The 55112-nt window shown below is 65.5% G+C and carries 56 protein-coding genes and 1 pseudogene (1 of these 57 running past the window's edge); 20 read left to right on the top strand and 37 right to left on the bottom strand.

The window, feature by feature from the left end; all coding sequences use genetic code 11:
• Together hemN and VQ044_RS12260 are read right to left on the bottom strand one after the other, a co-directional pair.
• A protein-coding gene (hemN, locus tag VQ044_RS12265; RefSeq protein ID WP_331827675.1) for an oxygen-independent coproporphyrinogen III oxidase crosses the window boundary here: on the bottom strand, window positions 1–566 show its beginning. Its footprint begins 793 nt before the window's first position; the window shows 566 of its 1359 coding nt (coding positions 1–566); its start codon is at window positions 564–566; its stop codon lies off the left edge, out of view.
• Window positions 556–1041 (bottom strand): hemerythrin domain-containing protein, encoded by a 486-nt coding sequence (locus VQ044_RS12260; RefSeq protein WP_327646933.1) that lies wholly within the window; start codon window positions 1039–1041, stop codon window positions 556–558. The genes hemN and VQ044_RS12260 overlap by 11 nt, the downstream gene beginning before the upstream one ends.
• A 225-nt stretch (window positions 1042–1266) precedes the next feature.
• On the opposite strand from VQ044_RS12260, the gene ccoN reads away from it, so the two are divergent.
• Genes ccoN through ccoP form a run of 4 tightly spaced genes read left to right on the top strand, consistent with a single transcriptional unit; the run spans window position 1267 to window position 4755 of the window.
• Window positions 1267–2907, top strand: coding sequence for a cytochrome-c oxidase, cbb3-type subunit I (gene ccoN / locus VQ044_RS12255; protein WP_327646932.1), 1641 nt, complete (start codon window positions 1267–1269; stop codon window positions 2905–2907).
• 11 nt (window positions 2908–2918) lie between these two features.
• Complete coding sequence (gene ccoO / locus VQ044_RS12250) at window positions 2919–3716, top strand: cytochrome-c oxidase, cbb3-type subunit II (protein ID WP_327646931.1); 798 nt, start codon at window positions 2919–2921, stop codon at window positions 3714–3716.
• A gap of 10 nt (window positions 3717–3726) precedes the next feature.
• On the top strand, window positions 3727–3882 hold the full coding sequence (locus tag VQ044_RS12245; RefSeq protein ID WP_327624231.1) for a cbb3-type cytochrome c oxidase subunit 3: 156 nt from the start codon (window positions 3727–3729) through the stop codon (window positions 3880–3882).
• Window positions 3883–3885: 3 nt separating this feature from the next.
• Window positions 3886–4755 carry a cytochrome-c oxidase, cbb3-type subunit III gene (gene ccoP, locus VQ044_RS12240; RefSeq protein ID WP_327646930.1) on the top strand — a complete coding sequence of 290 codons (870 nt, stop codon included), beginning with the start codon at window positions 3886–3888 and terminating at the stop codon, window positions 4753–4755.
• A 25-nt stretch (window positions 4756–4780) separates the two neighbouring features.
• Here the strand turns inward: ccoP and VQ044_RS12235 are convergent, their stop codons facing one another.
• Complete coding sequence (locus tag VQ044_RS12235; RefSeq protein ID WP_327624233.1) at window positions 4781–5464, bottom strand: DUF2270 domain-containing protein; 684 nt, start codon at window positions 5462–5464, stop codon at window positions 4781–4783.
• A 141-nt stretch (window positions 5465–5605) separates the two neighbouring features.
• Between VQ044_RS12235 and ccoG the strand changes: the two genes are divergently transcribed.
• Genes ccoG through VQ044_RS12205 form a run of 6 tightly spaced genes read left to right on the top strand, consistent with a single transcriptional unit; the run spans window position 5606 to window position 10850 of the window.
• Window positions 5606–7180 carry a cytochrome c oxidase accessory protein CcoG gene (gene ccoG / locus VQ044_RS12230; RefSeq protein WP_327646939.1) on the top strand — a complete coding sequence of 525 codons (1575 nt, stop codon included), beginning with the start codon at window positions 5606–5608 and terminating at the stop codon, window positions 7178–7180.
• 2 nt (window positions 7181–7182) lie between these two features.
• Window positions 7183–7665 carry a FixH family protein gene (locus VQ044_RS12225; RefSeq protein ID WP_327646929.1) on the top strand — a complete coding sequence of 161 codons (483 nt, stop codon included), beginning with the start codon at window positions 7183–7185 and terminating at the stop codon, window positions 7663–7665.
• Window positions 7666–7672: 7 nt separating this feature from the next.
• Complete coding sequence (locus tag VQ044_RS12220; RefSeq protein WP_327646928.1) at window positions 7673–9991, top strand: heavy metal translocating P-type ATPase; 2319 nt, start codon at window positions 7673–7675, stop codon at window positions 9989–9991.
• Entirely contained in the window at window positions 9988–10221 is a 234-nt protein-coding gene (gene ccoS, locus VQ044_RS12215; RefSeq protein WP_327646927.1) for a cbb3-type cytochrome oxidase assembly protein CcoS, read from the top strand. Before VQ044_RS12220 ends, ccoS begins: the two co-directional genes overlap by 4 nt.
• Before the next feature lie 27 nt (window positions 10222–10248).
• A complete protein-coding gene (locus VQ044_RS12210) occupies window positions 10249–10476 on the top strand; it encodes a type II toxin-antitoxin system Phd/YefM family antitoxin (protein WP_327624237.1) in 228 nt (75 codons plus the stop codon).
• Window positions 10473–10850, top strand: a complete 378-nt coding sequence (locus VQ044_RS12205; RefSeq protein ID WP_327646926.1) for a type II toxin-antitoxin system VapC family toxin — start codon at window positions 10473–10475, stop codon at window positions 10848–10850. Before VQ044_RS12210 ends, VQ044_RS12205 begins: the two co-directional genes overlap by 4 nt.
• Window positions 10851–10871: 21 nt before the next feature.
• Here the strand turns inward: VQ044_RS12205 and VQ044_RS12200 are convergent, their stop codons facing one another.
• From VQ044_RS12200 to VQ044_RS12190, 3 genes are all read right to left on the bottom strand, one after another.
• On the bottom strand, window positions 10872–12389 hold the full coding sequence (locus VQ044_RS12200; RefSeq protein WP_327624239.1) for a tripartite tricarboxylate transporter permease: 1518 nt from the start codon (window positions 12387–12389) through the stop codon (window positions 10872–10874).
• A gap of 5 nt (window positions 12390–12394) precedes the next feature.
• Window positions 12395–12868 (bottom strand): tripartite tricarboxylate transporter TctB family protein, encoded by a 474-nt coding sequence (locus VQ044_RS12195; RefSeq protein WP_327650944.1) that lies wholly within the window; start codon window positions 12866–12868, stop codon window positions 12395–12397.
• A gap of 105 nt (window positions 12869–12973) precedes the next feature.
• Complete coding sequence (locus tag VQ044_RS12190; RefSeq protein ID WP_327646925.1) at window positions 12974–13960, bottom strand: Bug family tripartite tricarboxylate transporter substrate binding protein; 987 nt, start codon at window positions 13958–13960, stop codon at window positions 12974–12976.
• Window positions 13961–14358: 398 nt separating this feature from the next.
• Here VQ044_RS12190 and VQ044_RS12185 point away from each other — a divergent pair, with 398 nt between their 5' ends.
• Both VQ044_RS12185 and VQ044_RS12180 read left to right on the top strand, forming a co-directional pair.
• A complete protein-coding gene (locus VQ044_RS12185) occupies window positions 14359–15246 on the top strand; it encodes a TIGR01459 family HAD-type hydrolase (RefSeq protein ID WP_327646924.1) in 888 nt (295 codons plus the stop codon).
• Window positions 15233–16555 carry an FGGY-family carbohydrate kinase gene (locus VQ044_RS12180; protein WP_327646923.1) on the top strand — a complete coding sequence of 441 codons (1323 nt, stop codon included), beginning with the start codon at window positions 15233–15235 and terminating at the stop codon, window positions 16553–16555. Before VQ044_RS12185 ends, VQ044_RS12180 begins: the two co-directional genes overlap by 14 nt.
• A gap of 76 nt (window positions 16556–16631) precedes the next feature.
• Here the strand turns inward: VQ044_RS12180 and VQ044_RS12175 are convergent, their stop codons facing one another.
• Window positions 16632–17648, bottom strand: coding sequence for a fumarylacetoacetate hydrolase family protein (locus VQ044_RS12175; RefSeq protein ID WP_327646922.1), 1017 nt, complete (start codon window positions 17646–17648; stop codon window positions 16632–16634).
• 322 nt (window positions 17649–17970) lie between these two features.
• On the opposite strand from VQ044_RS12175, the gene VQ044_RS12170 reads away from it, so the two are divergent.
• Window positions 17971–18183 (top strand): hypothetical protein, encoded by a 213-nt coding sequence (locus tag VQ044_RS12170; RefSeq protein ID WP_327624245.1) that lies wholly within the window; start codon window positions 17971–17973, stop codon window positions 18181–18183.
• Window positions 18184–18302: 119 nt separating this feature from the next.
• On the opposite strand, the gene VQ044_RS12165 is transcribed toward VQ044_RS12170, so the two are convergent.
• From VQ044_RS12165 to leuB, 3 genes are all read right to left on the bottom strand, one after another.
• Window positions 18303–18974 (bottom strand): OmpA family protein, encoded by a 672-nt coding sequence (locus tag VQ044_RS12165; protein WP_327646921.1) that lies wholly within the window; start codon window positions 18972–18974, stop codon window positions 18303–18305.
• Between the two features lie 220 nt (window positions 18975–19194).
• Window positions 19195–20226 (bottom strand): aspartate-semialdehyde dehydrogenase, encoded by a 1032-nt coding sequence (locus tag VQ044_RS12160; protein ID WP_327646920.1) that lies wholly within the window; start codon window positions 20224–20226, stop codon window positions 19195–19197.
• 436 nt (window positions 20227–20662) lie between these two features.
• The gene (gene leuB, locus VQ044_RS12155; RefSeq protein ID WP_327646919.1) at window positions 20663–21775 is read right to left on the bottom strand and encodes a 3-isopropylmalate dehydrogenase; all 1113 of its coding nucleotides are present in this window, start codon (window positions 21773–21775) and stop codon (window positions 20663–20665) included.
• A 223-nt stretch (window positions 21776–21998) separates the two neighbouring features.
• On the opposite strand from leuB, the gene VQ044_RS12150 reads away from it, so the two are divergent.
• Window positions 21999–22439, top strand: a complete 441-nt coding sequence (locus VQ044_RS12150; RefSeq protein ID WP_327624248.1) for a DUF6789 family protein — start codon at window positions 21999–22001, stop codon at window positions 22437–22439.
• Window positions 22440–22521: 82 nt separating this feature from the next.
• On the opposite strand, the gene VQ044_RS12145 is transcribed toward VQ044_RS12150, so the two are convergent.
• The 6 genes from VQ044_RS12145 to VQ044_RS12120 form a co-directional block, all read right to left on the bottom strand.
• A complete protein-coding gene (locus tag VQ044_RS12145; RefSeq protein ID WP_327646918.1) occupies window positions 22522–24093 on the bottom strand; it encodes a GMC family oxidoreductase in 1572 nt (523 codons plus the stop codon).
• Window positions 24094–24188: 95 nt separating this feature from the next.
• Complete coding sequence (locus VQ044_RS12140) at window positions 24189–24722, bottom strand: gluconate 2-dehydrogenase subunit 3 family protein (RefSeq protein ID WP_327624250.1); 534 nt, start codon at window positions 24720–24722, stop codon at window positions 24189–24191.
• Window positions 24723–24802: 80 nt separating this feature from the next.
• Window positions 24803–25198, bottom strand: a complete 396-nt coding sequence (locus VQ044_RS12135; RefSeq protein WP_327624251.1) for a VOC family protein — start codon at window positions 25196–25198, stop codon at window positions 24803–24805.
• A gap of 233 nt (window positions 25199–25431) precedes the next feature.
• A complete protein-coding gene (locus tag VQ044_RS12130; RefSeq protein WP_327624252.1) occupies window positions 25432–25770 on the bottom strand; it encodes a ribbon-helix-helix domain-containing protein in 339 nt (112 codons plus the stop codon).
• Between the two features lie 235 nt (window positions 25771–26005).
• Window positions 26006–26965 carry a molybdate ABC transporter substrate-binding protein gene (locus tag VQ044_RS12125; RefSeq protein ID WP_327646917.1) on the bottom strand — a complete coding sequence of 320 codons (960 nt, stop codon included), beginning with the start codon at window positions 26963–26965 and terminating at the stop codon, window positions 26006–26008.
• Window positions 26966–27086: 121 nt separating this feature from the next.
• Window positions 27087–27713 (bottom strand): hypothetical protein, encoded by a 627-nt coding sequence (locus tag VQ044_RS12120; protein ID WP_327646916.1) that lies wholly within the window; start codon window positions 27711–27713, stop codon window positions 27087–27089.
• Between the two features lie 206 nt (window positions 27714–27919).
• On the opposite strand from VQ044_RS12120, the gene VQ044_RS12115 reads away from it, so the two are divergent.
• Window positions 27920–28843, top strand: coding sequence for a DUF3179 domain-containing protein (locus tag VQ044_RS12115; protein ID WP_331827674.1), 924 nt, complete (start codon window positions 27920–27922; stop codon window positions 28841–28843).
• A gap of 171 nt (window positions 28844–29014) precedes the next feature.
• Window positions 29015–29155, top strand: a complete 141-nt coding sequence (locus tag VQ044_RS12110) for a hypothetical protein (protein WP_331827673.1) — start codon at window positions 29015–29017, stop codon at window positions 29153–29155.
• 13 nt (window positions 29156–29168) lie between these two features.
• Here VQ044_RS12110 and VQ044_RS12105 read toward each other — a convergent pair whose 3' ends face one another.
• Window positions 29169–29558, bottom strand: a complete 390-nt coding sequence (locus VQ044_RS12105) for a RidA family protein (RefSeq protein ID WP_327646914.1) — start codon at window positions 29556–29558, stop codon at window positions 29169–29171.
• Window positions 29559–29627: 69 nt separating this feature from the next.
• Window positions 29628–30233, bottom strand: coding sequence for a 3-isopropylmalate dehydratase small subunit (gene leuD, locus VQ044_RS12100; RefSeq protein WP_327646913.1), 606 nt, complete (start codon window positions 30231–30233; stop codon window positions 29628–29630).
• A gap of 131 nt (window positions 30234–30364) precedes the next feature.
• Here leuD and VQ044_RS12095 point away from each other — a divergent pair, with 131 nt between their 5' ends.
• The 3 genes from VQ044_RS12095 to VQ044_RS12085 all read left to right on the top strand — a co-directional run bounded on the left by VQ044_RS12095 (window position 30365) and on the right by VQ044_RS12085 (window position 31714).
• Window positions 30365–31249, top strand: a complete 885-nt coding sequence (locus VQ044_RS12095) for an HpcH/HpaI aldolase/citrate lyase family protein (protein ID WP_327646912.1) — start codon at window positions 30365–30367, stop codon at window positions 31247–31249.
• The gene (locus VQ044_RS12090) at window positions 31246–31452 is read left to right on the top strand and encodes a DUF1737 domain-containing protein (protein WP_327646911.1); all 207 of its coding nucleotides are present in this window, start codon (window positions 31246–31248) and stop codon (window positions 31450–31452) included. The genes VQ044_RS12095 and VQ044_RS12090 overlap by 4 nt, the downstream gene beginning before the upstream one ends.
• Before the next feature lie 61 nt (window positions 31453–31513).
• Window positions 31514–31714, top strand: a complete 201-nt coding sequence (locus VQ044_RS12085) for a hypothetical protein (RefSeq protein WP_327646910.1) — start codon at window positions 31514–31516, stop codon at window positions 31712–31714.
• An 8-nt stretch (window positions 31715–31722) separates the two neighbouring features.
• Here VQ044_RS12085 and VQ044_RS12080 read toward each other — a convergent pair whose 3' ends face one another.
• The 19 genes and pseudogenes from VQ044_RS12080 to VQ044_RS11995 all read right to left on the bottom strand — a co-directional run bounded on the left by VQ044_RS12080 (window position 31723) and on the right by VQ044_RS11995 (window position 54121).
• Window positions 31723–32145, bottom strand: a complete 423-nt coding sequence (locus tag VQ044_RS12080; protein WP_327624261.1) for a metallopeptidase family protein — start codon at window positions 32143–32145, stop codon at window positions 31723–31725.
• Window positions 32146–32184: 39 nt separating this feature from the next.
• A complete protein-coding gene (locus VQ044_RS12075) occupies window positions 32185–33480 on the bottom strand; it encodes a c-type cytochrome (RefSeq protein WP_327646909.1) in 1296 nt (431 codons plus the stop codon).
• Window positions 33480–34190 (bottom strand): cytochrome c oxidase assembly protein, encoded by a 711-nt coding sequence (locus tag VQ044_RS12070; RefSeq protein ID WP_327646908.1) that lies wholly within the window; start codon window positions 34188–34190, stop codon window positions 33480–33482. The genes VQ044_RS12075 and VQ044_RS12070 overlap by 1 nt, the downstream gene beginning before the upstream one ends.
• Entirely contained in the window at window positions 34187–34567 is a 381-nt protein-coding gene (locus VQ044_RS12065) for a hypothetical protein (RefSeq protein ID WP_327646907.1), read from the bottom strand. The genes VQ044_RS12070 and VQ044_RS12065 overlap by 4 nt, the downstream gene beginning before the upstream one ends.
• A gap of 10 nt (window positions 34568–34577) precedes the next feature.
• Window positions 34578–37139: a cytochrome c oxidase subunit I gene (ctaD, locus tag VQ044_RS12060; RefSeq protein ID WP_327646906.1), complete on the bottom strand. Its 2562-nt coding sequence runs from the start codon at window positions 37137–37139 to the stop codon at window positions 34578–34580.
• Entirely contained in the window at window positions 37136–38209 is a 1074-nt protein-coding gene (gene coxB / locus VQ044_RS12055; RefSeq protein ID WP_327646905.1) for a cytochrome c oxidase subunit II, read from the bottom strand. Before coxB ends, ctaD begins: the two co-directional genes overlap by 4 nt.
• A gap of 134 nt (window positions 38210–38343) precedes the next feature.
• Window positions 38344–41784, bottom strand: a complete 3441-nt coding sequence (locus tag VQ044_RS12050; RefSeq protein WP_327646903.1) for an error-prone DNA polymerase — start codon at window positions 41782–41784, stop codon at window positions 38344–38346.
• Entirely contained in the window at window positions 41781–43256 is a 1476-nt protein-coding gene (locus VQ044_RS12045; RefSeq protein ID WP_327646937.1) for a DNA polymerase Y family protein, read from the bottom strand. Before VQ044_RS12045 ends, VQ044_RS12050 begins: the two co-directional genes overlap by 4 nt.
• Window positions 43257–43404: 148 nt before the next feature.
• A complete protein-coding gene (locus tag VQ044_RS12040) occupies window positions 43405–44382 on the bottom strand; it encodes an ImuA family protein (protein WP_327624268.1) in 978 nt (325 codons plus the stop codon).
• A 239-nt stretch (window positions 44383–44621) separates the two neighbouring features.
• Window positions 44622–45152, bottom strand: coding sequence for a YeeE/YedE thiosulfate transporter family protein (locus VQ044_RS25660; protein ID WP_442872909.1), 531 nt, complete (start codon window positions 45150–45152; stop codon window positions 44622–44624).
• Between the two features lie 73 nt (window positions 45153–45225).
• A pseudogene (locus VQ044_RS25655) lies at window positions 45226–45855 on the bottom strand (YeeE/YedE thiosulfate transporter family protein); the annotation flags it as partial.
• Window positions 45856–45966: 111 nt separating this feature from the next.
• Window positions 45967–46794, bottom strand: coding sequence for a metallophosphoesterase family protein (locus VQ044_RS12030; RefSeq protein ID WP_327624270.1), 828 nt, complete (start codon window positions 46792–46794; stop codon window positions 45967–45969).
• The gene (locus VQ044_RS12025; protein WP_327646902.1) at window positions 46791–47627 is read right to left on the bottom strand and encodes a 4'-phosphopantetheinyl transferase family protein; all 837 of its coding nucleotides are present in this window, start codon (window positions 47625–47627) and stop codon (window positions 46791–46793) included. The genes VQ044_RS12030 and VQ044_RS12025 overlap by 4 nt, the downstream gene beginning before the upstream one ends.
• Window positions 47628–47845: 218 nt before the next feature.
• Complete coding sequence (locus VQ044_RS12020; protein ID WP_327646900.1) at window positions 47846–48493, bottom strand: SH3 domain-containing protein; 648 nt, start codon at window positions 48491–48493, stop codon at window positions 47846–47848.
• A gap of 113 nt (window positions 48494–48606) precedes the next feature.
• On the bottom strand, window positions 48607–49545 hold the full coding sequence (gene gshB / locus VQ044_RS12015; protein ID WP_327646898.1) for a glutathione synthase: 939 nt from the start codon (window positions 49543–49545) through the stop codon (window positions 48607–48609).
• A gap of 224 nt (window positions 49546–49769) precedes the next feature.
• A complete protein-coding gene (locus VQ044_RS12010; protein ID WP_327646896.1) occupies window positions 49770–50795 on the bottom strand; it encodes a glucokinase in 1026 nt (341 codons plus the stop codon).
• Entirely contained in the window at window positions 50762–51886 is a 1125-nt protein-coding gene (mepA, locus tag VQ044_RS12005) for a penicillin-insensitive murein endopeptidase (protein WP_327646895.1), read from the bottom strand. Before mepA ends, VQ044_RS12010 begins: the two co-directional genes overlap by 34 nt.
• 147 nt (window positions 51887–52033) lie before the next feature.
• Complete coding sequence (locus VQ044_RS12000) at window positions 52034–53020, bottom strand: Gfo/Idh/MocA family protein (protein WP_327646893.1); 987 nt, start codon at window positions 53018–53020, stop codon at window positions 52034–52036.
• 99 nt (window positions 53021–53119) lie between these two features.
• On the bottom strand, window positions 53120–54121 hold the full coding sequence (locus VQ044_RS11995; protein ID WP_327646891.1) for an adenosine kinase: 1002 nt from the start codon (window positions 54119–54121) through the stop codon (window positions 53120–53122).
• Window positions 54122–54255: 134 nt separating this feature from the next.
• Here VQ044_RS11995 and VQ044_RS11990 point away from each other — a divergent pair, with 134 nt between their 5' ends.
• Complete coding sequence (locus VQ044_RS11990; RefSeq protein ID WP_327646890.1) at window positions 54256–55005, top strand: sulfate transporter family protein; 750 nt, start codon at window positions 54256–54258, stop codon at window positions 55003–55005.
• The last annotated feature ends 107 nt before the right edge of the window (window positions 55006–55112 follow it).

The raw sequence follows: 55112 nt of genomic DNA, 5'->3' as shown, positions 1-55112 counted from the left end.
GTCAATTCGAAGCTCTGTGGCCGGTTGATGGCGGCCTGCACGGCGGGATCGAAATCCTGAACGCCGATGCTCGCCCGCGTCATGCCCAGCGCCTTGAGGCCGTCGAGCGTGTCGTCGGTAACGTCGGAGGGGTCGATCTCGACGCTGATTTCGGTCGCCGCGTCGATTGTGAAGGCCTCACGAAGAGCGTCGGACAGGCGTTGAAAGTCGCCGGAGCGCATCAGGCTAGGGGAGCCGCCGCCAAAGTGGAGTTGCGCCACCGGTGCCGGAAAGCCGATCGCCCGCGAGACCAGCGCGATCTCGCGCAACAAGGAGGCGACGTAGTCCGCGACCGGGCCATACTGCCTGGTATGTTTGGTGTGGCAGCCGCAGAACCAGCACAGCCGGTCGCAATAGGGAACGTGGATATACAGTGAGACGCGCTCGCGTTGGCCGATCGCGCCCAGCATCTCGGGTAGCAACGCCGGGCCGAGATCGGCCTCGAAATGCGGCGCCGTCGGATAGCTCGTATAGCGGGGAACCGGCTCGCTGTAACGGGCCAGGATCAATGCTGGATCACGCACCACGGCTCACCTCGATCTGTTTCAGCAGCGGGACGATCTGGGCCTTCTCGAAAGCGATATGGCGTCTCATGCCGCCGAAGAAGCCGCGCAGCATGTAGCCGAGGGCCTCGGGATTGCGCGGTTCGAGACCGCTGACGAAGCCGATGAGCGCTTCCGCCAGCTCTTCGGCGAACATCTCGTCCTCCCAGTGCTCGAAATGGAGGCTCTCCAGCGCTTCCTTGATGTCCGCGTCCCGGGCGAAGCGTGATTTTAGGAGCGGGAACAGGACGGATTCCTCGAAATCATGAGCACTCATGATGGTCGGGCAAAGGCTGCGCGCGACATGCAGCGCATCCTGGCGATCGACATGGTCGGGCAGGTGGTCGGCGATGTCTTCCAGGCGGTGGCACAGGTCCGACAATACCCGGAAATGACCGCTGAGCCGGCTGACGAGGCTCTCGCCGCCCTGCGAAAAAACGCCGGCACCGATCGACCGCAAGGGGGCGGCTCCACGCCCTATCGCGCGTCTTCGTTGTGCCCTGGATCGCATTTCTAGACTCCGGCGGCGGTCATCGGCTGGACCATTCATAGACGTCGGCAGGCACTAACCTCCTTGATCCAAGTCAAAGCAAAGGTTTTTGGACGCTGGCAAAGCGCAAGCGGACGTCGCGGCGTCATCAAGGCTGGCACGTCGCGCCGCGAGGGATTTTGGAGAACATTGATCATGAAGAATCAGGTTGAGGCGATTCTGGTCGGCCTGGGAGCGCTGCTGGCGTTGCTCGGCGCAGCCTTCGCCAGGGATGCGCTGTTCGAGGCTCACGCCTGGGTGCTGTTTTTCGTTTTGGCCGTCGCCACCGTCATCTTGCTGCGGCGGATCGAATTTACGGCGCTGCCAGTCACCGGCGTGGGAAAGCGGGGTCCATCGCAGGCCAGCGAGGCGGGCTATGCCGACGACGTCGTGCGCTACGGCGTCATCGCCACGCTCTTCTGGGGGATTGCCGGCTTTCTCGTAGGCGTCATTGTGGCGTCCCAGCTTGCCTGGCCGGAACTCAATTTCGAGCCGTGGCTGAATTTCGGTCGGCTTCGCCCGCTCCATACCTCGGCGGTGGTCTTCGCCTTTGGTGGCAATGCGCTGATCGCGACATCGTTCTATGTTGTCCAACGCACCACACGCGCGCGTTTGTGGGGCGGCGATCTCGCCTGGTTCGTCTTCTGGGGCTATCAGCTGTTCATCGTGCTGGCCGCGACCGGGTACTTGCTCGGCATCACCCAGAGCAAGGAATACGCCGAGCCGGAATGGTATGTGGATCTCTGGCTGACGGTCGTCTGGCTGGCCTATCTCGCGGTGTTCCTCGGCACGCTGATCAAGCGTAAGGAACCGCATATCTACGTCGCCAACTGGTTCTATTTGTCCTTCATCGTGACCGTCGCCATGCTGCACGTGGTCAACGGGCTGTCGATGCCGGTCTCGCTGCTCGGTTCCAAGAGTTATTCGGCCTTCTCGGGCGTGCAGGATGCGCTGACCCAGTGGTGGTACGGGCACAACGCCGTCGGTTTCTTCCTCACCGCCGGCTTCCTGGGGATGATGTACTATTTCATCCCGAAGCAGGCGAACCGTCCGGTCTATTCCTACCGGCTGTCGATCATCCACTTCTGGTCGCTGATTTTCCTCTACATCTGGGCGGGGCCGCATCATCTCCATTACACGGCGTTGCCCGACTGGGCGCAGACGCTGGGCATGGTGTTCTCGGTGATGCTGTGGATGCCGTCCTGGGGCGGCATGATCAACGGTCTGATGACGCTTCAGGGCGCCTGGGACAAACTGCGCACCGATCCGATCCTGCGGATGCTGGTGATCTCGGTCGCCTTCTACGGCATGTCGACCTTCGAAGGCCCGATGATGTCGATCAAGGCGGTCAATTCGCTCAGCCATTACACCGATTGGACCATCGGGCATGTGCATTCCGGCGCGCTTGGCTGGAACGGCCTGATCAGTTTCGGCGCGATCTACTTCCTGGTGCCGAAGCTATGGGGACGCGAACGGCTTTACAGCCTGCGTCTCGTCAACTGGCACTTCTGGCTGGCCACGCTGGGCATCGTGATCTACGCGGCGGTCATGTGGGTTGCCGGCATCATGCAGGGGCTGATGTGGCGCGAATACGGGGCGGACGGCTACCTCGTCTACTCCTTCGCCGAAGTCATCGCGGCCATGTATCCCTACTACGTGCTGCGCATGCTGGGCGGGCTGCTCTACCTCAGCGGCGCGCTGGTCATGGCCTTCAACATCTACAAGACGATCCGCGGCGACGTGCGAGTTGAGGCCCCGATGGGCCGCGCGACAGCCGCCGCGCAGCCGGCCAGCTAAAGGGGATGAGTATGAGCAAGAAAGACGACGACTCCGCGCTGAAGGGTGCTCTCCCGGAGGTCAAGGCCGATCCCATAGCCCGCGGCCTCTTGTCCCGGCACGGCGTGATCGAGCGCAACGCCACGCTTCTGCTCGTCCTGTCGCTGCTGGTGGTCAGCGTCGGCGGGATCGTCGAGATAGCGCCGCTGTTCTATCTCGAGAACACGATCGAGAAGGTGGAGGGCGTGCGGCCCTACTCCCCGCTCGAACTGGCTGGCCGCAACATCTACATCCGCGAGGGCTGCTACACCTGCCACAGCCAGATGATCCGGCCATTCCGCGACGAGGTGGAACGCTATGGCCCTTACAGTCTGGCGGCGGAGTCGATGTACGATCATCCATTCCAGTGGGGCTCGAAACGTACGGGACCGGATCTGGCCCGCGTCGGCGGCCGCTATTCGGACGAATGGCAGGTCCAGCACCTGACCGATCCGCGTTCGGTCGTGCCGGAATCGGTCATGCCGACCTATGCCTTCCTGCGGAAGGAGCTGGTCGTGGAGGATCCGGCCGGGCATCTCGTTGCCAACCGCCGCGTCGGCGTGCCCTACACCGATGCGATGATCGAGAACGCCGCGACCGACCTGCGCGCCCAGGCGGACCCGGAGGCCGACACGTCGGCGCTTCTCGATCGCTACCCCAAGGCCGTCGTCAGCGATTTCGACGGCGATCGGCAAAAGCTCACCGAAATGGATGCGCTCGTCGCCTACCTGCAAATGCTCGGAACGCTGGTCGACTTTTCGGCCTACGAGCCTGAACTCAACGACCGGTAAGGGCCGAAAGATGGATTTCGAATACCAGAGCATGCGCACCTTCGCCGACAGCTGGGGTCTTTTGTACCTCGTACTGATTTTCGTCGCCGTCCTCGCCTGGGTCCTGCGACCCGGCGCACGCAAAGCGGCCGACGAGGCCGCACGCATCCCGTTCAAGGAGGACTGATCGATGGCGGACGAAAGAGAGATCGACCCGGTCACCGGTGTCGAAACGACGGGCCATTCCTGGGACGGTATCAAGGAACTGAACAATCCGATGCCGCGATGGTGGCTGTGGACGTTCTACGCGACGATCGCGTTTTCGCTGGTTTACGTTGTGCTCTATCCGGCTTTGCCGCTGATCAATTCGGCGACGAAGGGTGTGCTGGGATGGTCGAGTCGCGCCGATCTGCGCGCCGACATCGCAAGCGCGCAAGCGCGCAATGTCGATCGCATCGAGGCGATCAAGGCATCGTCCGTGACGGACATCGCCGCCGACGAAAATCTGCGCCAGTTCGCGATCTCCGCGGGCAACGCGGCCTTCAAGGTCAATTGCGTCCAGTGTCACGGCTCCGGCGCGGCCGGCAGCGCCGGCTATCCCAACCTCAACGACGACGCCTGGATCTGGGGTGGCGGCGTGGAGGATATCTACACGACCATCCTTCACGGCGTGCGCTACGGCGACGATGACGAGACCCGGATATCCGAGATGCCTGCGTTCGGCCGCGACGAAATCCTCGACCGCGAGCAGATCGCGGCGGTCGCAGCCTATGTGCGCAAGCTCTCCGGCCAGGAGGCGGACGCTGCGGCCGCCGCGAGCGGCGCGACCGTCTATGCCGACAACTGCGCCGCCTGCCATGGCGAGGCGGGCGAGGGTGGCGAGCTTGGGGCGCCACGCCTCGCCGACGCGCTCTGGCTCTATGGCGGCAGCCAGAGCGAGATCATGGCACAGGTAGGCACACCGCAGCACGGTGTCATGCCGGGCTGGGGCGAACGTCTGGGTGAAGTGACCGCAAAGCAGCTGGCCGTTTATGTCCACAGCCTCGGCGGCGGCGAATAGGGAAGCATACCAACCTGCGGACGTATCAACCCATCGAACTGGATGACGATCCCCGAGATCTAAATTTCGCCGCGTCGCTGCGGGCGATCCAGATCGCGATCGTCATCCAGCTGGCGACGTAGAAAACGCCGATGGCGAGCACCGCTTCTCCCGGGAAGGGGCCGATATCGGCGCGTTCGACGAACTCGGTCAGGGAGCCGACGCCGGTGGGATGCACCAGCAGCTTGCCGATATAGGCGGCCGTCTGGATCAACAGGATCCAGAGGTAGTTTCTGCGAATCCGCCGGCCGATCGCTGTCGCCTGACTGATATGATAGACCGGGTGCAGGTAGTTTTCGGCGAGGACTGTCGTCCAGCCGTTCTCGGTGCGCAGATCGCCGTCCTGCAGCATCGGCGCGTAGAAATTGTTTTCCATCCAGCGCGCCCGTGCCCGCCAGACATTGAAATAGCGATATCGCCGCGCCTCGAGCAGCAGAAAAAACAGAATCAGGATGCCGACCAGGACCAGTGGCAGCGGTGAGGCGTTGGGCGATGAAAACGCGATCGACAGAGCGATGCCGAGCGTGACGACAGCCCAGTTCGTCGTGGTGTCGAGCCGGGTCCGCCAAATCGTCGAGCGATAGATCTCTCCGCGATAAAGATGGGCGAGCGCGCCCATCTCGGAATTGCTGAAATCGCGTGCGGCCGCGGGTTCCCGGACGGAATCCATTGCTTCCTCCCTGCCTCGCCGCACGCCTAAAGTGTCTCACGGGGCGGAGCGGGGGTCAAAGCGGCTGGTTGATCTGGGTCAAGGATCGACGGCGCCATTACGGTGAAAAGACTTGCGATCATGCCGGACAGCCCTCCGGCAATGCAGGAGTCGCAATTGGACCAACCCGCCGAAATAACGCAGATCGACGTCGAGGCCGTCAATGCCGGGGGACGCCAGCAGAGCCAGCCGCTCTATGCGCCGCGCCAGAAGATCTTTCCCAAGCGTGCCGAGGGCAATTTCCGCCGCTTGAAATGGATCGTCATGGCGATCACGCTCGGCATCTACTACGTCACGCCATGGCTGCGGTGGGACCGGGGGCCTTACGCGCCCGACCAGGCGGTCCTGATCGATCTGGCCAATCGCCGATTCTATTTCTTCTTCATCGAGATATGGCCGCAGGAATTCTTCTTCGTCGCCGGATTGCTGGTCATGGCTGGCGTCGGCCTTTTTCTGATCACGTCCGTCGTCGGACGGGCCTGGTGCGGCTACACCTGTCCACAGACGGTCTGGACCGATCTGTTTCTCGTCGTCGAGCGCTTCTTCGAGGGCGACCGCAACGCCCGCATCCGTCTGGACAAGGCGCGGTGGAGCGCGGACAAGATCCGCAAGCGCGTCTTCAAGCACGCGATCTGGCTGGTGATCGCGGTGGCGACCGGCGGCGCCTGGATCTTCTATTTCGCCGACGCGCCGACACTGCTCACCAGCTTCATCCTCGGTGAAGCGCCCTTCGTCGCCTACGCCACCGTCGGCATTCTGACCGCCACCACTTATGTCTTCGGCGGTTTCATGCGCGAACAGGTCTGCATCTATATGTGCCCCTGGCCGCGTATCCAGGCAGCGATGCTGGACGAGGATTCGCTGACCGTCACCTACAATGACTGGCGCGGCGAGCCGCGCACGCACGGTGCCAAGAAGGCGGCGGCGGCCGGCCTTGCGGCTGGGGACTGCGTCGACTGCAATGCCTGCGTCGCGGTTTGCCCCACCGGCATCGACATCCGCGACGGGCAACAACTGGGCTGCATCACCTGCGCGCTCTGCATCGACGCATGCGATACCGCGATGGACCGGCTCGGCCGGGAGCGCGGGCTGATTTCCTACGCGACGCTGCGCGACTACGACGCCAATCTCGCGATCGCCACCGATCCGGCGAGCGGAGCGATCGACCCATCCCGAGTACGGGACGAGAACGGCCGTTTTCGCGACAATCTTCGCCACTTCGACTGGCGGATCATCTTCCGGCTGCGGACGCTGATCTACACCGCTATATGGGCGGCGATCGGAGCCGCCTTGGTCATCGCGCTGATGGCGCGCGACAGGCTCGAGATCAACGTCCAGCACGACCGCAATCCGGTGGCCGTGACGCTCAGCGACGGCTCGATTCGCAACGGCTATACCGTCAAGCTGCTCAATATGATCCCGGAGCCGCGCGTGATCACGCTCGGTATCGAGGGCCTGCCCGGTGCGACGATGGAAATCAACGAGATCGCGCAACCGGCTGGCACCCACTTCGCGGTGCCGGTGGAACCTGATAAACTGCGAACATTGCGCGTCTTCGTTGCGCAGCCGCCCGAGACCATCGCGCCGGGCGCGACCAACTTCCGTTTCGTCGTCAAGGATCAGGCGTCGGAAGCGACGAGCGCCTACAAGGCAATCTTCGAAGTTCTGGAGGAATGACCATGCTGGCTCGCTTGTTTCGACCGCGCGAATTCACCGGCTGGCATATGTGGGCGGTGATGGTCCTGTTCTTCGGGACGATTATTTCGGTCAACCTCGTGCTTGCCTATTTCGCCAATTCCAGCTGGAGTGGGCTTGTCGTCCAGAACTCCTACGTGGAGAGCCAGCGTTTCGGCGCTGTGACCGCGGCGAAGCGTCGCCAGGCGGCGCTCGGCTGGACCGTGCGCACGTCTTACCAGGACGGGGTCTTCACGGTCAGTCTCATCGACGGAACGGGGCGCGCCATCCGCGACGCTTCGGTGGAGGCGACGATCGGGCATCCGGCTTCCGAGCGGGAGGATCGCACCATCCTGCTGCAGGCTGACCCTAGCGGAACCTACGCCGCTCCAACCGAGCTCGGCGCGGGACTTTGGGAGGCCGCCATCGTCGTCACGGGGACAGACGAGCAGCCTTGGGAAAAAGCGGTGCGCTTCGTGGTGGAGTAAAACGGTCATGAGCTGTTGTGGTGGGGCGCTGGCCACGAGCCTCGCGCTCGAAACCTTGGATCCGGCCAGCGCGCTGCGGGCCGAGGAACTGATGCGATCGGGACGCGCGAACCAAGACGGCACGGTCCAATACGTCTTCTCGGTTCCGGATATCTCGTGCGGCCGCTGCATGGCCACGATCGAAACGGCGCTGGCGCCGCTCGACGGCGTCGTCTCGGCGCGCGTCAATTTGACGATGCGCCGGGTGACCGTGGTTCTCGATGCCGCCGACCGTTCGCCACTCGTCGTCAGCGACGCTCTGGAGCGCCTTGGTTATGGCGCGACGCCGGTCGACATCGGCGATCTGGACGACCTGTCCCGCCAGCGGGAATCGGCCGGTCTGCTCAAGGCGTTGGCCGTCGCCGGCTTCGCGGCCGGCAACATCATGCTGCTGTCGGTGTCGGTCTGGTCCGGCGCCGACGCCGCGACGCGCGACATGTTCCATCTGGTCTCGGCGCTGATCGCCCTGCCGGCGGTCGCCTATTCCGGCCAAGTCTTCTTCCGTTCCGCCTTCGGTGCGCTCAGGGCCGGGCGCCTCAACATGGACGTTCCGATCTCGCTCGCCGTCGTGCTGGCGCTCGCCATGAGCGTCTTCGAGAGCCTCACCGGTGGCGCGGAGGCCTATTTCGACGCGGCGGTGACGCTGCTCTTCTTCCTCCTGATCGGGCGCTATCTCGACCAGCGCATGCGCGAGCGCGCGCGAACCGCCGTCACTGGTCTCAGCCGTCTGGCGGTGAAAGGGGCGAGCCGGGTCGAAGACGGCGAGCTCTCCTACGTACCGCTCGACGAGGTCCGGCCTGGCATGATCCTGCGTGTCGCCGCCGGCGAGCGGGTTCCCGTCGACGGCGTGGTGGTGCGGGGGACGAGCGATCTCGACCGCTCCCTCGTCACCGGCGAGAGCGCGCCGTTTGCCGCGTCCAGCGGCGACATGGTCGAGGCGGGTACGCTGAACCTCTCCGGTTCGATTGACATCGAGGCGCTGGCGACGGCGGAAAACTCATTCCTCGCCGAAATCATCCGGATGATGGACGCCGCGGAGAAGGGGCGCGGTCGCTATGTGCGCGTCGCCGATCGGATGGCGCGGATCTATGCGCCGGCGGTCCACATCCTGGCCGCAGCCACCTTCGTCGGCTGGCTGGTGGCGACGGGTGGCGACTGGTACGCGGCCACTTACGCCGCCATCGCCGTCCTGATCATCACCTGTCCCTGCGCGCTCGGACTGGCGGTTCCCGTTGTTCACGTCATCGGTGCGGCGCGGCTGTTCGAGAACGGCATCCTGATGAAGGATGGCTCGGCGCTGGAGCGCCTCGCCGAGGCCGATCACGTCGTCTTCGACAAGACCGGCACGCTGACGACGGGAGTCCCCCGCGTCACGTCTTCGGATGTCGAGGGCGACGGGGCGGCGGCTGCGCGGGCGCTCGCCGCCCATTCGACGCACCCGGCCTCAAGGGCGATCCTGGCTTTTCTCCCCGCCGCATCCGCCGGAGCGCTCTCGGCGGTTCACGAGGTGCCGGGCTGCGGTGTGGAGGGCGAAGTCGACGGTCGGCGCGCCCGTCTCGGGCGCTCCGATTGGGTCGGTGCCATCGCATCCGGCGACGGATGGTCCGGGGCGCGGGCCGGCGGCGTCGGCTTTGCGCTGGAGCGCGGTCGTCTGTTCGGTTTCGAGCTGGCGGAGACGTTGCGCGGTGACGCTGCGGCGGCGATCGACGACCTGAAGCAGGACGGACTGGCTGTCGAGGTCCTGTCGGGCGACGCGGCTGAGCCCGTCGCTCGGATCGCCGGCGATCTCGGCGTCGTCGCAATGGCGTCGGGCCAGACGCCCGGCATGAAAATCGCGCGTTTGCGTGGCTTGCAGGCGCGCGGGGCCAAGGTTCTGATGGTCGGCGACGGCCTCAATGACGCGCCGAGCCTCGCGGCCGGCGACGTGTCGATGGCGCCGGCGTCTGCCTGCGACGCCGGGCGACTGGCCGCCGACTTCGTCTTCACGCGGGACAGCCTGTTCGCGGTGCCTTTCGCCCACCGGGTCGCCGTCAAGGCCCGGCGGCTGGTACAACAGAACTTCGCGCTGGCGATTCTTTACAATTGCATTGCCGTTCCGCTGGCGATGGCGGGCTATATCACGCCGCTGGGCGCCGCCATTGCCATGTCCTCGTCCTCCATCGTCGTCGTCGCCAACTCTCTGCGCCTGGCCCGCGGCGGCAAGATGGGGCGGTGGACCCAGGGGGCGTTCGCGCCGCGCACACCGCGGCTTCCACCCCCGCGGCTCGTCGGGGAGGGCGTGGCATGAACGTCCTGATCTACCTCTTGCCGGTCGCGCTCGGGCTCGGGATGCTCGGCCTCGCCGCGTTTCTGTGGAGCCTGAAGAGCGGGCAATACGAGGATCTCGACGGCGCCGCCGAACGAATTCTTCTGGAGGATGACGAGGCCGACTGGGGCATGATCCAGGCGCGCGTCGGGTCCTCCCGGCCGGCAACAGCCATTTCCGCCCACTTGTTTCCAGGGAGATTAAGGCCATAATTATAGCCATAATAACGAGGTGCTCCCATGGACGTCACGGTCGCTGAGATGAAGGCCAACCTGTCAAACGTTCTGCGCAAGGCCGCCGCCGGCGCGGAAGTCCAGGTGACCCGGCACGGCAAGCCGTATGTCCGTCTCGGACCTGCCCGGCCGGAACGGCCGACATTGCCACGGGTCGGTGCTTTTGACGGCCAGTTTCAAGTTCCGGATAACTGGGACGATATCGCGACCGGATTCGAGCCGTACATGGAATGACGGTTGACGCATACCTGCTCGATTCGCACGTGCTCCTATGGGCGCTCTACGAAAGCGCCAAGCTGCCCGAGCGCTATCGGACGGTTCTTGCCGGGAGCGCCCAGACATTCGTCAGCGCGGCGACGGTCTGGGAAGTGGAGATCAAGAAGAAGAACGGCGCGCTTCCCGTGCCGGACAAGATCTGGGAACAGTGCGCTCGAACGGGCCACCAATTCCTGCCGATCGAGACGGCGCACGCGCGCGCGGCCGCCATGCTTCCGCTCCACCATCGCGATCCCTTCGACCGTATGCTGATCGCCCAGGCCAAGCTTGAAAGGCTGACGATCCTGACGGTCGACCGCGACTTCGCCAAATACGACGTGTCGATCGCCTGACATGGGCCCCGGCGCGCCGGATCAGCCGACAGCGGAATCCGCGCCGGGAGTCGCCTGACCGCGCCGCCGGTTCGCCGCCCAGACGATCAGCGGAATGCACCAGATCGCGATGGTGAAGAGGCCGAGGCCGGCGGCGATCGGCCGTTCGAAGAAGGCGAGGAAACTGCCGTCCGCCTTGATCATCGAGGTGATGAAGTTCTGCTCCAGCATTGGGCCGAGAACCAGCCCGAGGATCGCCGGGGCGATCGGAATGTCGTTTTCCTCCATGAGAAAGCCGATGACGCCGAAGATCAGCATCAGAATGACGCCGAAGATCGAGTTGTTGATGGCGAACGAGCCGACGATGCAGAACATCAGAATGATCGGCATCAGGACCCGGGTCGGGATCGACAGGATCGTGCCAGCGGCCTTGATCGCCACCCAGCCGAGCGGCAGCATGATGAGATTGGCCAGGAAAAACACGATGAACACCGCATAGATCATCTGCGGGTTGGTGATGAAGACCGTCGGTCCCGGATTGATCCCCTTCACGTAGAGGACTCCGATGACGATCGCGGTGATCGAATCGCCGGGAATGCCGAAGACCAGCGCCGGTATCCAGGCGCCGCTGACCGCGCCGTTGTTGGAGGCGCCAGCTTCGACGAGCCCCTCCACATGGCCGGTACCGAACTTGTCCTTCTGCTTCGAAAACCGCTTGCTGATCGCATAGGAGATCCAGGCAGCGATGTCGGCGCCGGCCCCCGGCAGCGCCCCGATGGCGGTACCGACGACGCTGCCGCGCACGACCTGCGCCGGATAGCGGCGAAGGTTGATCCACTGGCCGCGAAAGATGCCGGGCTGCCCAGTCCGTTCGATCCGCGGGCGTTCCTGGCGGGTGACGACCGAGCGCAGCACCTCCGACACCGCGAACAGGCCGATCATCGCCGGAATGAACTGGACCCCTGCTAAAAGATCGACGATGCCGAAGGTGTAGCGTGGTTCGCCGGCCGGATTGTCGATGCCGACCGTCGCGGCGAACAGGCCGATCAGCAGCGAGATCAGGCCGCGCGGAACGGAACCCGGCGAAACGAAGATCGCGCAGGACAGGCCGAGCACGACCAGCCAGAAATACTCGAAGGACGAGAATTTCAGAGCGATCTCCGCCAATGCCGGCGAGGCGGTGACGAGAACGATCGTGCCGAAAATGCCGCCGATCGACGAAAACACCAGCGCCGCGCCCAAGGCTTCTTCCGACCGGCCTTGCCGGGTCATCCGGTAGGCGTCTTCGACATAGGCCGCGCTGGCCGGCGTACCTGGCATCCGCAACAGCGCGCCCGGTATGTCGCCGGCGAAGATTGCCATCGCCGTCGCGGTGACGATCGCGGCGATGGCCGGGACCGGGTCCATGAAGAAGGTGACCGGCACGAGCAGCGCCGTCGCCATCGTCGCGGTCAGTCCCGGAATGGCCCCGACGAACATGCCGAAGCAGGCCGAGCCGAGGATGACCAGAAGCACATAGGGCTGGAAGACGAGGGCGAAGGCCTCGGCGACGACGGACATGGACCCTACCAGAGAAAGCCGAGAAAGGCGTTGCGCGGAAGCGGCACCAGCAACAGCCGCCCGAAGGCCTGCTGAATAATGACGGCCGCAACGATCGAGACGAGGATCGCCGTCAGCGGCTTGACCCTGAGCGTCAGCATCAGCGCGGCCATCATCATGAACGCCATCGGCACGAAGCCGATGAGGTCGGAGAAGAGGATGTAGATGACGATCAGCGCGAGCGAGACGGCGAGGCCGATGACGGACGCAGGCGAGCGCGCCCAGTCGGCGATGACGATGGCGGGCCGCCGCGCACCGGCCATCACGCTGCGCCCGGTCATGTATACACCAAGCCCGAAAGTCAGAAGAGCGATCGTCTTGGGCATCGTCGCGGCGCCATAGGCCTGGCCGGGAATTGCCGAAAATTGCGTCGCTGAGAGGAAAATAGCGATTGCGCCGGCCAGAAGCAGGACGCCGAGGGTGAGATCATTGAGCTTCATCGACGCGCTCTTTTGGACCGGGAATGGTCGCGTGGCGGATCGCGTCCCGCGCGCCGGCGACAGGGAAAAGCGTCCGGCCGCGCGGCCGGACGCATCTTGGCTGTCTCAGTTCTTCGCCAAGCCGGCCTCTTTCATCACCTCACCGAGGCTGGCGTCGTCGTCGGCGACGATCTTCGTCGCCTCCTCGCCCCCCGCCCAGCGCACGCCGAACCCGCGGTCCTTCATGAAGCTCTGGTATTGGTCGCTGTTATAGGCTTTTTCGATGGCGCCGGTCAGCTTGGTTTTGACGTCGTCCGGCAGGCCCTTCGGCGCGGCAACGGAACGCCAGACCGCCAGTGTCCAGTCGGAATCGACGCCTTCCTTGAGCGTCGGCACGTCGGGGAACATGGCCTGGCGTTCGGCGGACATGGATGCCAGCGGCCGCACCCGGCCCGCCTCGATCATCGCCCGGCCCTCGGCAAGCGACGACGGTACGATGTCGACACCGCCAGCCACCATGTCGGTAATTCCTGGCGACGCGCCCTGACTCGGAACCCAGGTCACCTGATCCGGTGGCAGATCCTCCGACAACAGCCAGCCGGCAAGGCCGAGATGCCAGATGCCGCCCTGACCGGTGCCGGACGCCTTGAAGGTGCCCTTCGGTTGCGACTTGATGGCGTCGCGGAGCTGCTCGAGCGACTCGTATTCGGAATCAGCCGAGACCATGATGCCGCCCGGATCGGCATTGACCAGGGCGAGGATGTCGAAATCCGCGTAGGTAAGGTCGGTGAGGCCCTGCCAATGCATCATGTCGATCTCGATCGTCATGATGCCCAGCGTGTAGCCGTCCGGCTCGGCATTGGCGATGGCGCTGTGGCCGACCACGCCGGAGCCGCCGGTGCGGTTCACCACATTCACCGGCACGCCCAGTTCTTCCTGTAGCAGCGAGGCGAGGATGCGGCCGACCGCGTCGGTGCCGCCGCCCGCGCCCCACGGCACGATCATCTGGATGGGCCGTTCGGGATAGGCCGATTGCGCCGAAGCGACGCCGGTGCCGAGAACGCTGGACGCCATAAGCGCTGCGGCAATTGTGATAATGGAACGTCTGCGCATGTTTCCTCCCAGATGGCTTGCTCGCAAAAGCGCGACGCGAAGACCCTCGACCACGGGACCGCGCCTCGGTGCCGCGCAGCGATCATGCGATCTCGTCTCCCAGGCTGACTATCAGGCGCGCTACGTGGCGTGTCAATGTATACTTTGTCAGGCACGTGCCCACGACGCCGGAGCACGCGTGTCTTACGAACCGCGACTGGAAAACGAAAAATCGACAACCCGGAGCGCGGTATTCTAGGCTGGCGGCAGGGGTGCATGTTGAATTCAGTGAATGTCGTTGGTGTGGCCGTTTGCACGATCGCCGAAAGCGCGGCAGAGACGGCTTGCGTCATGATGATACCGGCGCGACCGCGTCGGGTATCGACGCGCGGGCAGCGAAATCGAACGGAGACGATCAGTTGGGTAAACACATCACCGGCCTGGAGGAGATCGAAGATCATTTCGATGTCGTCGTGCTCGACCAATGGGGGGTGCTGCACGACGGCGACGCGCTTTATCCTGGCGTTCTGGAGGCGCTTGCCCGGCTGACCAACGCCGGCAAGACGATCGCGCTTCTGTCCAATTCGGGCAAGCGGGCGGCGCCGAACCGCGAACGCCTTGCCGGCTTCGGCATTCCGGTCGAGGCGATGGAATGCATCATGACGTCCGGTGAAGCGCTTTGGCACGATCTGGCGAACGGTGTGGTGAAGGGCTTCGATCACCTGTTCCCCGTCGCCGCGACCCCGGAGGATGCCATTGCCTGGGCGGACGGTCTCGACGGGATTTCGCTCGTCGACACACTAGCGACGGCGGACGCGATCCTGATCATGGGCTTGCCGGACGACGCCGAGTTGTCGTCCTATCAGGGGCTTGTCGACGAGGCGCTGGCCCGCCGCGTGCCTGTCCTTTGCGCCAACCCCGATCGCGCCTCGCCACGACCGGGGGGCAGACTGGTGGTGGCGCCGGGCGCGCTGGCGGCGCGTTACGAAGCGGCCGGCGGGCGCGTTATCTGGTACGGCAAGCCGCATGCACGGGTCTTCGAGGCGACGGCTCAGGCATTGGGTAATCCGAAGCAAGATCGCATTCTCATGGTCGGAGATTCGCTGCAACATGACGTGGCGGGCGCCAGTGTCGCCGGCTGGCGAACGCTTTTCGTCCGCGATGGTCTCCATGCGCAATCCCTTGCCGATAAGCGCGGCGGCGACCTGGATGCGCAAATCGAAAAGCTCGCGAGCAACGACGGCGCGCCGCTGCCCGATTATACGATCCGGATACTGCAATGGGGTGTCGAGGATGCACGATCCTGATTTTTTGGCGCTGTCGGCGAGTCTCGGTCGTGCCCCGCTTTATCTGGGCCTCGACATCGGCACCTCGGGCGTGCGCAGCGCCGTCGTCGATTCCGATGGAAGCCTGGTCTCGATCGCTCGCGAACCGATGCATCCGTCGAAGGGTGACGACGTGTCCGCCGAAACATGGTGGGAAACGGTCTCCGCCTGCCTCGATACCCAGGCGAGGGCGCTTGCGGACCAAGGCGGTTCGATGGCGTCGGTCCGCGCCGCCGCGATCGACGGTACCTCAGGCACGATGGTCCTGGTCGACGGCGACGCCCGGCCGGTGACGCCGGCGCTGATGTATGATTCATCCGGCTTCGACGACGAGGCGATGCGTATCGCGGCCTGTGCGCCGCAGGATTCGATCGTGCGCGGAAGCGGCTCGGCTCTTGCCCGCATGCTGCGGTTGCAGAATCATGACCCTGATCGGCGGGCGCGCCATCTTTGCCATCAGGCCGATTTCATCCTGGCGCGGCTGACGGGGCGGCCCGGACTGTCCGACGAGAACAATGTCCTGAAATTGGGCTACGACCTCGAAAACGAAGCCTGGCCGGACTGGTTCGCGGCCTGCGGCTCGCGGATGGACCTGCTCCCGGACGTCTTGCGCGTCGGGGCAGTGGCCGGGACCGTCACGGAGGCAATGGCCGATCGGTTCGGCTTCGCGCGCGACCTGACATGGCTCGCCGGCACCACCGACAGCGTTGCCGCCTTTCTCGCGTCGGGCGCGACAAAGATCGGCGAAGCGGTGACGTCGCTCGGCACCACGCTGGCGATCAAGCTCTTGTCGGACGTGCGCGTGGACGACGCGGCGCGCGGTATCTACAGCCACCGACTCGGAGACCGGTGGCTGGCCGGCGGTGCCTCGAACACCGGCGGCGGCGCGCTGCTGCATCACTTTTCCGCCGAGACGATCGCGGCCCTGTCCGAGCGGATCGATCCGGATCGGCCGACTGGGCTCGACTATTATCCCCTCGCCAGGGCCGGCGAACGGTTTCCCGTAAACGATCCCTCGCTCGCCCCGCGGCTTGAGCCGCGTCCAGACGACGATGCGGTGTTTCTGCAAGGCATGCTGGAGGCGATCGCCCGGATCGAAGGCGAGGGCTACGCCGCCCTTGCCGCCCTCGGGGCGCCGGCGCCGGTCCGCGTTCTGACCGCCGGCGGCGGCGCGCAAAACGAGGCCTGGACGGCGATCCGCCGCCGGACCCTCGGCTGTCCCGTCGAGAAGGCGCCCGAAGCCGAAGCCTCGGTCGGCATGGCGCTGCTGGCGCGGCGCGGCGTGGAATAGGGTCGAAGCCTGACCGGTGGTGGCATTCGCGCCCGCCTTGGCGAGGGGGGCTCAGGCGTTCCGTGCTGTGCGGAGATCACCCGCGCTCATAACGCACAACCGTCTGCTCGATGGCGCCAAAGATCGACCGGTGCTTATCGTCGAGCATCTCGATGCGCACGGTGTCCCCAAAGCGCATGAACGGCGTTTTCGGCCCACCGCCCGCGATCGTCTCGACGGCGCGCGATTCCGCCAGGCACGCATAGCCGACGCCGCCATCCGCAATCGATTTGCCGCGTTCGCCGTCGCGCTTGTTGGATACCGTTCCCGAGCCGATGATCGTACCGGCCGAGAGCGGTCGCGTCTTCGCAGCATGGGCGATCAAGGTCGGGAAATCGAAACTCATGTCGATACCGGCATTGGCCCGGCCAAACGGTTTGCCATTGTAGTCCACCGCAAGCGGCAGATGCAGCTTGCCTCCATCCCACGCTTCGCCGAGTTCGTCGGGCGTCACCGCCACTGGCGAGAAGGCCGAGGGCGGCTTCGATTGGAAGACGCCGAAACCGTCGTCGCCTTCCGCCGGGATCAGGCCGCGCAACGAGACGTCGTTGACCAGCATGACGAGGCGGATCGCGGCGCGCGCCTCGGCGACGCTCGCACCCATCGCCACGTCGCCGAGGATCACCGCGATCCCACCCCCCATGTCGAGGCCAAAGGCCTCGTCGGCGAGTGGGATTGGATCGCGCGGACCGAGGAAGGCATCCGAGCCGCCTTGCTGGATCGGCGGGTCGCTCCGGGTGGCCTCCGGCATCTCGGCGCCGCCGGCCTTGCGTATCAATTCGATGTGGCTGCCGTAGGCCGAACCGGTCGCCCATTGAAACGCGCGGGGCAGCGGGCTCATGGCGTCGTGCTCGTGAAACCGTTCGACCGGCACCGAACCGCGCTCGAGGCTGTCGGCGAGCGCTTGCAGATGCGGGGCGACCCGCGCCCAGTCGTCGAGCGCCCGCTGCAGGCTGGGCGCGAGGAACGAGGCGTCGGTCATTTGGGTCAGGTCGCGGGACACGACGACGAGCCGCCCGTCGCGGCGGCCATCCTTGAGCGTTGCGAGTTTCATCAGTCCCACTTTCCTCGGATGCGCCGTAGAGGCGCTGTTTCGGTCCTGCTCCATGATTCTTGTCGTTGCACTGCCGGGTATTCGTGGCAGAGCGGGTCAGATGCCGGGAAGCGGGATTTAAGCATGAAGGCCATTGTCCACCCAGCTTGACAGGCTTCGCTGCGACGGTCGAGGCCTTCTTGAAGCCGGGCGCCAACCCTATCGCGACGGCGTCTGGCGCACGGCGAAAGCCGGGTCTTGCCTTCCTTCGCAAGAGTTCCAATTTTCCGGCAGAAGGACATCCACTCCGCCGCGCGCGGCGGCGCAGCGAAAGGCTATTTCCATGACCATCAGACTTGCCACCATAACCGGACTCATCGTCGCGACCATGAGTGTTTCGGCCTGCACCACGACGCAGAAGACGGTCGGCGGCGCCGTCGTCGGCGGTGTCGGCGGGGCGGTCCTGGGTGACGCGATCGCCGGAACCGGCGGAGCCGTGGTAGGCGGCGTCGCGGGTGCCGTCGCCGGCGGCGCGGTCGGGCGCAATCTGCACTGAGGCAGAGCCGGCGGTTGGACGAACCTCCGGCCGGCGCTTGACCGGTCAAGAATAGTATGAGGGCCACGCTCCCGTCGGAGCGCGGCCCTCATCGCGTGTATCGGCCGTTTTTTGCGGTATTAGCCGGCCCGCAGCGGCGAGATCGCGATCTCGACGCGGCGGTTCTTGGCTCGGCCCTGCTCGGAGTCGTTGGTGGCGACCGGCTGGCTTTCGCCGAAGCCCTGGGTGTTCAGGCGGCGCGGGTTGACACCCTGGCTCGCCAGGAACTGGCTGACCGAGGTGGCGCGCTGCTGCGACAGCTGCAGATTGTAGGCGTCAGAGCCCTGGCTGTCGGTGTGGCCGTAGACGTCGACGATCGACTTGTCGAACTCCTGCAGGACCAGCGCGACGGAGCTGAGCGTCGGATAGAAGGCCGGCAGGATCGACGCCTGGTCGCTCGGGAAGGTGATGTTCGACGGCATGTTGAGGATGATGCGATCGCCGGCCCGGGTGACGGAGACGCCGGTACCCTGGAGCTGCCGGCGCAGCTTGTCTTCCTGCGAATCCATGTAGGCACCGATACCGCCGCCCGCCAGCACGCCGACGCCGGCGCCGATCAGCGCAGCGCGGCCCGAATCGGCGCCCGTCGCCTCGCCGACGAGATAGCCGCCGAGCGCGCCGACACCGGCGCCGATGCCGGCCCCGCCGACGGTGTTGGAGAGCTTGGCTTCACCCGTATACGGGTCGGTCGTGCAACCGGCGACGGCGGTGGTCAGCGCAAGGGCGAGGGCGAGCTTTTTCATGAGCGACATCCAGTGTTTTCTTTGGGGCCTTCACGGCCCGCTTCGTGTCCATTCGCAGTCGGCGTTAGTTGCTGCAAGTGACTAAAATACGACTGATCAGATAGCCGCCGCAATTCCATTTCAGCGTTACCCACAGGCAACGGACAAAAGGTCCGGGTCCCTGTGGTATTCACAAAAAGAAAGGCCGGCCTCGCAAAGCGACACCGGCCGTCCTCTGATTTGGGCTGGCTCAGGCGGCCCGCTGCTTTTCCAGAAGGCCGCGATTGATCAGCAGTTCGGCGATCTGAACGGTGTTCAACGCCGCGCCCTTGCGCAGGTTGTCGGAAACGATCCAGATGTTCAGCCCGTTCTCCAGCGTCTGATCCTCGCGGATGCGGGAAATGTAGGTGGCGTCCTCGCCGGCCGATTCATACGGCGTGATGTAGCCGCCGTCCTCGTGCTTGTCGACGACGAGGCAACCCGGCGCCTCGCGCAGGATCGCGCGCGCCTCGTCGGCGGTGATCGGGTTCTCGAACTCGATGTTGACCGCCTCGGAATGGCCGATGAAGACCGGCACGCGCACGGCCGTGCAGGTGACCTTGATCTTCGGGTCGAGCATCTTCTTGGTCTCGACCATCACCTTCCACTCTTCCTTGGTGGAACCATCCTCCATGAACACGTCGATATGCGGAATGACGTTGAAGGCGATGCGCTTGGTGAACGTCTTGCGCTCGATTTCGTCGGCGACGAATACCGCCCGGCTCTGGGTGAACAGCTCGTCCATGCCGTCCTTGCCGGCGCCCGATACCGATTGGTAGGTGGACACGACGATGCGCTTGATCCTGGCGTGATCGTGTAGCGGCTTCAGCGCCACGACCAGTTGCGCGGTCGAGCAGTTGGGGTTGGCGATGATGTTCTTCTTGGTGAAACCCGTGATGGCATCGGCGTTCACTTCCGGAACGATGAGCGGCACGTCGGGATCGTAGCGGAAGGCCGAGGAATTATCGATGACGACGCAGCCCTTAGCCGCGATCTTCGGTGACCATTCCTTGGACACGTTGCCGCCGGCCGACATCAGGCAGATGTCGGTTCCAGTAAAGTCGTACTGGTCGAGCGGCTTCGTCTTCAGCGTCTTGTCGCCGAAGGAGACCTCGGTTCCGAGGCTACGGCGCGAAGCCAGCGCCACGACCTCGTCCGCGGGAAAACCGCGTTCGGCGAGGATGCTCAGCATTTCGCGTCCGACATTGCCGGTGGCGCCGACGATGGCAACCTTGTAACCCATGGGATACAATCCTTCGCTCTCCCCGTCTGATCATTGCACGCTCGTCTACCGCCCCGGGGGAGACAAGCGGGGCAGACGGCGTCAGATAATCGACGTTTTGATCGTGGAGCGCGCGAACATGGTCTGCGATATGCGCGGAGACACCGCACTTGTCAATCGGACCGCCAGAACGAAAAAAGGCCAGCCCCCTTTCGGAAGGCCGGCCGTTCATTTCGGGGACGCAACGGGCAGACTCGCCCGACGGCCCGCGATCCGCGTGACGGTGAACGAAAGCTAGACCCGACGCGGGTCGCGCTTGGGCTCGCTGTCGCGGTTCAGAAACTTCTTGGCGACCCAGCCGGCAAAGACGGCTTTCAGGATACCTCTAATCATCGTGCTCTCCTTCGACTGATTGAGGATACAATGACTGATGCAGCCAAGTGGTTGCATGGCCGGCTTAGGCGGCGAGCTTCTTTCGGAAACTGTCGCGCACCGCGTCTCCCATTTCCGCCGTGCCGACCTTCCGGCAACCGTCGGACATGATGTCGCCGGTGCGGATGCCGCTGCCGAGCACCTCGGCAACCGCGGCCTCCAGCGCGTCGGCCTCTGCAATCATCGCGAAGGAATAGCGCAGGCACATCGCGAGAGAGGCGATCATCGCCAGCGGGTTGGCGATGCCCTGGCCGGCGATATCGGGTGCCGAGCCGTGGACCGGCTCGTAGAGCGCGCGCCGCTTGCCGGTCTTGGCGTCGACGGCGCCGAGCGAGGCCGAGGGCAACATGCCGAGCGAACCGGTCAGCATCGCCGCGATGTCCGACAGCATGTCCCCGAAGAGATTGTCGGTGACGATGACGTCGAACTGCTTGGGCGCGCGCACCAGCTGCATACCGCCGGAGTCGGCCAGCATGTGTTCCAGCTCCAGGTCGGCATATTCGTCCCGGTGGATGCGCGTGACCACCTCGTTCCAGTAGAGCCCCGACTTCATCACATTGCGCTTTTCCATCGACGTCACCTTGCCGCGGCGGGTCCGGGCGAGGTCGAAGGCGGCGCGGGCGATGCGCTCGATTTCATAGGTTTCGTAAACCTGGGTGTCGATGGCGCGTTTCTGGCCATTGCCGAGATCGATGATTTCCTTCGGCTCGCCGAAATAGACGCCGCCGGTCAACTCGCGCACGATCAAAATGTCGAGCCCCTCGATCACCTCGCGCTTCAGCGAGGAGGAGCCGGCCAGCGCCGGATAGCAGATCGCCGGGCGCAGATTGGCGAACAGTTCCATGTCCTTGCGCAGGCGCAACAGCCCCGCCTCCGGCCGCAGATCGTAGGCGACGCCGTCCCATTTCGACCCGCCGACCGCGCCGAACAGGATCGCGTCGGCTTGCATCGCCAGATCCATGGTCGCATCCGACACCGGCTTGCCGCAATCGTCATAGGCCGAGCCGCCGACGAGTGCGGTTTCGGTCTCGAAACCCGCGTTGGTCGCTTCGTTCATCACGGCGACGAGCTTTACGACTTCCGCCATCGTTTCGAGGCCGATGCCGTCGCCGGGAAGCAGCAGGAGCTTGGTGGTCATGATGCGGTGTCCTCCGTCGTATAAATACAGTCGGCGAGGGATTTACACGAAAGTCGTGCCAGGGACAGCCGGCCGATGACCGGGACGGAACCTTCCCTGGAGTGTGGGCAAATGCCGGGAATTGGCGTCACGTCGATTTGAGATGTTTTGATTGTTCTATCCTCGGCCAACCCCGCATGTCTCGATCCCAGCGATTTGGACCGAACACAGGCGGGACAGCATTATGATTCGTATCGGCAAGGGAATGGCGGCCGGCCTCGTGGCAACGGTTCTGCTCTCGATCCTGATGGTGATGAAGGGCACGATGGGGCTGATGTCGCAACTCGACGTCATCCGGATGATCGCCGGTATGACGGGCATGTCGGCCGCTATCGCCTGGGGCGTTCACTTCCTGTTGGGCACGGTGATCTGGGGCGGTCTGTTCGCCTGGATCAATCTCGCCATTCCGGGCGACACCCAATGGCTGCGCGGCATCGTCTTCGGCATCGGCGCCTGGCTGGCCATGATGGTGCTGGTCATGCCCGCGGCGGGACAGGGGCTGTTCGGCCTGCAGCTCGGAATCATGGCTCCCGTCATGACGCTCATTCTGCATGTCATTTATGGCGCGGTCTTGGGTGCCACCTATGGGGGGATGGTCGGGCCGCGGGTATTGACTGACGGATAGTGGATGTCGCGTTCGCCGCAACCGTCGCGGTTGGGAGGCGAGAGAGCCGGCCGTGGTCGGCTCCCTCGCGCGTCCGGTCCGCTCAAAGCTCCCCGGAAGCCATCCGCCCGGCGATGTGGTCGGCCTGACGCAAGGCCAGCGCGACGATCGTCAGGGTCGGGTTCTCGGCCGCGCCCGTGGTGAATTGCGAGCCGTCGGATACGAACAGGTTGGGGATGTCGTGGGTCTGGCCGAAGCGATTGACGACGCCGTCCTCAGGCTTCTCGCTCATCCGGTTGGTCCCCAGATTGTGGGTCGAGGGGTAGGGCGGGGTGTGGATGGTGCGCACGGCTCCCACCGCATCGTAGATCGCCGAGCCCTGCTGGTAGGCGTGGTTGCGCATCGCGGTGTCGTTGGGATGATCGTCGAAATTGACGTTGGCGACCGGCATGCCGAAAGCGTCCTTGTCGCTGTCCGACAGGGTGATCCGGTTATCCTCGCGCGGCATGTCCTCGCCGACGATCCACAGGCCCGCCATGTTGCGGTATTCGTCCATGGCGCTGGAGAAATCGCGCCCCCATTTGCCGGGGTCGAGAAAGGCCGCCATGAAGGGCAGGCCGAGCGACAGCGTTTCGAACTCATAGCCGCCGGCAAAGCCGCGCGAGGTGTCGTGCCTGGCCTCGTCCTGGACGATGCCGGCCATCGTCGTTCCCCGGTACATGTGCACGGGCTTGTCGAAGGTGGCGTAGACCGACCCGGTCGTGTGGCGCATGTAGTTGCGTCCGACCTGGCCGGAGGAGTTCGCCAGTCCATCAGGGAACATCGATGACTGCGAGTTGAGAAGCAGCCGTGGGCTTTCGATCGAATTGCCGGCGACGGCGACGATCCGGGCCTTCTGCACGTGCTCCTTGCCGTCCTTGTCGGCATAGACGACGCCGGTGACCTTGCCGGAGGCGTCGTGCTCGATCCTGAGGACCTGGCTGTCCGGACGGACTTCGAGCCGGCCGGTCTCCTCGCCCTTGGGTATCTCGGAGACGAGGGTCGACCATTTGGCGCCGGATTTGCAGCCCTGGAAGCAGAAACCGATCTGCAGGCATGAGGCACGATCGTCGCGCGGCTCGGAGTTGATGGCCATGCGGCCGGTGTGGACTTCCTTGTAGCCGATCTTCTTGGCGCCGGCTTCCAGCACCTTGAAGTTGTTGTTGCCGGGCAGGCCGGGGATGCCGTTGGTCCGGGTGACGCCCATCCGGTCCTCGGCCATGGCGTACCAGGGCTCCATCTCCTTCAGGTCGATCGGCCAGTCGAGAAGGTTGGCGCCCTCGATCGCGCCGTAGTTGGTCAGCGTCTTGAACTCGTGCTCCTGAATGCGCAGCGAGGCTCCGGCCCAGTGGGTGGTGGAACCGCCGACCGCCTTGACGATCCAGGCCGGAAGGTTCGGAAAATCCTTGGCGACCTGCCAGTCGCCGGACGTCGTGCGCTTGTCCTTCCACGCGAGCTGGCCGAAGGAATCCCACTCGTCGTTGATGAAGTCCTCGGTCTCGTAGCGAGAGCCGGCTTCGAGGATGACGGTATCGATCCCCTTGAGCGCCAGCTGGGTACCGAGGGTGCCGCCGCCGGCTCCCGAGCCGACGATAACGGCCACGCTGTCGTCATTGAGATCATAAGGTGCGGGCATGGTGCGTTTCCTCCCGGAGTTCTCGATGCCATCGCCTCCTCGCGGCGCATCGAACTCCCATTGTCGAATGCTGGATCTGTTTCCCGGCGCCGCTCTCAGAGCCAGTCGATGTCGTCGAAGCCGCGCTCGATGTAGCCGCCCTTGTCGGCCGAGGCGCCCTCATAGCCGAACATCGGCCAAAGCTCCTTCTGGTTGTAGAGCCCGACGACGAGGTTCGAGCGCACCTTCTGGAAGAACGGATCGCTCTCCATCTCCTTCAGGATCGCGGCTCGGTCGTCCTCGCTCGCCACTGCGGCGTAGTCTTTGTCGTGCTTGGCTCGCGCGGCATCGTTCAGCTTGGCGACGCCGTCCTCGAGCATGGCGAGATCGCTTTCCGAGGCGCGGGCCGCCTGATCGAGAATGTCGACGGCAATCGCGTAATACTTGTCCTCGACGATGGCATGCGGATAGGTGTCCCGCGACATCTGCACGAGGGTCGCGAAAGTCTCCGGCTTCGTCGCCTGCGGCATCTGGCTCCACGCCTGCCCGACGATCATGCCGGATGGCATGATCGTCATGGCCAGAAGTCCGGCTCCGCCTTTCAGAAAGCTGCGCCGGTTCGGCGCGGCGCGCCCCATTACCTCTGCCATTTTGGTTCCTCCCGATGGCGTGGTTCGTCTGTCTCGACCCGTCCCATTCTCCCGCTGGGCCGCGCCAGGAGCGTGCGGCGCTATTGGAAGCGCCCGCCCCGTTCCAGTACCTCGATCTTGTAGCCGTCCGGATCATCGATGAAGAAGAAGCGGCCGAGCATCGTGCCTTGATGCGAGATTTGCTTGATGTCCTTGGGCGCCAGTCCGGCCGCGCGCATGCGCTCGTGCTCGGCGCCCAGATCGCCGACCGAGACGGCAACATGGCCGTAACCGTTGCCGAGATCGTAGGGCTTCGTCTCGCCCTTGTTGATCGTCAGCTCCACCTCGTGCTCGCTCTCCGGATTGGAGAGGTAGACAAGCGTGAAGGAGTCGAAGTCGTAGCGATCGGCGACTTTCAGGCCGAAGGCCTTGTCGTAGAACGCGACCGAACGCGCCTCATCAAGCACCCGCAGCATCGTGTGAATTGTCTTGGCCAAGCCACCCTCGTCATGGTTGCGACGCGCCGGATGGCGGCGTCGGAATTCATGCGGCGGATGCAGTCGGCTGAGGGCATGGAATCGAGCGTCAGTCGCCGCGCGGCGACTACGATATTCCTCCCAGAGCCGGCTCGACCCGCCAGTTCATGACGAGCTTAGACGCAGATTCCATGTGGCGGGTAGTATGATGATAGCACACCGAAAATCCCGGCCTGCTGGGCGGCAATCGGCGGTCAGACCGCGATGCTGAAATCCTGATGACGCTCTATGGGACGCCGAATTTCGCCCGTCTCGGCATCGGCCCGCCGAGTCGCCATGCGCTCGAGATGCAAAAGGCAGGCGCAGCGCAGGAGCGACGTGAAGTTGCGTGCCTCGCCGTGCAGCTCCGACACCTCGTCGTGCAGCGACGTCAGAAATTTCGACAGCGGCATCGCCTGGTCGGCGGCCAGTTCCTCCAGCACGTGCCAGAAGGCGGCTTCCAGCCGGATCGATGTCGCATGGCCGGAAAGGCGCACGGATCGCGTCTCGCTGTCATAATTCTTGGTCGGGATTCCGGCGAAGAGCTGGCACATGCGATGTCCGTCCATAGTTGCGCGTCGGGCCCTGTCCCGTAGTAAAGTCGCAAGCGCGGACGATGACAAGCTCCGGGATGTTGGCGCGACGCTTTGACCGATCGTCAAACCCGACTTTTGCAGAAGGCGAGGGGTGAACGGCGAGGAGCCGGGACCAGGCAAATGGGCGGCGGCACCGGGCCGCTTCGCTATCGGCGAAGCAGCCCGGGACAACTGCGTATGGGACCGGAGCGGCTCAGCCCGCCGGGATCGGTTTCGACTCCAACTCGTCCTTGCTGGCGCGCACGAAGCCGTAGCTCTCATAGATCGCCTGCGCCCCGTCGGAGCGCAGATAATCGAGGAACGTCTCGGCGTTGTCGGGATTGCGGGCGTTGGTCAGCGTGCCGATGGCATAGGCGACCTTGTCCTGCTGGTTCTGCGAGGCGGGAATCTCGACGCCGTCGATCTTGCGGCCCTCCGCCTTGGCGTAGCGCACTTCGGTTTCCCAGACGATGCCGACATCCGCCTCACCGGCTTCGATGCGGTCGGGCGTCTCGCGATGGTGGCGCTCGGTGAACCAGGTCTTGCCCTCCACGGCCCAGCAGCCCTTGCAGTCGGCGTTTCCGGTGACCTTTTCGTGGATGCCCATATCCTTGAGCATCTGCGATCCGTAGAAGCGGAAAATACCCTCGGTCTGCGGATTGGGATGCGACTGCACCAGGTCGTCGCGGGCCAGATCCTCTGCCCCCTTGATGTCCTTTGGGTTGCCCTCGGCGACCATCAGGGACAGCCGATTGTGCGTATAGACCATATACGCATCCATCAGATCGGCGGCCTTCAGCTTCTTCAAATGGCCGAGGTTGACGCTGGCGTAAAGGTCAGGATTCTGCGCCGTATCCTTGCCCTGGATCTGACCCTGCTTCAGAATTTGCTGGTTGAGAATTTGCCCCGGCGGGATGGTTTCGACATAGACTTTCGCAATTTCGGGATTCTTCGACTGAAAGTCCTTGATCAAGTCTTCCATGACCATGAACTGATTGCCGGCGAGATACATGACCAGGTCGGCCGTGTAGGAATCCTCGATCGCGCCGTATTCGACCTCTCCGCCGGCGGAAAAGGTGCGGTAATCCTTGTCGCCGCTTTCCTCTTCCTGCGCGAATGCCGCGCCGGTCAAGAAAATCGCGGCAACGGCCGTGCTAAGTAACCTGTTTATCATTCGTTCTTCCTCCCTTGAAGACGGACGAATTCATACATGCGAATGAACGAATGTAAAGCAGAGGGCGGCCTTCTGACATATCGCGCAGCTTGCCCCCCCCAACGACCGTGAAGGTGCCGCCTCACAAATGCTCGGCCAGTTTCCGTATCAGCCGCCTGCCCTGGCGACGGGAACGAAGCTGACGCGTCGTCAAGCTGTTGGGACGAATCCGCAGGCTCTTCTCGCCGTTCTCGACGAAGGAGAAGCGACGTGATGCGCCGACCGGGAGGAGATCAGGGCCGTAGAGCGCGACCACGATCAGATTCAGCCCAGTCACGGAGTCGGTCCAGGAACTGAGGTTGGACAATTCGGGATCTGTCTCGACCAACTGGCTCACCAGGTCGTCGAAATGGCCGATGTCGAGATAGTCCCCCGTCGAGAGGCTTCCCTGACGCATGGACGAGCGCGGGTCTGAGCCAAGGTCCTCGGGAAGATCGCGCAAGTCGGTGAGGGCATATTCGTAGGACTTGGCATCGGTTTCCAAGGTCGCGATGATACTGGTGATGTAGAGCGGTTCGGCGCTCATGCTGGTGATGAGGCAGCGGGATCGGATGCCGTGGCCGGCGCCGCGGCTGATCAGGATCGAGGAACTGCGCTGGCGCCGGTAGCCGTTCAGCAGAAGCTGCAGATAGACGATCCATACGACCAGCATCGCCGTACTGACCGCGAGGCTGATGAGGTCGGTGTTTTGCGACAGCCAGTTCCACATGATGTCCGCTCCTGCGTTTGTTCCGGCCGCCGCCTCCCCCGACTGCGTCAATCGCCCGCAGAACGCGGGAGCGCGCCGATCGATCCGTAGGCGGGAATCGCGCCGCGATCACGCCGAATCGTAAAAGCGTGACTCGCTTGGGCCCCTGCCGACGCGCACAATCGCGCAAAAGAATTGCCGCGTGTGGGCGAGAGCGGGAGGATGTAATGTATTTTCGGTGGGCAACGGGTGCATTTGTCGTCGCGCTGACTGTGCTGATCTGGACCGGGCTGGCCGGCGCCAATCCCGCGCGGTGGACAGCCGAAGGCTGGCGGACCGATTTCTCCAAGCAATCGGTCGATCTGACGGAAATCATCTCGGGCGGCCCGCCGAAGGACGGCATCCCGGCGATCGACGATCCGCGCTTCCTGACGGCTGTCGAGGCGGATAATCTCCAGCCCCGCGAACCGGTAATACAGCTGACCGTCGGTGGCGAGACCCGGGCCTATCCCTTGAGCATCCTGATGTTCCACGAGATCGTCAACGATACGGTCGCCGGCATTCCCGTCGCCGTCACCTATTGTCCGCTCTGCAACGCGGCGATCGTCTTCGAGCGCGAGCTCGGTGGCACGGTTCTCGACTTCGGCACGACCGGGAAGCTGCGCAATTCCGACCTCGTCATGTACGACCGGCAGACGGAAAGCTGGTGGCAGCAATTCACCGGCACGGGGATTGTGGGAGCCATGACCGGCAAGACGCTCGACGTCATCCCCTCGGGCCTCGTCTCCTGGCAGGCGTTTTCCAAACGCCATCCGGACGCCAAGGTGCTGGCGCCGCCGACGAGCATGAGCCGGCCCTATGGCCAGAACCCCTATGTTTCCTACGACAGCGCGGCGATGCCGTTCCTCTATCGCGGCGAGATGCCGGATGGGATCGAGCCGATGGCGCGCGTGGTGGTCGTGCGCGCGGCCGGGACCAACCAGCCGGTCTCCATCGTCTCGCTGGCGAAGCTGCGGAAAGGCGGCAGCCTCGAGCGCGGCGGCTATCNGTGGTGGTCGTGCGCGCGGCCGGGACCAACCAGCCGGTCTCCATCGTCTCGCTGGCGAAGCTGCGGAAAGGCGGCAGCCTCGAGCGCGGCGGCTATCGTCTGAGAGTCCGTTTCAAAACTCTCTACCACGCAGTTCGGAATGAGATTTGGCCGCTGTCAGCGATGCAGTTTCGCCGGTTTCCTGCCCGTGGGGGTTATGCGGAGAAACTACGAACATCGGCTTTCCGGGGTTTCGAAACGGCCTCTGAGCTGGGAAGAAGGCCAGGCCTCGGCGTTGGATACGCGCGAGATCGGCAAGGGCCGGGAGGTCGGCACCGTCAGCGTCAGCGGACCGGACGGCAAGCCGGCGGTCCACGACATCACCTTCGCCTTCGTCGCCCACGCCTTCCATCCGGAGATGACGATCGAGGGGTAGGGCTCGGGTCGGGCTAGCCGCGAAAGGCCGTCGCCTCGATCTCGACCTTCATCTCCGGCCGCAGCAGGCCCGCGACGATCATCGTCGCGGCAGGGCGGATGTCCGCGAGCCAGCGGCCGGTCACCGCGAAGACCTCGGAGGCGAGCGCGGCGTCGGTGACGATATAGTTGATGCGCACGATGTCGGCGAAGGTAAAACCCGCCTCGCGCAAGGCCGCGTCGATGGTGCGCAGCGCGTTATCCGCCTGCTCGGCGGCGCTGTCGGGCATTTCCATCGATGTATAGTCGTAGCCGGTCGTGCCCGCGACGAAGCACCAGTCGCCGACCGCGACGGCGCGGGAATAGCCGGCCTGCTTTTCGAACGGAGAGCCGGTGGAGATGAGGCGGCGGTTCGTCGCATTCATGGCGTTTTGACCTGCGATCGTTTCGACAAAGACGCCCGGTTCAATCCAGCCAACCGGTCACCGTCGACCTCAGGCCCAAGGGCGGCGTTCGGCCAGCGCGGTCTCATAGCTGGCGATCGAGCCTGCCTTCTCCATGGTCAGGCCGATATCGTCGAGACCGTTGAGTAGGCAGTGCTTGCGGAACGGGTCGATCTCGAAGGAGATCTCGCCGCCGTCAGGCCCGGCGATCGTCTGCGTCTCCAGATCGATGGTCAGGCGCGCATTGGCGCCGCGCTCGGCGTCGTCCATCAAAAGATCGAGCTGTTCCGGCGTGACGCGGATCGGCAGGATGCCGTTCTTGAAGCAGTTGTTGTAGAAGATGTCGGCGAAGGACGTGGAAATCACGCAGCGGATGCCGAAGTCCAAAAGCGCCCAGGGCGCGTGCTCGCGCGACGAGCCGCAGCCGAAATTGTCGCCCGCGACGAGGATTTCGGCGCTGCGATAGGCCGGCTTGTTGAGCACGAAATCGGGGTCCTCCGATCCATCCTCGTTGTAGCGCGGCTCGGCGAACAGACCCGTGCCGAGACCGGTGCGCAAGATCGTCTTCAGGTAATCCTTCGGGATGATCATGTCGGTGTCGACATTGACGATCGGCAAGGGGGCGGCGATCCCGGTCAATTTGTCGAACTTCTGCATAACGGTCTTCCTTCGTCACGGCGGCTCATCGTCGCGCGGTGGATAGCATTTCGGTTCGGGCGCGCAAACTCTCAAGAGTTTTGCGGCGGCGGCGATTGCCTGTTTCGTCTGAATCGGCGATGAGTTTCGCCATGATGACACCGCTTCGCCCCCGCCGCTCGCTTCTGTTTGTCCCCGCCGCGAATGCGCGCGCGCTGGAAAAATCCGGCGGCCTTGCCGCCGACGCGCTGATCTACGATCTGGAGGATTCCGCCGGCCCGCGGGAGAAGGCGGCGGCCCGCGACAGACTGGCGGCCCATCTCGGCGCGGACGGTTTCGCCGGTGAGCGTATCATCCGGGTCAACGCGCTCGACACGCAATGGGGCGCCGACGACCTGCGGATAGCGGCGAAAGCCGGCGTCGACGCCGTCCTGCTTCCCAAGGTCGAGACGGTCGAGACGCTGCGGCAGGCCGCCAAAACGCTGACAGAGGCGGGCGCGCCGGATAGCGTGAAGCTGTGGGCGATGATCGAGACGCCGCTCGGCATCCTCGACGTGGGAAAGCTCGCTGCCGCCGGATCTGCCACGCGAGTGACGGCCTTGATGGTCGGACCCTATGACATCGCTCTGTCGACGGGCATTCAGCCCGGCCCCGACCGGGCCGAATTGATGCCCTGGATCATGCAAATTATGGTGGCGGCGAAAGCCTATGGAATGGCTGTGCTCGATGGCCCCTATGCCAATTTCCGCGATGAGGCGGGCTTTGCCGCCGAATGCGCGGCGGGGCGACGGCTGGGCTTCGACGGCAAGACGCTGATCCATCCGACACAGATCGCGGCCGCCAACGCCGCTTACTCGCCCGATCCCGCCGCCGTCACTTGGGCGGAGCGGATCGTCGAGACCTTCGCCGCACCGGAAAACGCCGACAAGGGCGTGCTGCAGATCGAGGGACGCATGGTCGAGCGGCTGCATCTCAAGCAGGCGCAAATCCTCTTGGCGATGCGCGACGCGATTGCCGAACGGGAGGCGGCGCGATGAAGCTCTACCGCTTCCTGTCGGGGCCGGACGATTCCGCCTTCTGCCACAAGGTGTCGCTGGCGCTGTCCAAGGGTTGGGAGCTGCATGGCTCGCCGACCTACGCCTATGACGCGGCGATGGGCACGATGCGCTGCGGCCAGGCCGTGGTGAAGACCGTCGCGGGCAAGGATTACGACCCGGCGATGAAGCTCGGCGAACAGTAGGCGCGCCGGTGAGGCCAATGCGTCACGGCTATGCCATGTGCGAAGACTGCGCCGCCGCAGCATGAGGCCATCGCTGGAATCCGCCATTGGTTACGGGATCGGCTGTGCGCTTGTCGGCCTTGCCGCCTTTGCCGTGATCGCCGTCCTTGCCGTCGTGGCGATGGCCTTTCCGCTCACCCTGACGATCGTCCTCGTCAGCCTGGCTGTGCTGGCCCTCCTGCGGTGGCGGCAAAACCGGGCGACGTTCAAGACGAAGCGATAACGGGCGGTTCAGGTCACGCTTGCCTCGAGCGCTTCCATGTCGTCGTCCGACAGGCCGAAATGGTGGCCGATCTCGTGGATCAGCACATGCGAGACAAGGGTACCCAGGGTTTCCTCGTGCTCGGCCCAATAATCCAGGATGGGCCGGCGATATAAAAGAATGCGGTTCGGCATCTCTCCGGTGACCGGGCTGTCGATGTCCCCGATCCCGCGGCCCTCGAACAGGCCGAGAATGTCGAAGGGGCTTTGCAACTCCATCTCGCGGACCACGTCGTCGTCGGGAAAGTCCGCGACGTAGAAACGAATCTCGCCGGAGAGCGCCCGGAACTCATCGGGAAGTTCGGCATAGGCCTTGATCGCGATCGCCTCGACGACGTCGAGGCCCGGCGCCATCGATGTTTCCCAGGACTGTGCGTCGGCGCTGCTATCCATCAAGGCTCTCTCGGTTGTCGTTCATGCGTCGTCGCCCGCTCAACGGCCGACCGGCTGGGCGGCATACCACGCGGCGACCGCAGCGATCTGTTCATCGGTCATGTTGACCGCGATCGGCGTCATCAGGTGCGAGAATTGCGTACCACCGCGGACGCCGTCCTTCCATAGTTCCAGATGTGTCCGCGCGTACCATTCCGGCTGGCCGCCGAGATAGGGGTAAAGCGGGTTCTTCGCCCGTCCCTCGGCGCCGTGGCAGCTCTCGCAGGAGGGAATCTTGCGGGCCGGAAGGCCCTCCAGGGCAATCTTTCGTCCGAGATCGCGCATGGCCGCCGCGTCTTCCGGGAGGCCTCCGGCCGTCGCGGTGGAGACGACGGCGTTTCCGCTGCGCGTGTCGGGCGGAAATATCTGCGCCGGAACGCCATCGGCGGGCGTGCTTGCCGGTTCCGTTTCGGCCTCGGCGACCTGACCGGCCCGGGCGGGGCTCTCCCTCGGCTCATCGGAACCGCGCTTCACTGGCTTGCCAGCATACCATTCGGCCAGCGCGGCCAGTGTCGCCTTGTCATAGCGCTTGGCCGGCGGCTGCATCAGGCCGGAATGGCGGAAGCCTTCCGAATAGGCCCTGAGCGTTGCCAGAAGATAGGCTTCAGGCTGACCGGCGATGATCGGGAAGGCGCCGGCGGCGTCTTTCTCGCCTTGGCCGAGGCCGTCGCGCCCGTGGCACCGCGCGCAATCCGCCAGTGCGTTCGCGAAGATGCCGTCGAGCCCGGCCGTCGCCTCGCCGCCGGCTTGCAGCTTTTCATCGCCGCGTTTGCCGCCGAGGGCGAGCTCGGCGTAGCGCTCGGCCGTCATCTCGGGAAGCGCGCGCAGGAAGGCGACCTGCGCCCAGACCTCGTCGTCCCGCTCCTGGGTCACCCAGGCGGGCATACCCGAATATTTGATGCCGTATTTGGCGATCCAGAACAGCTCGCGGTCTTTCCAGTCGCCGACCCTTTCGGCGAGCCGCGGCGGATGCGGCGTCATCGACAGGGAGACCGGCGATTGCGGCACGCCGGGGGCGCCATGGCAGGGGGCGCAACCTGTGGCGAAATGCCCCGCCGCGCGTTGCACGAGCGCCGGATCGTCGAGGTCGATGTTCTCGGGAACGGAAATGGTCAATGACTGGCGCGCGACGGTGTTACGCATGGTCCAGTTCAAGAACCAGCCGACCGGCGCGAAATGTCCCGTGGACGCCGCGATGGAGACCATGCCGGAAAGGCTGACGGCGAAGGCCAGCGCGACGGCGCCGACAGCGGCGAGGAGAAGCTTCTTCCAGGTGAGGATGAAATCGATCCGCATCAGCCGGTCCCACCGCTGGGCGTTTGCTCGCGCAGGATCGAGGCGAGAAGCGCCAGTCCGCCTGTCAGATAGGCCGCGCCGCCGACGAGTAACATCAAAACGCCGCCGAACTGCTGGTCGCCCAGCGGCGTCAGCGCGGCGGCGGGGGAACAGAGTTCGGCGCAGGCATAGAGCGGGCGCGGCGCCAGCAAGAGCAGGGCGCCGAGCAGCGTCATATGCATCGAGGTGACGAGAAGGGCGACGACGCCGGCGGCGCGCGCGGCCGGCCGGCCGGCGCCCGCCGCCCCGATGGCGCTGGCCCACAGAAGGATGCCGGCGGCAAGGAACGAGGCCTGTTCGAGGACGAAGATCGATGCGTCGACGCGCGCCGCGTCGTGCAACGCCGGCGCGTGCCAGGCCCAGACCGCGACGAACTCGACCAGCGAGGCGGCGATGGCGACAGCCGGAGAAAGCCCGGCGATCAAACCGGGAAAGGCGCGCGCCAGGCCGAGCGCGAGCAGCGGCGCGGCGAGGACGACGAGGCCCATATGCAGCGCCATATGGGCAGCGAAGGAGCCTCGGGCGCTCTCCGGCAGCGGCCCGAACCACAAAAGCGTCAGCAGGAGGACGCCGGCGACCAGTGGCCAGAACCGCGTGATACCCGGCCACTTGGATGCCGCCGGGGTCATGGCCGGACCATAGTCGGCAAGAATGGGCGCGCCGGTTCTCATCGGCAGTCCGCGTTGATCAGCACCGGCAGGGCAACGAAGAGCACCGCGACGAAGGACAGCGCGGCGAGTAGTACGGTGGAGAACTCCAGAAACCGCTCGCGCCCCGCCCCGCTATCCTCGTCGTTGTGAAAACCGCTGCCGCCTTCCGTGCGCCATTCGTGCAGCGACCGTCGGAAGACGAGGCCGATCAGCACCAGCGCAAGGAGCGTCACGATCGCGATGGCGATGCGGGCGCCGCCGATGGTCTCGAAAACCTGGACATTCGGCGCGCATGCATAGGCCGCGAGTACGTAGGAGACGAGGAAGTGCAGCGCCCAGACCGTCGGCGGGGTGATCAGCGTCCAGAGATTGTCGCGGGTCTGTCGGTTGGTGTTCATCGCCCTCTCCTCAGACCGCCAGCGGGAAGAGCGCGATGGTCGCAACGGTGATCAACGCAGTGGCCGCCATGAAGTGCCAGTAGAGCGCGACATTGGCGATATCGATGTCGTAGACCGGCGTCAGCCGGCCGGCGAGCGATCGCGCCAGGCAATAGCCGAGCATCAGTGCGCCGACGGCGCCGTGGACCGCTGTCCATATGACCAGCACCCAGACCGTCGCCGGATAGACGTGGGTGACCGGATCGAGACCGGTGACGTACGGTGCCCAGACGAGAGCCGCTCCGCCGCCAAGGGCCAGCAAGGCGCCGCCGCCCATGAGCGCCCGCGCCATGCCGACCGAACCGGCGCGGTTGATTCTGAGCGCCAGGCGGGCGGCGATCCACCCGCCTGCAAACAGCGCCAGCGCGATCAACGGCCAGACCAACCCCGGCCCCTCGATACCGGCCGGCGGAAAGTTTTCGTGGATGGTAAAAAAGAAAAAATAACCGAACACCAGCGACAGGAAGGCGGTGCCGTCGCCGACCATGGTGATGAACATCGCCCACCAGCCGACCGATTTCGGGCCGGAAAGATAAAGCGGCAGCGTCAGCCCGCGGCCCACATCCTTGTCCGGTTTCTCCGGGATGATGGCGGTGCCGCGCCACAGCCAGACGAGAATCGCGGCGGTCGCCAGCACCATCGCCGCGATGGTCGCCAGCCACCAGTGGAAGGTCGCGAAGATGAACACCGCGCCGAGGAAGATCGCCGCCCACATGGTCATGAAGGTCGGGCCGGGAACCCGCAGGCACTGTTCCGGCGTCGCGTCGAGGACGCCGGTCACCATCGTCTCGCGCTGCATCTCCTCGGCGTCCGGCATGTAGAAGCGTCCCATGTCGACGTCTTCCATGAAGTTCGGCTGCTCCCACAGCGGATAGCGGGTCGTGACGAGCGGGATCGAGCGCACCCCCCAGCCCTTGTCCTCGGTCTCGGCCAGCCATTCCAGCGTGCCGGCGTTCCAGACATTGCGCTCGGCACGCGGCAGATGGCGGCTTGGCCGCAGCACGTCGAAGACGACGACGAGGAAGCCGGCGGCAAAGACGAAGGCGCCGACCGAGGAGATCAGATTGGGAATGTCGAGCCCGAGGTCGACGGGATAGGTCCAGATGCGGCGGGGCATGCCCATCAGCCCCGACCAGTGCATCGGCAGGAAGGCGACGTTGAAGCCGACGAACATCAGCCAGAAGGCGATCTTGCCAAGGCCGTCGGACAGCTTTCGTCCCGACAGCATCGGCCAGAAATAGTAGATGCCGGCAACGACCGGAAACAGCATGCCGCCGATCAAGACGTAATGGAGGTGTCCGACGATGAAATAGGTGTCGTGGGCCTGCCAGTCGAAGGGCGCGAGCGCGACCATGACGCCCGTGAGGCCGCCAAGGACGAAGATCGCCAGCGCCCCGGAGACGAACAGCATCGGCACCCGATAGATCACCCGGCCGGTCAGGAGCGTCGCCAGGAACACGAAGATCTGGACGCCGGTCGGGATCGCCACCGCCTCGGACGCGGCCGAGAAGAAGCCGAGCGAGATCGCGGGGAGGCCGGTGGTGAACATGTGGTGGACCCACAGGCCGAACGACAGAAAGCCGGTGCCGACAGCGGCGAGCACGATCCAGGAATAGCCGAGGATCGGGCGCCGCGCGAAGGTCGGAACGATCATCGCCAGAAGCGCGATCGCCGGCAGAAAGACGATGTAGACCTCAGGGTGTCCGAAGATCCAGAACAGGTGTTGCCACAGCATCGGGTCGCCGCCGCGCTCGGGGTCGAAGAACGGCCAGCCGAACAGGCGCTCCAGCTCGAACAGGATGTCGCCGGCGATCAGCGGCGGGAATGCGAACAGGATCATGCCGGCGACGACGAGCACATACCAGGCATAGAGCGGCATCAGATTGAGCCGCATGCCGGGCGGCCGGCATTTCAGCGTGCCGACGATCAGCTCCACCGCCGCGGCGATCGAGGCGACCTCGATGAAGGAGAGGCCGAGCAGCCAGATGTCGGGACCATATCCCGGCGTGAAGCGCTCCTGCGTCGTCAGCGGCGGATACATGAACCAGCCGCTGGCGGGCGCCGCGTCGAAGAAGATCGAGCCGGTGACGAACACTCCGCCGATGAGGAAGCACCAATAGCCGAAGGCCGAAAGGCGCGGAAACGGCAGGTCGCGCGCGCCCAGCATCTGCGGCAGGATGACGATCGCCACCGCCTCGAAGATCGGCACGGCGAACAGGAACATCATCACCGTGCCGTGCAGCGTGTAGACCTGATTGTAGAAACTGGCCGACAGGAAGTCGTTGTCCGGAACGGCGAGCTGCACGCGGATCATCAGGCCGAGAACGCCCGCGAACAGTAAGAAGGCGAAGGCGGTGGCGGTGTACCAGATCCCCACCTCGGTGTTGTTCACCGCCGACCAGTAGCGCCAGCCTTTCGGCGCCTTCCAGACCTCGATCAGTCGCTCCTCCTGGGCGCGGCGGACGGCCGCGTCCTCCTGGTCCTGATCGGTGGCGCCGGTCACGCCAGGCTTGCCGAACGCGGTCTCGCTCATCGCAGCGCCCCCAGCCAGTTGGCGATGGCGGTGATCTCGGCTTCGGGCAGCATGGCGAAGGCGGGCATTTCGGCTCCCGGCTTGAGATGGGCGGGGGAGCGGATGAAGGCGGCGATATTCGCCGGCGTTGTCTCAAGCAGACCCGCGCCGATGGTTTTCCGCGAGGCGATATGGGTCAGGTCCGGCCCGACGGCGCCGTCGGCCGGCGTGCCGCGCACCGTATGGCAGGCGCCGCAGCCGCGTTCGACGAACCGCTCGGCGCCCTCGCCCTCGGTGACGGCGGCCGGCTGGCTCTGGGCCTCGACATAGTGGGTGTAATTGGCCCCCGAGACGACGACGACGCGAAATCCCATCTGGGCGTGGGCGTCACCGCAGAATTCGGCGCAGACGCCGTTGTAGACGCCCTCGCGGGTCGGCTCGAGCACCAGCCGGTTGACCCTGCCGGGAATGGCGTCGGTCTTGCCGGCGATGGCCGGCACCCAGAAGGAATGGATCACGTCCGGGCTGCCGAGGAGAATTTCGGAGCGGCGGCCGACCGGCAGCCAGAGTTCGTTGGCACTCTCGACGCCGCCGGCAGGCAGGCTCTTGGCGACGCCCGGTTCGCCTTCGACGCCGTAGGCGATACGCCACCAGAAGCGCTCGCCGGAGACCGCGATCTTTGGCCCGTCCGCTTCGCGCCGAAGTTCCGGCATCATGGTGAGGCCCCAACTCAAGAGGGCGGCCAAGACGATGGTGGGGACGACGGCACCACCCCAGATGATCAGCCGGATTCCGGTCGCTTCGCTGTGAGCCGCGGGATTGACCCTGGTCGCGTAGACCGAGAGGCCGATGACGAGCAGCCAGATGACGACAGCCCCGGCGAGCATGACCCAGAACAGGGTCGCGACGTTGGCGGCTTCGGTTCCGACGGCTTCGAATGTCGATTGCGGACCGGCACAGCCGGCGGTGAGGACCGGAATGAACCCTGGGGCGAGCGAACGCGCCCATCGGCGCGCCGGCAAGGTGCGGTTCGCGGCGGCAAGCTTTGCGATCCGTTGCGGTCGGCCTGTGGTCGGCCGCGATTCCGGCATGGGTCCCCCTGTCGTTCGGCGTCGCGGAACATTTCGACGGCGTCAGCGCGAAGATAGCAAGGTCGTCGGATTCGGCCAGAGCCTGATTGGTGAACCGGCGATCGATCGCGCGCCTAAGGGGCATCGCGGTTCGCTCATTGAAAATTCCGCCCCTTCGGCAGCACCTGTCGCACGGACCGATCGGCAAGGCCTGGACGATGCGCCGGGTCGGGTGTCGCGAGCATGGAGCGGTGGCGGGCAAGCAGTCTTGCCTGACCGCGCTGTTCGTCGACCGGTCGGCGGATTTCGTCGGCCCGGGCCAGCGCGGCCCCGAGCGAGGCGACGACCTCGGAGTTTTCGTCCATTTCGGCCTCGCCGACCGCGGGGACGTCGCCGCTGGCGATCGGCATCAGCAGCGGCGTCAGATCTTCGATGTCGTCGGCGACGACATGGATCACCCCCCGGTCGGACTGCATTCGTCCCGTCACCTTGACGAAGCGCGCGCCGAGGACGACCGGACGTAAGCGCTCGAAGATTTTCGGCCAGACGATGATGTTGGCGATGCCGGTTTCATCCTCGATGGTCATGAAGATCACGCCCTTCGCCGAGCCCGGCCGCTGGCGGATGAGGACGAGGCCCGCGACGGCGACGCGGCTGCCCGAGCGCAGCGTCGCCAGCGTCTCGTTGGCCAGCACGCGTCTCCGTTCCAGCGCGGCGCGCACGAAGGAGACCGGATGCGCTTTCAGGGAGAGCGACAGGAAACGGTAGTCGTTGAACACCTCCTCGCCGATCGGCATCGGCGGCAGATGCGCGTCGGGCTCGTCCTGCAGGTCCTTGGCCGAAGCGCGCTCGAACAGCGGCAGGCGCTCGGCTGCGCCGTTGGGATCGAGCGCCCGGCAGGCCCACAGCGCGTCGCGGCGGGTGAGGCCCAGCGAGTCGAAGGCGTCGGCGTCGGCCAGCCGTTCGATCGTCGCGCGTTTGAGCCCCGAACGCAGCCACAGATCGCGGATCGAATCGTAGCCCGGCCCCCGTGCCGCCACCAGCGTGGCCATTTCCTCGGCGCCGAGCCCCTTGACCTGGCGAAAGCCGAGGCGGACGGCGTGGCGGGTTCGGATGGCCTCCCGCATGTCCGAATGCCGGGCTTTCATGCCGCCGGGATCGAAGGGTGCCGCCTCCAGCGTCTGGTCGAAGGCGGAGTGATTGACGTCGACCGGCCTGATCTCGACGCCGTGCTCCCTGGCGTCGCAGACGATCTGCGCCGGCGCGTAGAAGCCCATCGGCTGGGCGTTCAGAAGCGCGGCGGCGAAGACGTCGGGATAATGGCATTTCAGCCAGCAGGAGGCATAGACGAGCAGCGCGAAGGAAGCGGCGTGGCTTTCGGGAAAGCCGTATTCGCCAAAACCCTCGATCTGCTTGAAACAGCGTTCGGCGAAGTCGCGCTCATAGCCGCGCGCGACCATTCCCTCGACCAGCTTCTTCTGGAAGGTGTGGATGGTGCCGACCCGGCGAAACGTCGCCATGGCGCGGCGCAGCTTGTCCGCCTCGTTCGGCGTGAAGCCGGCGGCGACGATGGCGATTCGCATCGCCTGTTCCTGGAACAGCGGCACGCCGAGGGTGCGGCCGAGCACCTCGCGCAACTCCTCCTTCGGATAGCTGACCGGCTCCAGCCCCATCTTGCGCCTGAGATAGGGGTGGACCATGTCGCCCTGGATCGGGCCGGGCCGCACGATCGCCACCTCGATGACGAGATCGTAGAAGCATTCGGGCCTGAGCTTCGGCAGCATCGACATCTGCGCCCGGCTTTCGATCTGGAAGACGCCGAGCGTGTCGGCCCGCTGGGCCATCCGGTAGGTCGGCGCGTCGTCCGCCGCCAACGACAGATCGGCGAGGCTGAGCGTCACGCCGTAATGGCTTTCAAGCAGATCGAAGCCGCGGCGCAGGCACGACAGCATGCCGAGGGCGAGAATGTCGATTTTCAGGATGCCGAGTGCGTCGAGATCGTCCTTGTCCCATTCGACGATGGTGCGCCCGTCCATGCCGGTGTTGAGGATCGGCACGACCGCGTCGATGCGGTCCCTGGTGATGACGAAGCCGCCGACATGCTGGGACAGATGCCGGGGAAAGTCGGCGAGCTCGGTGGCGAAGTGGAGGACATTCGCCGTGGTCGGATCCTCGGCCGTCAAACCGGCCGCCGCGGCTTCGCACTCCCCGAGATCGGAGGAATGATAGCCCCAGACCGATCCGGACAGCGCCGAGACCGCGTCGTCCGACAGGCCGAAGGCCTTGCCAACCTCGCGGGCGGCCGAGCGGGCGCGATAGGTGATGACGGTGGCGGCGATGGCGGCGTTGTCCCGGCCGTAATGGTCGTAGATGTACTGGATTACCTCCTCGCGGCGCTCGTGCTCGAAGTCGATGTCGATGTCCGGCGGCTCGCGCCGGTCCGACGAGATGAACCGTTCGAACAACAGTCCGGCGCGCTCGGGCGAGACCTCGGTGATGCCGATGCAGAAGCAAACCACCGAATTGGCCGCCGAGCCGCGCCCCTGGCACAAAATGCCCTTTGACCGGGCGAATTCGACGATGTGGTGGACGGTGAGGAAATACGGCTCGTATTTCAGCTCGCCGATGATCTGGAGCTCGTAGTCGATCTGCCGGGTGACGCTCGCCGGAACGCCTTCCGGATAGCGCCATTTGGCGCCGTCATGGGCGAGAAAGCGCAGTTCCTCCGCCGGGGTGCGGGTCAGCTTCAGCGCCTCGTCGGGATATTCGTAGCGAAGGCTCTTCAGGTCGAAATCGAGTTCGGCGAAGAAGCCATTGGCGGTCTCGACGGCTCCCTGATAGGCGCGAAACAGCCGGGCGATCTCGTCCGGGGCCTTCAAATGCCGCTCGGCGTTGCGCGACAAAAGGCGCCCCGCTTCGGCGAGCGGCACATGCTCCCGGATCGCGGTCATCACGTCCTGCAGCCGCCTTCGGCCCGGCGCGTGGTGGAAGACGTCATTGGTCGCCATCAGCGGCGTGCCGCGTTGCTCCGCAAGGCGGGCGGCGCGGGCGAAGCGGCGCTGGTCGAGCCCGTCATGGGCCGGCGCGGCGGCAAGCCGCACGGCGCCTGGAAAGGCCGAGGCGAGCGCCTGGAGGGCGCGGGCGAGGCGGGCTTCGGCGAGGTCCGCTCCGGCTTTCTCGTCATGGCCGAGTTCCGCCGGAGCCAGGGCAGCGAGATTGAGGCCGTCACCCCATTCGAGCAAGTCGGACAGATGCAGGACGCAATCGCCCTTGCGGGTTCGCAGGTTGCCGAGGCTGAGCAAGCGGCAGAGCCGGCCCCAGCCGGCGCGATCGCGCGGATAGGCCAGAATGTCGGGAGTGTCGTCGGAAAAAACCAGCCGGGCGCCGGGCGCGTAGGCAAGGCCGGCTTCTCGCGCCGCCTGATGGGCGCGCACCACCCCGGCGACGCTGTTGCGATCGGCAAGGCCGATACCGCCGAGGCCGAGCCGGTGGGCGGTGACGACCAGTTCCTCCGGCTGCGAGGCACCGCGCAGGAAGGAAAAGCAGCTGGCGACGCCGAGCTCGGCGAAGGCGGACGGGGCCGGCGCGGGTGTCATGCGAAGATTCCGTGCAGATACCAGGCCGGCCGCGGAGCCGGCAGCTGCCATTCGGGATCGACCGCCGGGTCGGCCCAACCGGCTCGAAACAGCCAGAAGCGGCGGCCGTCGGCATCCTCGATCCGGTAATAGTCGCGCGCGGCTTCGCCCGCGTCCCGCCACCATTCGGCGCCGATCCGCTCCGGTCCCTCGGCCCGGCGCACGAGGTGCAGCGCCCGGCGCCAGCGAAATTGCAGCGGCGCGCCGTCCGGCACCTCGAAGCTTGCCTCGATGGGCTCCGGCAGGGCGAGCAAACGGACCGGCCGGGGCGCGCCGGCTGGCGCAGGGCTCTGCCGGGCCGCGAGGGGGCCGACATTGCCGGCGCCCACCGGTCGCCAGCACTCGGCCCGCTCCGGCCAGTGGCTGTCGGCGGCTTCGATCCGCAGGACGCTGGCCTCGCCCAGGCGGGCGCCGAGCCGGTCGATGAGGCCGCCGAAAGCGTCGACGGCCGCGTCGGCGCCGGACAGATCCGTCTGCACGTCCGGCATCGGCGCGGCTTCGAACACCGCCAGCTTGACGAGATCGTAGCCGTAGCCGGCGTCGAACTCTTCGCCGAGGCCCTTCATGCGCTCGCGAAACAGGCGTTGCACATGGCCCGGCTCGCGTACCGGCCGCGAGGCGCCGACGGCGAGCCGGTTGACCTGTCCGTCGACGCGAAACAGCGACAGTTCGAGCCGCCGGGCGCCGACGCCGCGGCGCGCCAGATCGTCCCGCAACCGTTCGGCGAGGAGGAAAAGGACGCGCTCGACATCCTCGATCCGGCTGATCGGCTCGAACAGCCGGCGCTCGGCGGCAAGCTCGGGGATCGGCCGGCGGGGTCTGATCGGCCGAAAGACCCGGCCAGCCGCTTCATCGAGGCGGGTCAAAAGATCCTCGCCGAAGCGCCGGGCCAATCCAGCGCGCGGCAGCGACAACAGCGACCCGACCGTTTTGAGACCGAGCCGCCGCAGCATGGCGGTCAGCGTCGCATCGAGCCGCAGCGCGGCGACGGGCAGCGGTGCGATCGCAGCCTGTTCCGCGCCCGCCGCAATAATGCTGGTGGCGCCGGGGCCGACCAGGGCAAGCGCCGTGCCGGCATGGCTGGCAATCGCGGCCGACGCCGCGAACCCTTGCTGGAACAGGCGGGCGAGGAGGTTGTCCATCAGCGCTTTTTCGCCGCCGAACAGATGGGCGCAGCCGGAAATGTCGAGGAAAAGGCCATGCGGCGGGTCGAGGGCGACGAGGGGCGTGTAGCGGTCGCACCAGTCGGCAAGGGCTGTCAGCAACCGCGCGTCGGCCGGCGGATCGGCGAGGATGATCGCTAGGCCGGGAAACCGCGCCCGCGCTTCGGCCAGTCCGACCCCCGGGGATACCCCGCCGGCCTCCGCCCGCTCGCAGACAGCAGCGATCCGGTTGGCGTTGGCGACCGTCTCGTACAGCGCCAGCGGCGCCATCGGCGTGTCGCCGGCCGCCCCTTCCGAGGTGACTTCGGCGAGGCCGCGTGTCTCGTAGCGCGCGCGGTTCGGCGGCCGCAGGACGGTATCGAGCCGGCCCCGATCGATCCCGGTTTTGCCCGGAACCGAGGGTAAATGCGCGCTATCCTCACGACGCGCGCTGGAGCGCCACGAGCGACCCAGCGTCTCGCGCCGGATCCGGTCGGTCGACAGGCGCGGCAGCGAGAGGGCGAGGAAGCGCGGTTGCACGCTCTGGGCGAAGCGGGTCGAAACGTCGCTCATGGGGGTTCCACTCCAGACTGAAATGCCGCGGCCGGCCATCGCGGGATTTTTCGACCGTGACGGCGAACACCGGATGGCCGATGAGCTTTTGATGATTGGCGAGGTCGGGAACGAAAGCCGCCGGCGATGGCCGCACGCGCAGCCTGAGCGGCGCCGCCGTCGCCTCGGCGCGGGCGCTCTGGCGCAAGAGCAGGAACGGCAGGCCGGCCTCACGCGCGCGAAAATGCAGTCGCCGCGTGCCGTCGAGGCCGAGCCGCGCCGGATTGCCGCGCACTTCCAGGATTGCCATCGTCAGCGCCGACGAGGCGGCGGCCTCCTCGCCGGCCCAGGCCGCGTCTTCCAGCCGGCGGGTTCGCACTATGCAAAGTGCGCTCGGATCGAGGCCGAAGCCGGCAAGGCCGGGCCAATAGGGCAGGCCGGCTTCCGAAAAGGCCAGGCTGTCGCCGATCCACAAAAGCGGCTTGTCCGGCCGGGCGCCGAAGCGGATGGCCAGGGCAAGCGCAAAGCCGGCCAGCGTTCCGCCGTCGCGGGTTTCGTCGAGATGGATTTCGGTCAGGCCGGCGGCCGGAAAGCCGCCGCCGAGCGCCGCGTCGGCCGTCGCGCAGCCGAGGGAATGCAGTTTGAGCGCGCTGCGGCGTGCCGGCTTGGTGGCCTTCGCCGTCGCCGTTTCGTCCGCTGGCTCCAGGCGGGCGACCGGCTGGCCCTCGATTCGGGCGATCTGTTCGCGTAACCGGGCAAGGGCCGAATTCCTAGAACCGGCCGCCGTCGCGTCATTCGCCGCGGACCGCGTCCGCGCCGAGGGGATGTCCGCCAGCCGGGCCGGCCAAGCATCGCTGACAGCCATAGGATCTCCTTCGGCCGCAAGGGTTTGCGGCCGTCTAGCCTCTGGATAAGAGGTTTTGTTCGTGATATGTTCCTATAGATTCCAGAGGGTGATGGGAGAGTCAAGCGGAGTCGTCTGCGTGATTATTTTCCTTGTCGCCGACTACGAAAACGCCGCGGCATGATGCCGTGGCGCTTCAGGAAGCCGGTGGAGGGGATGGGCTCAATCGTGGGACCTGTCGTCGCGAGCTTTAAGATTCGTCAGGCCGTCTTGGCCACGCCGGGGCGCTCGTCGACGAAGAAGAACCGCCGCAAGCGCACGCCGAGCATCGACCCGAGATAGGCGGCGGCAAGCCAGAGCCAACCGTGCAGGCTGCCCGAGGCGATGCCGCCGAAATAGGCCCCGATGTTGCAGCCGAAGGCGATCCGGGCGCCGTAGCCCAGTAGCAGCCCGCCGATCACCGCGGCCAGGACCGAACGGCGCGGAATGGCGAAGTTCGGCGCCAAGCGCCCGGCGAGCGCGGAGGCTAGCAGGGCGCCGAGAATGATGCCGAAATTCATCACCGAAGTGACGTCGGAGAAGACGCTGGAAGACAGCGCGGTGGCATTGCCGGGCTGCTGCCAATAGGCCCAGGCCGTCGGATCGATACCGAAGAGCTGCGCGCCCTTCGCTCCCCAAAGGGCGAATGCCGAGGTGATGCCCCAGGGCCGGCCGGCCAGCGCCAAGGTGACGAAATTGAGAAGGGCGAGCAGAACCGCGCCGGCTATCAGGGGCCAGGGGCCAGGGGCCACGGGCGAAGCGCGACAAGCCGGTATGCGGACTGTGTTCGGCGCGCTCCAGGGTGCCGTGACGGCGCCTTTCCACCAGAACCGTGACGAGGGCGATCGCGGCGAACAAGGCGAAGGACAGGACGATCGCGACCGGTGCGCCGAAGACCGTCACGATCGAGACGGGTGCAAAGGCCGGCAATGCCGTCCACCAGTCGAAATGGACTGTCGCCAGCACCGAGCCGACGATGAAAAAGAACAGGGTGATCAGCATTCGGGCATTGCCGCCGCCGGCAGTGTAAAGCGTACCGGAGGCGCAGCCGCCGCCCAGCTGCATGCCGATGCCGAAGATGAAAGCGCCGACGAGCACAGACACGCCGATCGGCGACACGAAGCCGGCGACCGGTTGACCGAACAGGCTGCCAGCTGCCAGGGCCGGAAAGAACAGCGCGACGGCAACGGCAAGCATCACCATCTGGGCGCGAAGGCCACGGCCACGGCCATCGCGAATGAGATTGCGCCAGGCCGAGGTGAAGCCGAAGGCAGCATGGTAGAGGACGAGGCCGAAAGCACCGCCGACCACGAACAGGGCTGCGATGCCCGGACCATAGCCGAAGGCGAGCACGAGGGCCCCCAGCAGCACGAGGCCGGAGGCGGTCAAAACGGCGGGGCCGGCTACACGCCGTTCACTCGTGCCGAGTGGTTCCGAAAGGGTGGTGGTTGTCATGAGGGTTTCTTTCGCCCGGTTTACATCATTGCGCTCAAAGATGGTCTGCCGAACGATGTATGGCGACGCATGGAATGGCGCCGGTTGGTCAAACCGGCGAACGTCTTTCTGCTAAATGGTCCGCCCTGGAAAACTGATCCTTCGCACCGCCTCGTCCGGTTCGATGCGGCCGTGCCATTGCTTCGGATAGCCGAGCGAGACCTCTTCGAAGGCGACGCCGTCGATCATCCGGCTGGAGCGGATGTGGATGTGGCCGGAGATCACCGCGCGGGCGGCAAAGCGTGTGTGCCAGTTTTCGGTTCGCCGCGTGCCGCACCAGAGCGAAAAGCGCGGAATGCGCGGCAGGCGGGCCAGCTCCTCGCGCAATGGCCAGTGATTGATCAGCACGGTCGGCAGCCCGTCGTCGAGCGCTTCCAGCCGCTGTTCGGTGAGGTCGCAGCGCGCCGCGCACCACGCGCTCCGGCTGTCGAAGGGTGCCGGCGACAGAAGCTGCTCGTCGGCGCAGCGGATACCGGCTTCCCGCGCCCAGGCGACGGCGGCGTCCAGCGGCACATAGTCCGGCCGGAACGAATAATCGTAGAGCAGGAACATCGGCACGATCCGTACAAGCGTGCCGTCGATTTCGGCGACCGGATAGGGGTCTTCGGGCGTCAGCACACCGCGCTCGCGGCAGAGAGCGACGAAGCGCTGGTAGCGGGCTTCGCCGCGGAGCGCGGTTCCTCGCGAGGCGATCGACCAGAGTTCGTGATTGCCCGGCACCCAGACGAGCTGTTTGAATTTCGGCTGCAGGGCGTCGAACGCCAGATCCAGATGGCGTTCGGTCTCGCCAACGTCGCCGGCCAGAATCAACCAGTCGTCCGGTCGTGCCTTGATCGTGTGGATCGCCTCGCGGTTGGTCGGATGGCCGAGATGCAGATCGCCAACGGCGAAGAGTTTCACGAGGCTGGCCCGCCCGCATCCGCGTTACTCATCGCCATCGCATCCAGCGGCATAACGACGGGTTCGAGCTCTTCGATCAGGTCGGTCAGCGGCACCGTTCTGAGAAAGCGGATCGGCGGCAGGCGATCCCGTGGCGAGACCGCGAGCGCCAGCCTGTGCTCGGCGGAAACCCGCCGCCTGAGAAAGGTCCAGCGGGCGGGATCGTCCGGGCAGCTCGGCGCGAATCCGATCGTCGGCGTTTCGCCTTCCAGATCGAAGGAGAAGCCGTCGAGCGGCAGTGCCAGCCCCATGCCGCGCGCCTTGATATAGGCTTCCTTGAGCGTCCAGAAGGCGAAGAAGCGCTCGCGCAGGTCCGGGCCGTCGGCGGCGCGCACGTAGGTCGCCTCTGCGGGCGAAAAGTAGCGGCCGGCAAGATCCCGGACGGCACTGTCGCGGCCGACCGTCTCGACATCGACGCCGAGATCGCAATGCCGGGCGACGGCGAGCGCCGCGAGGCCGCGGGTGTGCGAGAGGTTGAAGGTCAGTCCGTCATCGTCGCCACCGGCAATGTCCGGCCGGCCGTGGCGGTTCGCTGTAAAGCGCCAGGCGTCAGGCGCCACGGGTCGGTAGCGCGACAAGGTGGCGCGGACGAGTGCCTTGCCGACCAGGAACTCTTCGCGCGCCCCATCGACGCGGTAGCGCTCGAAGCGCTGGCGCTCGCCCGCGTCGAGAAGCGCGCGATAGGGCGCGTGCAGCGCCGGAGTCACCTCGGGCAGGAAGGTCAGCCAAACGTCGATGCCTTCGAGCTGTATGGTCGACGCAGGCTGCGGGCCGTGACGGTCGGCGGTCGGCAAAGGCGCTCCTCGTGGATTGCGGCAGGTCGGGCGAAAGGGCCGGAGCGGCGGGGCCCCGGCGGGAAGGGTGCGGCTGTTATGGCCGCAGCTTATCGTCCGGTTGAACAGAGGTGAAGCATCAACGGCCCCGGGGGACAATTTGTCTGCCGGCCGGGATGCTCAAAACGAAACGAGGCGCGGTGGTGGCCGCGCCTCGGTGATGTCATGGGATGGAAGGATCAGTTCACACGATAGAGCGGAACGACCGGCTCTTGCCGCTCCTCGACCCGCTCACGCCGGTCGTCGCGGAACTCGATCCGGACGTCGTCGCGGCGCTCCTGGCGGAACTCGCGGCGATCGTCCCGACGCTCTTCCTGACGGAGTTCGCGGCGACGCTCCGCCCGGCGTTCGCGGCGGACATCGTCCCGATCGTCAAACCGATCACGATCCTCGATCCGGTCCCGGTCACGGCGATAACGCGGGCCGTAGATGCCGTCATAGCGGTCGCGCTCGCGATAGAAGCGGCGGGCGCGATAGTGGTCGTCCCAATAGCCGCCGATGGAGAAGCTGATCACCGGTGCCTCGATCGCCCGGATCGCGCGTTCGCCGGTGTAGCGGCGGGGGCCGCCGGCATAGGCGAGGTAGTTCGACGACATCCAGCCGCGCTGGCCATCATAGTCAACGTCGCACCAGGAGCGGTTCTCCAGGCACCCGTAGACGCGGACCCTGTCGCCGCCACCGACGACGTCGACCGCCGGGTAGCGAGTGGAGGGGCCGGCGCGCAGATTGACGTCGGCGGTGGCGATGGCGCGCGCCGCGGCGTCGGCCGTGGCCGGAAGGGCGAAGCCGCCGACGACGGCGAGCAATCCGAGTAGCATCTTGTTCATGGCATGACCTCGCGAAGCTGAGATGGATATCTAGTGTCGCGGTCAGTAAGCCACAGCCTGTCCGAACGGTTCCGGAACAAGATTGTTATCTGTCGTTCAGGATTGTCGTTGCTTCAGCGCTTGGCCTCGATCGTGTCCCACAGAAGCGCGGCGATGTCGGCACCACCGAAGCGCTTGACCTCGCGGATGCCGGTCGGCGACGTGACGTTGATCTCGGTCAGATAGTCGCCGATGACGTCGATACCCACGAACAAGAGGCCTCGCTCCTTCAGCGCCGGGCCGATCCGCTCGCAGATGTCGCGCTCGCGCTCCGTCAGTTCCGTCGCGGTGGCGGTGCCGCCCACGTGCATGTTGGAGCGCGTGTCGCTTTCAGCGGGAACCCGGTTGATGGCGCCGGCATACTCCCCGTCGACGAGGATGATGCGCTTGTCGCCCTTGCGCACGTCGTCGAGATAGCGCTGCACGATATACGGCTCGCGGAACAGGACGCCGAAGGTTTCCATGAAAGACGTCAGGTTACGGTCGTCTTTCCTCAAGTGGAAGACGCCGGCGCCGCCATTGCCGTAGAGTGGCTTCATGACGATTTCGCCGAACTCGGCGCGAAAGGCCGCAACCTCCTCCGGGTCCTTGGTGATCAGCGTCTCCGGCATCAGATCGGCGAATTCCATGACGAAGATCTTCTCCGGCGCGTTGCGCACCGAGGCCGGATCGTTGACCACCAATGTCTTCGGATGAATGCGTTCGAGGATGTGGGTGGAGGTGATGTAGGCCATGTCGAAGGGCGGGTCCTGGCGCAGCAGGACGACATCCATCTCCGCCAGATCGACTTTCTCGGATGGCCCGAGGGAGAAATGATTGCCCTCTTCCTCCCGCAGCTCCATCGCCTCGACCCGCGCGGTGACCTGGCCGCCACGCATCGAGAGCTGCTCGGGCGTGTAGTGGAACAGTTGGTGGCCGCGGTTCTGCGCCTCGAGACAGAGCGCGAAGGTGGAATCGCCCTTGATCGAGATCGAGGCGACATGGTCCATCTGGACCGCGACTTTCAGCGCCATGCGGATTGTCCTTCGCTTTGGAGCGTCCTGCGTCCATTCGAACGCACAAAGGACGCTCCAATATTTTGATTGAGCATCGGAAGGATCCAAAAACCGGATGCCACTTTTGGGTCCGATGCTCTAAACGGCTTTGCGTCGCTTGCGAGGTAGCGCCTCAAGGCTGGCGGGCAATGGCCGGACATCTTGTCATCGTATCCCGAAGCGTGGGTCTGCCGGCTACCCGCTCAGGCGACCCAGCGCCGCCCGGTCGTCTCAAGGCCGAAGAAGCGCGGCGTGCGGGCGTATGTGGCAAGACCCGCGAGCGCGGCGAGCGGTTCGGTGACGACGAATAGCGGGATCTCGCGCATCAGCGCGGAATGCGGCGCCTTATCCTCGAAGGCGGCGCGGAGTTGCTCGGACTTCAGGATCGGGATGATGCGCTGGAAGATGCCGCCGGCAATGAAGACGCCACCGCGCGCCATGAAGATCAGCGCCAGATCGCCGGCGACCCGTCCGAGATAGGTGGCGAACAGATCGACCGCCTCGATCGAAAGGGGGTCCTTCTGGTTCACCGCCGCTTCGGTGATCTCGGCCGGCGTCGTGTGGACCGGCTCCGCCCCGTCCGCCGCCGCGATGGCGCGGTAGAGATTGACCAGTCCGCGTCCGCATAGCACCTGTTCGCCCGACACCCGACCTTCGATGGTCTCCAGATGCGGCCAGATCGCCAGATCCCGCTCGGTGCGCGGTCCAAGGTCGATGTGGCCGCCTTCGCCGGCAACCGGAATCCACATGTTGCGCGCCCGCACGAGGCCCGCGACACCGAGGCCGGTGCCCGGGCCTACCACCACCCGGCTGGCGCCCTCATGGACCTCACCGCCGCCGATCTGCGTCCGCGATTGCTCGCCGAGCGAGGAGATCGCCAGCGCCTGCGCCTCGAAATCGTTGACAACGATCACTTCCTCGATGCCAAGCCCGGCCAGCATCTGTTGGGGACGAATGACCCAGGGCGAGTTGGTGAGGTCGATCTCGTCGCCGTCGATCGGTCCCGCGACGGCCAGCACTGCCGATTTCGGCTGCACCGATGTCTTGTCGAGCACGGTCGCCTGGATGGCGTCGTCGACCGTCTCGAAATCGGCGGTCTGGATGACTGGGAACATCTTGGGCTCGGCGAAGGAATCGAGAAGCAGCGCGAAGCGTGCATTGGTGCCGCCGATGTCGCCGATCAGGATCGGAAATTTCAACGCGTCCGTACCGTCACGCCGTTGTTCCATAGGATGTCCGCTTCAATCGATTCGTATGCCGATCGACATAGGACACTGCCGTGACGAACGCAAAACAAACCGGTTGCGGCCGGGTCAGCGAGTCGGCCGGTTCGTCGGAATCGGTATGGAACCCGATGGCGCATAGGCGAGCCCGACAGAAGCCGGTACGGCCCTCGTGCTCTCGTCGCGGCGATCATGCTGCCCGTCGAGCCCATCGCCGGCGCATTCGCCACCGCGCGGCACTGGCGAGGCATGTCGGCCAGAGTCATCTCCGGCTTGGGTTTCGCCGGCTTGGCGTTCGGCGGTGGCGGCTGCAGGGCCGTGTTGAACCACCAGTCGAGATCGCCGCAGCCATCGCCGCGGCCGGTGGATTTCTGCTCGGTACAATTCGGCGATCCGGGCTGGCAGAACAGCCGGACGTGGAAGTGCTCGTGATGGCCGTAATAGGGCCGCACCTTGTTCAGCCAGGCGCGGTCGTCGCCGGCCGTCTCGCAGAGCTTCTTCTTGATGCCCGGATGGACGAAAATCCGCTGTACCTTGGCATCTTCGGCGGCGAGCTTGATCAGGTCGCGGTAGCGTGAATTCCAGATCCGATCATCGACCTGGAAGGTGCCTTTCTTCAGGACCGAGCGGAACGGGAAATCCTCCCGTGCCGCAGCGGTGAGGCGCGGGGTCGGCATCGGCTGCAGCCAGATGTCGAGATCGAGGCCGATCTGGTGGGAACTGTGCCCCGAGGGCATCGGGCCGCCGCGCGGTTGCGACATGTCGCCGACCAGAAGTCCCGGCCAGATGCCGCGCCGTGCCGCTTCGCGAGACAGGTTCTCGATGAAGGCGACCGTCGTCGGGAGGCCGTAATGCCGGTCGCGCGACAGGCGCATCGCCTGCCAGGTCGGCCCATCGGCCGGAAGCTGGGCCCCGCCCGCAAGGCATCCCTTGGTGTAGAAGCCGAGGCTCTCCGCCGGAAGTGCGGCGGCTGTGTGCTGGGCACTGAAAACCTGTTTCGCGTTCGGCTCGGCGGACGCCTGTCCTGCCGCGGTCAGAAACGCCAGCGCGGCCGCGATACTGGCTGCCGCGCGACGCGTTGGTGAAGCAGGCCGCATGGATGGTCCCTCAAGCTGGATGACGTCGCCGATGCTACGCGCGCCGGATAGCCCGAGGCTTGCCGCGCACGATCCGCGCGACGTGGCCCTGCGTCACGATAGCGCTGACAATCTCGCGACAGGATGTGCCGATTTCATGGCCGCTGGTCAGGCGACCGGCACCCAGTCGCCTGTTTGCCCGGCCGTAAACAGCGCGTCGATCGCCGCCTGGTTGCGGCGGCTGGACTCCAGCGGGAAAACCCCGCCATTTCCGACCACCGCCTCGCCAAACGCCTCGACCTGCAGGCGGTACTGATCCACCCCCGGAAAACGGAAGGTCTGCGTCGACCGGTGGCTGCGATCGTGCAGCAGCACCTTGTCGCCGTCGTAGAGGCTGGCATTGAACGGTGCCGCAAGCTCGATGAACCCCTCGGTGCCGTGGAAGACGATGGTCTGGCGCTGCGCCATGCGGGTCCCGAGATAGACGCTCATCTCGAAATCGCCGAAGTCGACCGTGCCGGTCACGAAAGAGTCGGTGCCGAACGCGTCGTCGGTCACGACCTTGGCTCGGACACGCACCGGCTCCTTGCCGGTCGCGAAGCGCGAGGTGACGAGCGGATAGACACCGATGTCGCGGAGAGCGCAGCCGCCGAGTTCCGGCCGGTTGCGCATGTTGGCGGGGTCGACATTGTGGTAGCTGAACGATGCCTCCACATGGACAAGTCGCCCGATCGCGCCGTCGGCGATGAGATCGCGCACCTTGGCCCACTGCGGGTGATAGGCGACCATGAAGGCTTCGGACACGACGACTCGGGCGTCCTTTGCCGCCGCGATGATGCGGTCGATGTCCGCGGCGGTCATGCCCATCGGCTTCTCGCAGAGCACGTGCTTTCCCGCCGCGATCGCCTTCAGGGTCCAATCCGTGTGCTGGGCCGTGGGCAGCGGCACATAGATCGCGTCGACATCGGGAGATGCAAGCAGTTCGTCATAGCTGCCATAGGCGCGCGGGATGCCGAAGGCGGTCGCGATCTCTTGGGCACGTTCGAGATCGCGGCTGGCGATCGCCGCCAGCGAGCCGTTCGTCGCCTTGCCGATCGCCGGCATCAATTGCTCCCGCGCGATCTTGGCGGTGGACAAGATTCCCCATCTGAGCATGTCGCGTATCCCTCACAGCGTTCGAAATGACGTCGCAAGCACTCTTCCCGACCGTGACCGGCGCACCGCCTGAGCGATGGGCCGGCCGCAACCGCGTGGTCAGCCGCCGAGCACCGCCTTCACGTCCGGCAGATCCTTCAATGGCGTCTGCGGACGCGGGCCGATCTGCCCGATGATATGGCCGGCGGCGGCGACGCCAAGCCTGGCGCTCTGCTCGTGGTCGAGACCCATCGTATAGCCGCGCAGGAAACCGCTGGCGAAAAGGTCGCCGGCGCCGGTCGTGTCGAGGATTTCGGGGATCGCCAGCGCCGGCACCGCAATGCGCTGGTCGCCCTCGACGACGATGCAGCCCTTTTCGCTGCGAGTCACGGCGCAGAAGCGCTTGGTGTCGTTCGCCAGCTGGTCGAGCGCGCTGTCGAGATCGTTCACTTCGTAAAGCGACAGCGCCTCGCTTTCATTGGCGAAGACGATGTCGACGGTGCCCGAGCGCATGAGGTCGAGGAATTCGTCCCGGTAGCGATGGACGCAGAACGCGTCGGAGAGCGTCATCGCGACCTCGCGGCCATTGTCGTGGGCAATCCGCGCCGCCTCGACGATCGCCTCTTTGGCGCGCGGCGGATCCCACAGATAGCCCTCGAAATAGGTGACCTTGGCGGCCGCGACGACGGCCGGATCGATATCCTCCGGGCCGAGCTCGACGCAGGCGCCGAGATAGGTATTCATCGAGCGCTGGCCGTCGGGCGTGACCAGGATCATCGAGCGGGCCGTCGGCGGATGGCCGTCGAGCGGCCTGGTGGCGTAGTGGACGCCGAGGGCCCGGATGTCGTGCGCGAAGATCTCGCCGAGCTGATCGTTGGAGACCTTGCCGAAATAGGCGCCGGTTCCGCCGAGACTGACGAGACCGGCGACGGTGTTGCCGGCGCTGCCGCCGGACATTTCGATGCCGGGACCCATGACACCGTAGAGATGCTCGGCGCGTTCGGTATCGATGAGCGTCATGCCGCCCTTCTGGATCGCCTCGCGTTCGAGAAAACCGTCGTCGGCGCGCGCGATGATGTCGACGATCGCGTTGCCGATCGTGAGAACGTCGTAATCTGTCATGATGGGGTCCGTCGTTGAAATCGCGGCCTTCCTAGCGCGCGGGGCCCCCGTTGGCCAGACGCGGTCCGCCTCTGACAGCGTTGCGGACACCGGCGCCGCTGCCTATCTCGCGGGGCAATGGAAAGGACGCACCGATGATCTTCGCCTCCGCCCGGCTGGCTTTCGCCGATATTTTCTCAGCCCCCTTTCGCGGAGCGTTGTGGAAGGCTCTCGGCCTCAGCGCCATCGTGCTGGTCGCCTTGTGGTTCGGCATCGCGGCGATCGCCGAATGGTTCGCGGTGCCGTTCCTGTCCAATCTGTTTCCCGATGCCCCGTCCTGGGTCGATCAGGCGGGCAGCCTGGCCGGATGGGCCGCCGGTTTCGCATTGGCCATATTGCTGGCCTTCCTGATCGGGCCGATCAGCGCGGTGATCGCCAGCCTGTTTCTCGACGATGTGGCGGAGGTGGTCGAGGCGAATAGCTATCCCGAGGTGTCGGCCGGCACGGCGATGCCGCTGATTCCCGGCCTGATCCTGTCGGTGAAGTTCTTCGGCGTGGTGATCCTCGGCAATCTGCTGGCCCTGGTCCTGCTCCTGGTGCCGGGCATCAACATCGCCGCCTTCTTCGTAATCAACGGCTATCTGCTCGGCCGCGAATATTTCGAGTTCGCGGCGATGCGCTATCGGACCGAGGCGGAGGCGAAAGCGCTGCGCGGCCGCTACGGCACGACGGTGTTTCTGGCCGGCCTGCTCATCGCCGGCTTCCTCGCCGTACCGCTGCTCAACCTTTTGACGCCGCTCTTCGCCGCGGCGCTGATGGTGCATCTCCATCAGCGCGTCTCGCGCAAGGAAGGGGGCCTTATCGCAAGCGAAGCGACGAGCGCGGCCCGCATGGTGCGGGGGTAAGCTGCCGCTTTGGGTTGAAGAACGAACCCGCTCGCGCGGGATGGGCGGCGGCCTCGCCGTTCGCGGACTGATACGAGCGTCATGTGCTGATTGAGCGTCGCCCGGCA

The organism is Aurantimonas sp. C2-5-R2, from assembly GCF_036549495.1.
Classification (GTDB): Bacteria; Pseudomonadota; Alphaproteobacteria; order Rhizobiales; family Rhizobiaceae; genus Aurantimonas; species Aurantimonas coralicida_A.
This window is presented reverse-complemented; position numbering and strand designations above follow the sequence as displayed.

What these genes read in the sequence shown, in the direction of transcription:
- ccoN (WP_327646932.1), top strand. Translation starts at nt 1,267, where the DNA reads ATGAAGAATCAGGTTGAGGCGATTCTGGTCGGCCTGGGAGCGCTGCTG.
- ccoO (WP_327646931.1), top strand. Translation starts at nt 2,919, where the DNA reads ATGAGCAAGAAAGACGACGACTCCGCGCTGAAGGGTGCTCTCCCGGAG.
- VQ044_RS12245 (WP_327624231.1), top strand. Translation starts at nt 3,727, where the DNA reads ATGGATTTCGAATACCAGAGCATGCGCACCTTCGCCGACAGCTGGGGT.
- ccoP (WP_327646930.1), top strand. Translation starts at nt 3,886, where the DNA reads ATGGCGGACGAAAGAGAGATCGACCCGGTCACCGGTGTCGAAACGACG.
- VQ044_RS12235 (WP_327624233.1), bottom strand. Translation starts at nt 5,464, where the DNA reads ATGGATTCCGTCCGGGAACCCGCGGCCGCACGCGATTTCAGCAATTCC.
- ccoG (WP_327646939.1), top strand. Translation starts at nt 5,606, where the DNA reads ATGCAGGAGTCGCAATTGGACCAACCCGCCGAAATAACGCAGATCGAC.
- VQ044_RS12225 (WP_327646929.1), top strand. Translation starts at nt 7,183, where the DNA reads ATGCTGGCTCGCTTGTTTCGACCGCGCGAATTCACCGGCTGGCATATG.
- VQ044_RS12220 (WP_327646928.1), top strand. Translation starts at nt 7,673, where the DNA reads ATGAGCTGTTGTGGTGGGGCGCTGGCCACGAGCCTCGCGCTCGAAACC.
- ccoS (WP_327646927.1), top strand. Translation starts at nt 9,988, where the DNA reads ATGAACGTCCTGATCTACCTCTTGCCGGTCGCGCTCGGGCTCGGGATG.
- VQ044_RS12210 (WP_327624237.1), top strand. Translation starts at nt 10,249, where the DNA reads ATGGACGTCACGGTCGCTGAGATGAAGGCCAACCTGTCAAACGTTCTG.
- VQ044_RS12205 (WP_327646926.1), top strand. Translation starts at nt 10,473, where the DNA reads ATGACGGTTGACGCATACCTGCTCGATTCGCACGTGCTCCTATGGGCG.
- VQ044_RS12200 (WP_327624239.1), bottom strand. Translation starts at nt 12,389, where the DNA reads ATGTCCGTCGTCGCCGAGGCCTTCGCCCTCGTCTTCCAGCCCTATGTG.
- VQ044_RS12195 (WP_327650944.1), bottom strand. Translation starts at nt 12,868, where the DNA reads ATGAAGCTCAATGATCTCACCCTCGGCGTCCTGCTTCTGGCCGGCGCA.
- VQ044_RS12190 (WP_327646925.1), bottom strand. Translation starts at nt 13,960, where the DNA reads ATGCGCAGACGTTCCATTATCACAATTGCCGCAGCGCTTATGGCGTCC.
- VQ044_RS12180 (WP_327646923.1), top strand. Translation starts at nt 15,233, where the DNA reads ATGCACGATCCTGATTTTTTGGCGCTGTCGGCGAGTCTCGGTCGTGCC.
- VQ044_RS12175 (WP_327646922.1), bottom strand. Translation starts at nt 17,648, where the DNA reads ATGAAACTCGCAACGCTCAAGGATGGCCGCCGCGACGGGCGGCTCGTC.
- VQ044_RS12170 (WP_327624245.1), top strand. Translation starts at nt 17,971, where the DNA reads ATGACCATCAGACTTGCCACCATAACCGGACTCATCGTCGCGACCATG.
- VQ044_RS12165 (WP_327646921.1), bottom strand. Translation starts at nt 18,974, where the DNA reads ATGTCGCTCATGAAAAAGCTCGCCCTCGCCCTTGCGCTGACCACCGCC.
- VQ044_RS12160 (WP_327646920.1), bottom strand. Translation starts at nt 20,226, where the DNA reads ATGGGTTACAAGGTTGCCATCGTCGGCGCCACCGGCAATGTCGGACGC.
- leuB (WP_327646919.1), bottom strand. Translation starts at nt 21,775, where the DNA reads ATGACCACCAAGCTCCTGCTGCTTCCCGGCGACGGCATCGGCCTCGAA.
- VQ044_RS12150 (WP_327624248.1), top strand. Translation starts at nt 21,999, where the DNA reads ATGATTCGTATCGGCAAGGGAATGGCGGCCGGCCTCGTGGCAACGGTT.
- VQ044_RS12145 (WP_327646918.1), bottom strand. Translation starts at nt 24,093, where the DNA reads ATGCCCGCACCTTATGATCTCAATGACGACAGCGTGGCCGTTATCGTC.
- VQ044_RS12140 (WP_327624250.1), bottom strand. Translation starts at nt 24,722, where the DNA reads ATGGCAGAGGTAATGGGGCGCGCCGCGCCGAACCGGCGCAGCTTTCTG.
- VQ044_RS12130 (WP_327624252.1), bottom strand. Translation starts at nt 25,770, where the DNA reads ATGTGCCAGCTCTTCGCCGGAATCCCGACCAAGAATTATGACAGCGAG.
- VQ044_RS12125 (WP_327646917.1), bottom strand. Translation starts at nt 26,965, where the DNA reads ATGATAAACAGGTTACTTAGCACGGCCGTTGCCGCGATTTTCTTGACC.
- VQ044_RS12120 (WP_327646916.1), bottom strand. Translation starts at nt 27,713, where the DNA reads ATGTGGAACTGGCTGTCGCAAAACACCGACCTCATCAGCCTCGCGGTC.
- VQ044_RS12105 (WP_327646914.1), bottom strand. Translation starts at nt 29,558, where the DNA reads ATGAATGCGACGAACCGCCGCCTCATCTCCACCGGCTCTCCGTTCGAA.
- leuD (WP_327646913.1), bottom strand. Translation starts at nt 30,233, where the DNA reads ATGCAGAAGTTCGACAAATTGACCGGGATCGCCGCCCCCTTGCCGATC.
- VQ044_RS12095 (WP_327646912.1), top strand. Translation starts at nt 30,365, where the DNA reads ATGATGACACCGCTTCGCCCCCGCCGCTCGCTTCTGTTTGTCCCCGCC.
- VQ044_RS12090 (WP_327646911.1), top strand. Translation starts at nt 31,246, where the DNA reads ATGAAGCTCTACCGCTTCCTGTCGGGGCCGGACGATTCCGCCTTCTGC.
- VQ044_RS12085 (WP_327646910.1), top strand. Translation starts at nt 31,514, where the DNA reads ATGAGGCCATCGCTGGAATCCGCCATTGGTTACGGGATCGGCTGTGCG.
- VQ044_RS12080 (WP_327624261.1), bottom strand. Translation starts at nt 32,145, where the DNA reads ATGGATAGCAGCGCCGACGCACAGTCCTGGGAAACATCGATGGCGCCG.
- VQ044_RS12075 (WP_327646909.1), bottom strand. Translation starts at nt 33,480, where the DNA reads ATGCGGATCGATTTCATCCTCACCTGGAAGAAGCTTCTCCTCGCCGCT.
- VQ044_RS12070 (WP_327646908.1), bottom strand. Translation starts at nt 34,190, where the DNA reads ATGAGAACCGGCGCGCCCATTCTTGCCGACTATGGTCCGGCCATGACC.
- VQ044_RS12065 (WP_327646907.1), bottom strand. Translation starts at nt 34,567, where the DNA reads ATGAACACCAACCGACAGACCCGCGACAATCTCTGGACGCTGATCACC.
- ctaD (WP_327646906.1), bottom strand. Translation starts at nt 37,139, where the DNA reads ATGAGCGAGACCGCGTTCGGCAAGCCTGGCGTGACCGGCGCCACCGAT.
- coxB (WP_327646905.1), bottom strand. Translation starts at nt 38,209, where the DNA reads ATGCCGGAATCGCGGCCGACCACAGGCCGACCGCAACGGATCGCAAAG.
- VQ044_RS12050 (WP_327646903.1), bottom strand. Translation starts at nt 41,784, where the DNA reads ATGACACCCGCGCCGGCCCCGTCCGCCTTCGCCGAGCTCGGCGTCGCC.
- VQ044_RS12045 (WP_327646937.1), bottom strand. Translation starts at nt 43,256, where the DNA reads ATGGCGCCGCTGGCGCTGTACGAGACGGTCGCCAACGCCAACCGGATC.
- VQ044_RS12040 (WP_327624268.1), bottom strand. Translation starts at nt 44,382, where the DNA reads ATGGCTGTCAGCGATGCTTGGCCGGCCCGGCTGGCGGACATCCCCTCG.
- VQ044_RS12020 (WP_327646900.1), bottom strand. Translation starts at nt 48,493, where the DNA reads ATGAACAAGATGCTACTCGGATTGCTCGCCGTCGTCGGCGGCTTCGCC.
- gshB (WP_327646898.1), bottom strand. Translation starts at nt 49,545, where the DNA reads ATGGCGCTGAAAGTCGCGGTCCAGATGGACCATGTCGCCTCGATCTCG.
- VQ044_RS12010 (WP_327646896.1), bottom strand. Translation starts at nt 50,795, where the DNA reads ATGGAACAACGGCGTGACGGTACGGACGCGTTGAAATTTCCGATCCTG.
- mepA (WP_327646895.1), bottom strand. Translation starts at nt 51,886, where the DNA reads ATGCGGCCTGCTTCACCAACGCGTCGCGCGGCAGCCAGTATCGCGGCC.
- VQ044_RS12000 (WP_327646893.1), bottom strand. Translation starts at nt 53,020, where the DNA reads ATGCTCAGATGGGGAATCTTGTCCACCGCCAAGATCGCGCGGGAGCAA.
- VQ044_RS11995 (WP_327646891.1), bottom strand. Translation starts at nt 54,121, where the DNA reads ATGACAGATTACGACGTTCTCACGATCGGCAACGCGATCGTCGACATC.
- VQ044_RS11990 (WP_327646890.1), top strand. Translation starts at nt 54,256, where the DNA reads ATGATCTTCGCCTCCGCCCGGCTGGCTTTCGCCGATATTTTCTCAGCC.